41 protein-coding genes and 1 pseudogene are annotated in these 45,325 nt (G+C 64.3%); 14 read left to right on the top strand and 28 right to left on the bottom strand.

The window, feature by feature from the left end; translation table 11 throughout:
* The 3 genes from aroC to C446_RS02845 all read left to right on the top strand — a co-directional run.
* Positions 1-1,037, top strand: a 1,037-nt coding sequence (gene aroC / locus C446_RS02855) for a chorismate synthase (RefSeq protein WP_006671551.1), incomplete at its 5' end; no start/stop codon positions are given.
* A gap of 110 nt (positions 1,038-1,147) precedes the next feature.
* The gene (locus C446_RS02850) at positions 1,148-1,924 is read left to right on the top strand and encodes a PHP domain-containing protein (protein ID WP_006671550.1); all 777 of its coding nucleotides are present in this window, start codon (positions 1,148-1,150) and stop codon (positions 1,922-1,924) included.
* 56 nt (positions 1,925-1,980) lie between these two features.
* On the top strand, positions 1,981-2,175 hold the full coding sequence (locus C446_RS02845; protein WP_169331357.1) for a hypothetical protein: 195 nt from the start codon (positions 1,981-1,983) through the stop codon (positions 2,173-2,175).
* A 22-nt stretch (positions 2,176-2,197) separates the two neighbouring features.
* Here the strand turns inward: C446_RS02845 and C446_RS02840 are convergent, their stop codons facing one another.
* Both C446_RS02840 and C446_RS02835 read right to left on the bottom strand, forming a co-directional pair.
* Positions 2,198-2,635 carry a VanZ family protein gene (locus C446_RS02840; RefSeq protein ID WP_083861050.1) on the bottom strand — a complete coding sequence of 146 codons (438 nt, stop codon included), beginning with the start codon at positions 2,633-2,635 and terminating at the stop codon, positions 2,198-2,200.
* 76 nt (positions 2,636-2,711) lie between these two features.
* Positions 2,712-3,464: an OsmC family protein gene (locus C446_RS02835; protein WP_006671547.1), complete on the bottom strand. Its 753-nt coding sequence runs from the start codon at positions 3,462-3,464 to the stop codon at positions 2,712-2,714.
* 268 nt (positions 3,465-3,732) lie between these two features.
* On the opposite strand from C446_RS02835, the gene C446_RS02830 reads away from it, so the two are divergent.
* The 3 genes from C446_RS02830 to C446_RS02820 all read left to right on the top strand — a co-directional run bounded on the left by C446_RS02830 (position 3,733) and on the right by C446_RS02820 (position 8,087).
* On the top strand, positions 3,733-5,637 hold the full coding sequence (locus C446_RS02830; RefSeq protein ID WP_006671546.1) for a 2-oxoacid:acceptor oxidoreductase subunit alpha: 1,905 nt from the start codon (positions 3,733-3,735) through the stop codon (positions 5,635-5,637).
* A gap of 2 nt (positions 5,638-5,639) precedes the next feature.
* Complete coding sequence (locus C446_RS02825; protein WP_006671545.1) at positions 5,640-6,575, top strand: thiamine pyrophosphate-dependent enzyme; 936 nt, start codon at positions 5,640-5,642, stop codon at positions 6,573-6,575.
* A 207-nt stretch (positions 6,576-6,782) separates the two neighbouring features.
* The gene (locus C446_RS02820; RefSeq protein ID WP_006671544.1) at positions 6,783-8,087 is read left to right on the top strand and encodes a zinc ribbon domain-containing protein; all 1,305 of its coding nucleotides are present in this window, start codon (positions 6,783-6,785) and stop codon (positions 8,085-8,087) included.
* Between the two features lie 32 nt (positions 8,088-8,119).
* Here the strand turns inward: C446_RS02820 and C446_RS02815 are convergent, their stop codons facing one another.
* The 4 genes from C446_RS02815 to C446_RS02800 form a co-directional block, all read right to left on the bottom strand.
* Entirely contained in the window at positions 8,120-9,352 is a 1,233-nt protein-coding gene (locus C446_RS02815; RefSeq protein WP_006671543.1) for a LolA family protein, read from the bottom strand.
* An 87-nt stretch (positions 9,353-9,439) separates the two neighbouring features.
* Positions 9,440-12,103, bottom strand: coding sequence for a dihydropteroate synthase (folP, locus tag C446_RS02810; RefSeq protein WP_006671542.1), 2,664 nt, complete (start codon positions 12,101-12,103; stop codon positions 9,440-9,442).
* A gap of 67 nt (positions 12,104-12,170) precedes the next feature.
* Positions 12,171-12,998: a hypothetical protein gene (locus tag C446_RS02805; protein WP_006671541.1), complete on the bottom strand. Its 828-nt coding sequence runs from the start codon at positions 12,996-12,998 to the stop codon at positions 12,171-12,173.
* A 406-nt stretch (positions 12,999-13,404) separates the two neighbouring features.
* Entirely contained in the window at positions 13,405-14,238 is an 834-nt protein-coding gene (locus C446_RS02800) for an ABC transporter ATP-binding protein (protein WP_006671540.1), read from the bottom strand.
* Between the two features lie 213 nt (positions 14,239-14,451).
* On the opposite strand from C446_RS02800, the gene C446_RS02795 reads away from it, so the two are divergent.
* On the top strand, positions 14,452-16,119 hold the full coding sequence (locus C446_RS02795; protein ID WP_006671539.1) for a hypothetical protein: 1,668 nt from the start codon (positions 14,452-14,454) through the stop codon (positions 16,117-16,119).
* A 338-nt stretch (positions 16,120-16,457) separates the two neighbouring features.
* Here the strand turns inward: C446_RS02795 and carB are convergent, their stop codons facing one another.
* From carB to C446_RS02775, 4 genes are all read right to left on the bottom strand, one after another.
* Positions 16,458-19,634, bottom strand: coding sequence for a carbamoyl-phosphate synthase large subunit (gene carB / locus C446_RS02790; RefSeq protein WP_006671538.1), 3,177 nt, complete (start codon positions 19,632-19,634; stop codon positions 16,458-16,460).
* A 543-nt stretch (positions 19,635-20,177) separates the two neighbouring features.
* The gene (locus C446_RS02785) at positions 20,178-22,169 is read right to left on the bottom strand and encodes a rhomboid family intramembrane serine protease (protein WP_006671537.1); all 1,992 of its coding nucleotides are present in this window, start codon (positions 22,167-22,169) and stop codon (positions 20,178-20,180) included.
* A gap of 102 nt (positions 22,170-22,271) precedes the next feature.
* On the bottom strand, positions 22,272-22,808 hold the full coding sequence (locus C446_RS02780; RefSeq protein ID WP_006671536.1) for a DUF5815 family protein: 537 nt from the start codon (positions 22,806-22,808) through the stop codon (positions 22,272-22,274).
* A gap of 138 nt (positions 22,809-22,946) precedes the next feature.
* The gene (locus C446_RS02775; protein WP_006671535.1) at positions 22,947-23,267 is read right to left on the bottom strand and encodes a hypothetical protein; all 321 of its coding nucleotides are present in this window, start codon (positions 23,265-23,267) and stop codon (positions 22,947-22,949) included.
* A 152-nt stretch (positions 23,268-23,419) separates the two neighbouring features.
* Here C446_RS02775 and lrpA1 point away from each other — a divergent pair, with 152 nt between their 5' ends.
* Complete coding sequence (lrpA1, locus tag C446_RS02770; RefSeq protein WP_006671534.1) at positions 23,420-23,848, top strand: HTH-type transcriptional regulator LrpA1; 429 nt, start codon at positions 23,420-23,422, stop codon at positions 23,846-23,848.
* 50 nt (positions 23,849-23,898) lie between these two features.
* Here the strand turns inward: lrpA1 and C446_RS02765 are convergent, their stop codons facing one another.
* The 7 genes from C446_RS02765 to phnD all read right to left on the bottom strand — a co-directional run bounded on the left by C446_RS02765 (position 23,899) and on the right by phnD (position 29,231).
* Positions 23,899-24,165, bottom strand: coding sequence for a DUF7511 domain-containing protein (locus tag C446_RS02765; RefSeq protein WP_006671533.1), 267 nt, complete (start codon positions 24,163-24,165; stop codon positions 23,899-23,901).
* 353 nt (positions 24,166-24,518) lie between these two features.
* Positions 24,519-25,250 carry an HAD family hydrolase gene (locus tag C446_RS02760; RefSeq protein ID WP_006671532.1) on the bottom strand — a complete coding sequence of 244 codons (732 nt, stop codon included), beginning with the start codon at positions 25,248-25,250 and terminating at the stop codon, positions 24,519-24,521.
* Between the two features lie 34 nt (positions 25,251-25,284).
* A complete protein-coding gene (locus C446_RS02755) occupies positions 25,285-25,524 on the bottom strand; it encodes a hypothetical protein (protein WP_239639445.1) in 240 nt (79 codons plus the stop codon).
* A 38-nt stretch (positions 25,525-25,562) separates the two neighbouring features.
* Entirely contained in the window at positions 25,563-26,360 is a 798-nt protein-coding gene (phnE, locus tag C446_RS02750) for a phosphonate ABC transporter, permease protein PhnE (protein ID WP_006671530.1), read from the bottom strand.
* Complete coding sequence (gene phnE / locus C446_RS02745; protein ID WP_006671529.1) at positions 26,360-27,190, bottom strand: phosphonate ABC transporter, permease protein PhnE; 831 nt, start codon at positions 27,188-27,190, stop codon at positions 26,360-26,362. Before phnE (C446_RS02745) ends, phnE (C446_RS02750) begins: the two co-directional genes overlap by 1 nt.
* Before the next feature lies 1 nt (position 27,191).
* Positions 27,192-28,025, bottom strand: a complete 834-nt coding sequence (gene phnC / locus C446_RS02740; protein ID WP_006671528.1) for a phosphonate ABC transporter ATP-binding protein — start codon at positions 28,023-28,025, stop codon at positions 27,192-27,194.
* A 21-nt stretch (positions 28,026-28,046) separates the two neighbouring features.
* Positions 28,047-29,231 (bottom strand): phosphate/phosphite/phosphonate ABC transporter substrate-binding protein, encoded by a 1,185-nt coding sequence (gene phnD / locus C446_RS02735; protein ID WP_006671527.1) that lies wholly within the window; start codon positions 29,229-29,231, stop codon positions 28,047-28,049.
* A 226-nt stretch (positions 29,232-29,457) separates the two neighbouring features.
* Between phnD and C446_RS02730 the strand changes: the two genes are divergently transcribed.
* Positions 29,458-30,144 carry a WD40 repeat domain-containing protein gene (locus C446_RS02730; protein WP_049919994.1) on the top strand — a complete coding sequence of 229 codons (687 nt, stop codon included), beginning with the start codon at positions 29,458-29,460 and terminating at the stop codon, positions 30,142-30,144.
* A 44-nt stretch (positions 30,145-30,188) separates the two neighbouring features.
* Here C446_RS02730 and C446_RS02725 read toward each other — a convergent pair whose 3' ends face one another.
* The 8 genes and pseudogenes from C446_RS02725 to C446_RS02690 form a co-directional block, all read right to left on the bottom strand.
* Positions 30,189-30,620 (bottom strand): arsenate-mycothiol transferase ArsC, encoded by a 432-nt coding sequence (locus C446_RS02725; RefSeq protein WP_049919993.1) that lies wholly within the window; start codon positions 30,618-30,620, stop codon positions 30,189-30,191.
* Entirely contained in the window at positions 30,617-31,651 is a 1,035-nt protein-coding gene (locus C446_RS02720) for a phosphate signaling complex PhoU family protein (protein ID WP_006671524.1), read from the bottom strand. The genes C446_RS02725 and C446_RS02720 overlap by 4 nt, the downstream gene beginning before the upstream one ends.
* Entirely contained in the window at positions 31,651-32,310 is a 660-nt protein-coding gene (gene phoU / locus C446_RS02715; protein ID WP_006671523.1) for a phosphate signaling complex protein PhoU, read from the bottom strand. Before phoU ends, C446_RS02720 begins: the two co-directional genes overlap by 1 nt.
* Positions 32,311-32,312: 2 nt before the next feature.
* On the bottom strand, positions 32,313-33,200 hold the full coding sequence (gene pstB, locus C446_RS02710; RefSeq protein WP_006671522.1) for a phosphate ABC transporter ATP-binding protein PstB: 888 nt from the start codon (positions 33,198-33,200) through the stop codon (positions 32,313-32,315).
* Positions 33,193-34,113 (bottom strand): phosphate ABC transporter permease PstA, encoded by a 921-nt coding sequence (pstA, locus tag C446_RS02705; RefSeq protein WP_006671521.1) that lies wholly within the window; start codon positions 34,111-34,113, stop codon positions 33,193-33,195. Before pstA ends, pstB begins: the two co-directional genes overlap by 8 nt.
* Positions 34,110-35,186: a phosphate ABC transporter permease subunit PstC gene (gene pstC, locus C446_RS02700; protein WP_006671520.1), complete on the bottom strand. Its 1,077-nt coding sequence runs from the start codon at positions 35,184-35,186 to the stop codon at positions 34,110-34,112. The genes pstA and pstC overlap by 4 nt, the downstream gene beginning before the upstream one ends.
* Before the next feature lie 22 nt (positions 35,187-35,208).
* A pseudogene (locus C446_RS20360) lies at positions 35,209-36,141 on the bottom strand (PstS family phosphate ABC transporter substrate-binding protein).
* Between the two features lie 298 nt (positions 36,142-36,439).
* Positions 36,440-36,793, bottom strand: coding sequence for a hypothetical protein (locus tag C446_RS02690; protein WP_006671519.1), 354 nt, complete (start codon positions 36,791-36,793; stop codon positions 36,440-36,442).
* 209 nt (positions 36,794-37,002) lie between these two features.
* Between C446_RS02690 and C446_RS02685 the strand changes: the two genes are divergently transcribed.
* The 3 genes from C446_RS02685 to C446_RS02675 all read left to right on the top strand — a co-directional run bounded on the left by C446_RS02685 (position 37,003) and on the right by C446_RS02675 (position 39,813).
* Complete coding sequence (locus C446_RS02685; protein WP_006671518.1) at positions 37,003-37,998, top strand: phosphate uptake regulator PhoU; 996 nt, start codon at positions 37,003-37,005, stop codon at positions 37,996-37,998.
* A gap of 153 nt (positions 37,999-38,151) precedes the next feature.
* A complete protein-coding gene (locus tag C446_RS02680; RefSeq protein WP_006671517.1) occupies positions 38,152-38,649 on the top strand; it encodes an SRPBCC family protein in 498 nt (165 codons plus the stop codon).
* A 132-nt stretch (positions 38,650-38,781) separates the two neighbouring features.
* On the top strand, positions 38,782-39,813 hold the full coding sequence (locus tag C446_RS02675) for a DMT family transporter (protein ID WP_049919992.1): 1,032 nt from the start codon (positions 38,782-38,784) through the stop codon (positions 39,811-39,813).
* Positions 39,814-39,874: 61 nt separating this feature from the next.
* Here the strand turns inward: C446_RS02675 and udk are convergent, their stop codons facing one another.
* The gene (udk, locus tag C446_RS02670; RefSeq protein WP_006671515.1) at positions 39,875-40,624 is read right to left on the bottom strand and encodes a uridine kinase; all 750 of its coding nucleotides are present in this window, start codon (positions 40,622-40,624) and stop codon (positions 39,875-39,877) included.
* 85 nt (positions 40,625-40,709) lie between these two features.
* On the opposite strand from udk, the gene C446_RS02665 reads away from it, so the two are divergent.
* Both C446_RS02665 and msrA read left to right on the top strand, forming a co-directional pair.
* Positions 40,710-41,384 (top strand): 2,5-diamino-6-(ribosylamino)-4(3H)-pyrimidinone 5'-phosphate reductase, encoded by a 675-nt coding sequence (locus C446_RS02665; RefSeq protein ID WP_006671514.1) that lies wholly within the window; start codon positions 40,710-40,712, stop codon positions 41,382-41,384.
* 310 nt (positions 41,385-41,694) lie between these two features.
* Positions 41,695-42,228 (top strand): peptide-methionine (S)-S-oxide reductase MsrA, encoded by a 534-nt coding sequence (gene msrA, locus C446_RS02660; RefSeq protein WP_006671513.1) that lies wholly within the window; start codon positions 41,695-41,697, stop codon positions 42,226-42,228.
* Between the two features lie 30 nt (positions 42,229-42,258).
* On the opposite strand, the gene C446_RS02655 is transcribed toward msrA, so the two are convergent.
* Both C446_RS02655 and C446_RS02650 read right to left on the bottom strand, forming a co-directional pair.
* Positions 42,259-44,142, bottom strand: coding sequence for a glycoside hydrolase family 15 protein (locus C446_RS02655; RefSeq protein ID WP_006671512.1), 1,884 nt, complete (start codon positions 44,140-44,142; stop codon positions 42,259-42,261).
* Positions 44,143-44,506: 364 nt separating this feature from the next.
* On the bottom strand, positions 44,507-45,325 hold an 819-nt coding region (locus tag C446_RS02650), incomplete at its 5' end, for an FAD-dependent oxidoreductase (protein ID WP_006671511.1).

Here is a 45,325-nt window from a genome sequence, read left to right as displayed (position 1 = left end):
TCCAGGCTGACCTCGATCGCCGGAAACCGGGGCAGTCGATGATCACCACGAGCCGCGGCGAACCCGACGACGTCTCGATCAAATCGGGCATCCAGGACGGCTACACCACGGGGACGCCGATCGGAATGGTCATCCAGAACAAGGACGCTCGCTCGGAGAAGTACGAACCGTTCATCACCGCGCCACGACCGAGCCACGGCGATTTCACCTACTCGGCAAAGTTCGGCACGCGCAACTGGGGTGGCGGCGGCCGCTCGTCGGCTCGTGAGACGGTCAACTGGGTCGCTGCAGGCGCGATTGCGAAGCAGCTCCTCGAGCACGAAGGGATCGAACTCAAGGCCCACGTCAACCAGATCGACGACATCGCGGCCCCGGAGGTGAGCTTCGAGCAGCTCAAAGAACACAGCGAGACGAACGATGTCCGCTGTGCCCATCCCGAGACCGCCGAACGAATGCAAGCGCGCATCGAGGAGTACCAGCAGGAAGGAGACTCGATCGGCGGCTCGATCTACTTCGAAGCACGGGGGGTCCCGCCGGGGCTCGGTGCGCCGCGGTTCGACTCCCTTTCGGCGCGACTCGGGCAGGCGATGATGTCGGTACCGGCGACGACGGCCTTCGAGTTCGGCCTCGGACGCGAGGCCCGCGAGTACACGGGCTCCGAGCGCAACGACGACTGGGAGTTCGATTCAGAGGGGAACCCGACCCCCGTCGAGAACGACCACGGCGGCATCCAGGGCGGTATCTCGAGCGGAGAACCGATCTACGGCGAGGTCACCCTCCACGCGCCGACGTCGATTCCCAAGAGCCAACAGACCGCAGACTGGGAAACCGGCGAGCTAAAAGAGGAACAGGTCATCGGCCGCCACGATCCCGTCCTGCCGCCCCGCGGCGTCCCCGTCGTCGAGGCGATGCTCGCACTCACACTGGTCGACTTCATGCTGCTGTCGGGCCGGATCAACCCCGACCGTCTCGACGATCAGCCCGGCGAGTACGATACGGACTACCACCCGAGCAACCCACGGGAAGATCGAGAGTGAGATCGAGAATACCCGTCCCGGAATCCGACGATCGGTCGTCCGTTCGGAGCCGTCGCCTCGCATTCCGAATCCGGCACAACGCCTAACTCCCGGATCGACGTGGACGACGTATGGAGGACTTCCACGTCCACTCCAACTACTCCGACGGCGAGTTCCTCGAGGGGATGGTCCGGGCCGCCGAGGCCGCCGGACTCGAGGGGGTCGGGTTCGCGGACCACTGCAACGTCGCGCCGCGGGATCGCATGGAGTGGGTTCGCAGCGTCTACGGGTTCAACCTGGACATCACGTACGACCGTCGACGACGGGCCATCGAGCACGTGCGAGCGGAAACGTCGATCGACGTCTACGACGCCGTCGAGATGGACTACGACCCGCGCGACGAAGCCGAGATTCGCGAGTTTCTCGCGGAGGCCGACTTCGACTACAGCGTCGGCAGCGTCCACGAGGTCGCGGGGACGAACGTGCAGGTCTCCTCGCAGTTCACCGATCGCCCGGCGGCCGAACGCGACCGCATCGTCGAGGAGTACTTCGAGCGGCTCGTCGCCCTGATCGAGTCGGAACTGTTCGACGTCGCCGCCCACGTCGACCTGATCGAGCGAACGAAGCCGCTCCGCGGCCGTGCAACCGAAACACAGTACGAACGCGTCGCCCACGCGCTCGCGGCGTCACGGACGATTCCCGAGATCAACGCCGGCCGAGCACTGACAGACGAGGAGATCGTCCACCCCACCGAGACGTTTCTCGAGACCCTGCGCGAACACGACGTTCCCGTCACCGTTGGCACCGACTCACACGCACCGGACGAGATCGGCCAGCGGGCCGACTTCCTCGAGGATTTCCTCGCCGACTGGGGGCTCGAGCCGGTCGATCCGCCGGCGCTCGAGTGAGCAGTGCCGGAGATGTCGATCTCGAGCTTTTTTACCCCGGCCGAAACGAAGAACGAGTGATACGAATCGAGGCCGTCCTCCTCGATCTCGACGACGCGCTGCGCCGGTACGAGCGGTCGCCCGGCCAGGTGTTGCCGATGTCGTTCGAGCGGACCGGCATCGAACCGACTGCCCCCGGGAACCCACCAGAGAGACCACAGGCCGAACGCGAACGCGAAACCGAAACGGCAGCACCGACTTCGAGAGAGTGAGATGCTCGACGTCTCGGTCACGCTATCCCGAACTCGAGTTCCCGACGAAGGCGGAGACCGGTTGCAGCCGTACGTACGGCCGGACGGCGTACCAGAGAACTACGCCGCTCGCTCCGACGGCATTGATCGTCACGTCGGTCAGGAGAAAGTCCGATCGATGGGGGACAAGCGCCTGACCGAACTCGATCCCGATCCCGTAGCTCGCCGCGATACCGACGGTCAGGAGAACTCCTTTCCAGCGGGGGAGTTCCCAGTGATCCGTCGCGTACGCCACGCTGCAGGCGAGAGTGAAGTACGCGACCAGATGTCGCCAGTGGTGTATCGCGATCAGGTCCGGCTGAACGTCGTCGACGACGGTGTCCGGAACGGCGACCAGCGACCCGTAGCAGATGATGGCAGCGACGCCGACCACGCCCGCCCATCGGATTGGTCGCGGTAACAGCGGCGCTGGAATCGGCATGCGTCGAATCCGGTCGATCTTCCGGAGGAATAAAGCTACCGTCTCGCTGTGAGAGTCGAACACAGTAGCCGACCCTCTACCGGCGGTTCCACGACAGCTCCAGCTCGAGGTCGTCCCGAAGCAACTGCGAGACGTGACAGCCCCGTTCAGCGAGGTCGACGATCCGTGCCAGAGTCTCGTCGTTCTCGTCGGACGCGAGGTGGACCGTCACCTCGATCGACTCCACCGAGCCGTGCTCAGGGTTGGCATCGGTCGTCACCGAAATCTCGCCGACGTCGGCGTCGCGTTTCTCGACCTGGTAGCGCGTGCTCAGTGAGAGACAGGAAGCGAGCCCGCCGAGAAAGACGTCGACCGGCGTCGGGCCGGTTTCGGTGCCGCCGCTGTCTTCGGGTTCGTCGTACTGCCACCCGAACGAGCCCGCGTCGATCCGCCCACGCATGCCACTGGGGTTCGTCGCGGTGACGGTGCGTCCGGGCATCTCCGTCTCTACTCTCGCTTGCTCCCGTGTACGGCCGTCGACTGTCGCGGGCAGCAGTTCCCGACGGTCCACGAGGTATTCGACCACCGTCTCCAAGTCTTCGATATCCGCGTCGGCCGGCGCGACGAGCCCGATCGGCGTCCCGGACAGCACTGTGTTTCCTTCCTCGAGGTAGGTGCGACGGAGGACACCCTCCTCCTTGGCTTCGACCTCGCCGACGCCGCTTTCGGACGCGACCTGCGCGACGGCCTCCCCTTCCTCGACGGGCGTCCCGTCCTCGACGTGCCACTCGAGCAGGGTGCCACGCCCCATCTCGGGTCCGAGTGTCGGCATCCGAACGATATACCCCATACGATCGGATACCGGGAACGCGGGATAAAAGGTGTCGTCGAATCCGGTGTGACGACGGCCGCTTCGAGACGCGCGTCCGAGTAACAGATTCGTTCATCGACGAACGGAAATTGGCACGGGCTGTCGTCGGTACACTAATAATCTTTCATCCGTTATTCTGAACAGCTGCCCATTCTTCACGAAAAATTCTTGGTAATGTATAGCAAAGGCTTTAGGTTCAGTAGGGAAAACTTCAGCTACGGTTGGCCCACCGGCCACTGATTTACCTATGAGCGACGACGAACTCATCTGGCGAATCGCAGGCGGTTCCGGAGACGGGATCGACTCGACGAGCCAGAACTTCGCGAAAGCGTTGATGCGTTCGGGGCTCGACGTATTCACACACCGACACTATCCGTCGCGCATCCGCGGCGGCCACACCTACGTCGAGATCCGGGCGGCAGACCACGAGGTACAGTCGCGGGGAGACGGCTACAACTTCCTCCTGGCACTGGGTGACTCGTTCGCCCGGAATCCCGAAGAGAACGCCTACTACGGCAACGAAGAACTCAAGCCACTCTCGGAGAACCTGGACGAACTCCGAGAGGGGGGCATCATCGTCTACGACGAGGGCCTGATCAGCGACGAAGACGTCGAAGAGGTGAACCTGGAGGAACGTGCCGAAGAGAACGACTGGCACGTCTTCCCGATGGACCTGCGTGGCCTCGCGAAAGAACACGGCCGCGAGGTCATGCGAAACACCGCCGGGGTCGGCGTCACCGCCGCCTTGCTCGATATGGACCTCGAGCACATCGAGGACCTGATGTCCGACGCCATGGGCGGGGACATCCTCGAGTCCAACCTCGACATTCTCCACGAGGCTTACGAGATCGTCGAGGACGAGTACGAGTTCGAGCACGACCTCCGAGCGCCCGAGGGTACTCACGACACCGAACAGGCGCTGCTGTCGGGCTCGAACGCGATCGCCTACGGTGCCATCGACGCCGGCTGTCGGTTCATCGCCGGCTATCCGATGACGCCGTGGACGGACGTGTTCACCATCCTCAGCCAGAACTTCCCCGATATGGGCGGCATCTCCGAGCAGGTCGAAGACGAGATCGCCGCGGCCGCACTCGCGGTTGGCGCGAGCCACGCCGGCGTCAAGGCGATGTCCGGCTCGTCGGGTGGCGGCTTCGCCCTGATGTCCGAGCCACTCGGCCTCGCCGAGATGACCGAAACGCCGATCGTCCTCATCGAAGCGATGCGTGCCGGTCCTTCGACCGGGATGCCGACCAAGCCCGAACAGGGCGACTTAGAGCACGTCCTCTATACGAGCCAGGGCGACTCCCAGCGTGTCGTCTTCGCGCCGGGTAACATCGAGGAAGCCTACGAACAGACCCGGCTGGCCTTCGAGATCGCGTGGGACTACCAGATTCCCACGCTGCTCATCTACGACCAGAAGCTCGGGGGCGAGAACAAGAACGTCGACGTCGAGTTCTTCGACCGCGAACCGTCGCCGGACCTGGGATCGACGCTGACCGAAGCAGAGCTCAAGGAAGCTGCCCACGACAACTCCGGGAAGTTCAAGCGGTTCAACTACGAGGACGCCGAGGACGGCGTCGCACCACGCTCGCTGCCCGGTCAGAAAGGCGGTCGATACCTCGCGACGGGCAACGAGCACAGCCCCGTCGGCCACATCAGCGAGGACCCCGACAACCGCGTCAACCAGATGGACCGTCGCCTCGAGAAACTCGAGTCCATCCGCGAGGAACTCGACGAGGAACGCGAGTCGACACAGACGTACTTCGGGCCCGAGGAGGCCGAGTACGGTATCGTCACCTGGGGCTCGAGTCAGGGTGCCGTCGCCGAAGCGATCGAGCGGCTGAACGAGCAGGGCCACAGCGTCAAGGGGATCAGCGTCTCCGATATGATGCCGTTCCCCGAGGCCGAGATGACGGAGTTCCTCGAGAGCGTCGACGAGGCGCTGGTCGTCGAGATGAACGCCACCGCTCAGTTCCGTGGTCTCGTCCAGAAGGAACTCGGCCGCTTCGGCGAGAAGCTGACCAGCCTGCTCAAGTACAACGGCAACCCCTTCGAGCCCGCCGAAATCGTGGAGGGCTACGAGGTCAACCTCGCCGACGAAGACCGCGAACCGACCGCACAGGTACGAATCGAACCTGCTGCAGGTGATTAATTATGAGTGCATTCAACGCCATCGGAGAGGAACGAGAGATCGACCGGGACGAGTTTACGCCCGGTGTCGAACCGCAGCCGACCTGGTGTCCGGGCTGTGGCGACTTCAGCGTCCTCAAATCGCTGAAGCAGGCGCTCCCGGAAGTCGGCCGTACCCCCGAAGAGGTACTGACCGTCACCGGGATCGGCTGTTCCGGCAAGCTGAACAGCTACCTGGATACGTACGGGTTCCACACGATCCACGGTCGTGCGCTGCCGGTCGCCCGCGCAGCCAAACTGGCCAACCCGGACCTCGAGGTCATCGCCGCCGGCGGTGACGGCGACGGGTACGGAATCGGTGGCAACCACTTCATCCACTCTGCCCGCGAGAACCACGACATCACGTACATCGTCTTCAACAACGAGATTTTCGGCCTGACGAAAGGCCAGACCTCGCCGACCAGCCCGAAGGGCCACAAGTCCAAGACTCAGCCCTCGGGCAGTGCGAAGACGCCGCTGCGGCCGCTCTCGATGTCGCTCAACGCTGGCGCGAGCTACATCGCCCGCACGGCCGCGGTCAACCCCAACCAGGCAAAGGAGATCATCGCGGAAGCGATCGAACACGACGGCTTCGCCCACGTCGACTTCCTGACCCAGTGTCCGACCTGGAACAAGGACGCGCGCCAGTACGTCCCCTATGTCGACGTCCAGGACTCCGACGATTACGAGTTCGACCACACGAACCGGCAGGAAGCCGCCGAGATGATGCGCGAGACGGAGAACGTCCTCAACGAGGGGACCGTCCTCACCGGCCGGTACTACGTCGACGAGGACCGCCCGTCCTACACCGAGGAGAAGCAGGCAGTCGGCGAACTCCCCGACGAGCCCCTCGCCGAGCGGTACTTCGACGACGACGCCGAGTGGGAGCGTAGCTACGACCTGCTCGACCGTCACAAGTAGGGCCGGTCCCGACGCGAACTCCCCGTTCGATTCGCGCCAACCGATAACTTTCGTCGTTTCCCGTTCTTCGTCGTCAAGTCGTCGAGTCATGGGTCGCGAGTCGTAGGTCACGGGTCGCGGGTTGTAGATCGAGCACCCTCCCTACTCGACTCCCCACCTGCCCCGAAGACGTATACTACTAACTGATAGCACAACGACGGTTCCGGTGTGCCCTCCGAACCATCATCTCCATCGGGGACGCGGGACTGTCCGGACTGCGGAGCGGACGCCCCGCCCGATGCGAACTTCTGTCTCCACTGTGGCGTCGAACTCGAGGACTCGAGCCTGCCGACGTACTGTCCGGACTGCGGGGAGCGGTTCGACCGTAGTGACGAGTTCTGTGCGAACTGCGGGACTGCCCGGACCGACAGCACGGAGCCGGCGACGGGTTCAGAACCGACGCGGCGATCCGGGAGCGGACGGTCGTCGAGGTCGATCGGATCGAAGGCAGATGAGCGGGGAGCAGAGCGATCACGGTCACAGCCACAGCCACAGCCACAGTCGCAGTCGCAGTCACCTCCGAGCGACGGGCCATCGGACCAGAACGTGGACCCACACGCTCGCCGAGCATTCCGTCGACGCGTCCAGCGCCACCTCGATGCCGGCTGGGAACTCGAGCACGATTACGACGATCGCGTCGTCCTCGTGGACCGCGACATGGGGTCGATCGCCGTCCACATCGTGTTGCTCTTCCTGACTGGCGGGATCGGAAACCTCCTCTACGGCTGGTACCACTACTCCGAATTGGCCGAACGGCGACACCTCTCTGTCGACGATCGAGTCGGTCCGGAGCGCCAGCGGGAACGGGAGTCGACCGCGAGCGATCTCGGGACCGGTACCGGAACCGATCCGGCCACACCCAACTTCGAAGCGCTGGCGACGGCATCCGCGTACATCGTTACCGCGACTTTCCTACTGATCGGCTCTATACTCCTCCTCTCGGCGGTCGGTGGTGCCGGATCGATCGGCACGGCCCTCTTCGGACTCGCGTTCGCCGCGAGCGGGCTCTACGTTGCTCCCGCGTTCCGCCGGCGGCTCGAGCGTCGACGCGGGATCGGGAGCGTCGGGCGGACACGAACCGTGGACCACCGCGTCGTCCATCCGGGAGAAACGACGGACGAGCGGTGTGTCGTCTGTAACGACCCGTTCGACGGCGGCGTGGTCCGACGCCGACGCGACGAGACGGTCCTGGCTGGGTTCCCGATCCGGACCCACGAGCTGGGGTACAACTACTACTGTCCGGCGTGTGCCCGGCGTGATCTCTTTGCGGGGAGTGGTGACGCCGACCTCGGACCCGATCTCGAGGTCGGCGATACCGAGTCGATCGACGCGGAACTGGCCGATACCGTCGAGCGTGATGGCGACGACGCAAGTGGAGACGAAGACAGCAACAGCGATATAGACGATACCACCGGTTCCGGAGCGTCCACGCCCGGGACCGGAGACGACGCGCTGACGGACGAACGCAGCTAACACGGCGACTCGAGCGGTTCCGAAAGTCGTCGTCAGCAGCCGATTTCCTCACCGATCTCGAGTGCGAGGGCTCGGTGGTCGTCGACCTCGTCGCCGACGAAAACCGAGTGGTACAGTTCCGTTTCACCGTCCTCACAGCGCCAATCGAGTTCCGTTCCTTCGGGGGTATCGGCGATCGTTCCTTCGGTGTCTCCGACCTGTACGTCGTCGCCGTCGGCCAGGAGCAAGCCCGGCCCGTCGCTCGTCGTTACCAGGACGGTCGTTCCGTTCCCACGATACGCCAGCTGTGCATGCTCCCGGTTCTCGTCGGGGTACTCGTCGGTCCTGACTGTATCGAGCGCTACGGTCTCTGGCAACGTCTCGGCTGGGGGTTCTGCGATCGGGAACGGGACGGCGTCGTCGGCCTCGTCGATCGTCTCGTGGTAGGTGATCGACGGGAAGGAGACGTCGATGACGTCTTCGTCTCCACCCTCGCTCTCCCCGTCACCGTCGCCTCCCTCCGTTCCGTTCGGCTCCTCACTCGGCGGCTCGAACGCGAACCGGTCGTCAGGAATCCCCGGCTCGAACTCGAGGTCACTGTAGGTCGTCTCGAGGGCGACCCCGTCTCCCGCGACGCGGTGTTTGATTGGGAACAGGTGCTGCTCGTCGACCCAGACCTCGACGGTCTCGGCGGTTCGGTCGCCGGCCGTGAGTTCGTCTTCGCTATCGCCGTCTCGTTCGATCGGGATCACGTACTCCGTCTCGCCGATCAGCACGCTCACCGAGCGGTCGATCGGTTCGTCGGCGGGCGGGTCGAACGCCACGCGGTACGCGTCCCGACCCTCGATGGTCGTCTCCTCGAACTCCTCGAGTTCGTATCGGTCGACGTACTCTTCCTGCTGGGCGTACACCCCGTCGAGGAACGACGGTGCGTCGGGATCGAGCTCCATTCGGTGGACGGCGTTGGTTTCGTGGTCGTACTGCCATCGCTGTTGGCCGTCGCTGACCACGAGCGGTCGAGCGTCGTCACCACCCGGCTCGATCCGGAGCGCGCCGTCGGTGCGGAACTGCACGTCCTCGACGGAGGTCGTCGTCTCGCCGTCGATCTCGTGGCGCACCTCGAGGGTCGCATCGATCTCGTCGGGCGGTTCGACGTCGGCGAGACGATCCGCTAACTCGCGGGGCTCGTCCGCGGTCGGGATCGCAACGCAGCCGGCAACAAGCACCGCGAGTACGAGGACGAGAAGTGGGAGGGCGAGTCGTCTCCGATCGAAGGTCGGGGACATGTGTGCCGAGTAACCGGTCGAGACCTATGAGAACACCGGTCGGTCACGGAGCGGGAACTGTTCGAAAAACTGGTTACTCGGGGCGGGCTACCACTCGAACCGTTCGGAATCGCCGGCCGCAAGCGCCGTCCGCACCGCGGCAACGTTCTCGGGCACGTCGTGAACCCTGACGATATCGGCCCCCCGATCGGCCGCGATCGCCGTCGCCGCGACCGTCGCCTCGCGGCGGTCGCCGGCGTCGCGGTCGACGTGGCCGAACATCGATTTGTGGGAGTGGCCGATCAGGATCGGACAGTCGAGTGCGCGGAGCTCGTCCGTTCGGCCGAGCAACTCGAAGCTTTCGCGGGGCGATTTGCCGAATCCGAGTCCGGGATCGACGACGACGTTCTCGCGGTCGAGTCCCGCCTTCTCGGCCAGCAGAATCCGTTCGGCGAGTTGGTCGATGACGTCCTCGACGACATCGTCGTAGGTGACGTCTCGGTCCGGTACTACGGGTGTGTCGATGCTGTGCATCACGACCAGACCCGCATCGTGGTCGGCGGCGACGAACCGCATTTCGGGGTCCTCGAGCCCGGAGACATCGTTGACGATGTCCGCGCCGGCCTCGAGGGCGGCGTCGGCGACAGCGGCTTTGCGGGTGTCGATCGAAACGTGGACATCGAGACCGAGTTCGCGGATTCGTTCGATCACGGGGACGACGCGATCGATCTCCTCCTCGATCGGGACGGGATCAGCGCCAGGGCGGGTCGATTCCCCGCCCACGTCGATCACGTCCGCACCGGCTTCGACCATTCCCTCGGCGCGAGCGACTGCGTCCTCGAGGGCGTCGTACTCGCCGCCGTCGTGGAAGCTGTCGGGCGTGACGTTCAAGATGCCCATGATGGCAGTGCGGTCGTGCCAGGGCCAGCGGTCGGTCGTCGCCGCTTCGTCAGTGCCGGTCGGTGTCCCGCGATCGACGGTGTCCGCTGGTGATGTCGATGTCGACTCCGACCTTGAGCCTGACCCTGACCCCGACTCTGACTCTGACTCTGACTCTGACTCTGATCCCACCACTATCCCCGACGAGTCAGCCTCGAGATCGAGCGTCGACCGCAGTTCGCGGCCGACGTCCGTGACGCCGTCCGGGCCCGAGTCAGCCTCGATCGACTCGAGCAGGGCCTCGAACTGTGCGAGGGTTCCCATCAGGACGGCGTCGACTCGCTCGTCGTCGTTCCCGGGACTGTGACCGTGGCCGGAGAGCGCACAGTCCCCGCCCAGTCGAAGCAGTTCCTCTTTGAGATGCTGGGCCTGCCGGTACCCCAGGTTCGTCTTCACGACGCGGTGGACGGCGTTGTCAGCCGTTCGCGCGGCCGACTCGTCGGGAACGTTCGCGTCCGCGAGCGTCTCACGGGCGTCCTCGAGGTCCCGAATTCGCTTGGGAACGCCGTCGACGGTCCACCGCGAGCGTGCCTCGGCGACCGCAAACAGTGACCCGGCGACCAGCACGCAGTCGTCGGCTTCGGCAGTTTCGAGCGCCGCCGCGAGGGCGTCCTGTACCGACGCCTCGGTCGCTACCTCTTCGGCCCCGGTATTCTCGAAGACGCGGGCGAGAACCTCCCGATCTTCGGCGCGGTCGAGAGGCGGTTCGGCCGCGAAGACAGTCGCCGGCGTCGGCAAAGCCTCGGCCATCGATCGATGGTCCTTGTCGTGCATCGCGCCGACGACCAGCAGGAGGTCGTCGTAGTCGTACGTCGCGAGCGTCTCCGCGACGGTTTCGCAGGCACCAGGGTTGTGCGCGCCGTCGAGGACGACGAGCGGCTCGGTATCCATCACTTCGAACCGGCCCGGCCAGTGGGCGCTCCGAAGCCCGCGGGCGAGGTCTGTCGTCGAAACGTCGGCGACCTGCCGGGCCAACGTCGCCGCGATACCCGCGTTTTCGGCCTGGTGAGTGCCGGGAAGCGGGATACGGGTCTCGAGGTCCCAGTCGTCGGCGGCGATAGAGACGGCGGCTTCGGTGTGGTTCCGGCGGCCGTCGTAGGAGACGCAGACGTCTGGGTGCTCGGGTTCGGTTGCCCCGTTGCTGTCGCTGTCGCTGTCGCCATCGCTCCCTCCATCAGCGTCACGACCGACCGTCACCACTTCCCCCGCGACCGACCGGATCGTCTCGAGCGGGTCCCCCGTGACGCCGGTGACCAACGGCGCGGCGTCGGGCGCGACGTGAGCCTTGTCCGCCGCGATCTCGGTCTCGGTCTCGCCGATGATCCCCGTGTGCTCGAGCGTGACGCTGGTCACCGCGCTTGCGACCGGATCGACGACGCTGGTAGCGTCGTAGCGGCCGCCGATGCCGACCTCGAGGACGGCCACGTCCACGTCCGACCGACCGAAGTGCCACAGCGCCATGCCGGTCATCACCTCGAAGAAAGTCGGCGACTCGCCGTCGGCGGCCCGCTCGGTCACGTACTCCTGGACCGCTTCGACGTACGCCGTCACCGCGGAGCGCGGAATCTTGCGCCCGTCGACTCGGATGCGCTCGCGCAGGTCCTCGAGGTGTGGGGACGTATAGAGTCCGACGGAGAGCCCCGCCTCTCGAAGGGTACGCTCGAGCATTCGGGCCGTACTCCCCTTGCCGTTCGAGCCGGCAACCTGGACGAAATCGACGCCCTCGTGGGGGTTCTCGAGGTGGGCGAGCAACCGTGCGGTCGACTCCGTCCCCGGTTTCGGGCGGAACCGCCGCAGACCGAAGCAAAAGTCCGCCGCCTCGTGATACTCCATATCCGAACCAGCCTGTCCGACCGCTTTAGGGTGTCGGAGTCGGGTTCCCTCGACCCCCTACGCGGGCTCACGCGGCCCGTTCGTCGGTCGCTCCGTCGTCGAGACCGCCGAGACGTTGCCTGGCAGTTCGCTCGAGCAACCAGACGAGGGCCAGAACGACCGCATACGGCCCCAACAGGAGAATGTGGACGGGGCTGTCCGTCGTGACGAAGACCTCGAATACCAGGAGAGAGGGGACGACAGCAAAGAGCGCGAGCGGGAGCAGTGTGCCGTCCTCGAACAGCGCCACGAACGGTACCGCGGTGACGGCGGCGGCGAACCCGAAGACGATCGGGACGAGCAGCGACGGCCGGATGCCCGAGCGGACGACCAGAAGCGACGTTCCGACGCCGACGATGGCCGCGGTCCCGAGGACGATGGCGTACCGGTCGGCCCGCTCGAGCGGTCGATCGGGGAGGTTCCGCAGTCTCCCGTCGGCGATTCCGTACTGTCGTCGAACACCGAACTCCGCGGCGGCGACTACCGCCGCGAGCGCGAGCCAGACGTACCAGGTGTTCGCGTAACTGCCGATGTGGGTCGGTCCGTCGACGATTACCGCTCCACCCTGTGTCCCCCACTCGGGCATCGGTGACGTGAACTCGAGGGAAACGGTGCCCGCGACGAGGGCGACGAATCCGGCCGCCGGTGCGAACAATCGGGTGTAGACCGCGAGGGCGAGCGGAACGAAGCCGACGGCAAACGCACCGAAAGCCAGCACCGCTGTCGCGGTCGCCGACTCGAGGGCGGGGTAGTCGGCGCGAGCGTACAGCGCGAGCACGACCGCGGCGTTGGCGACACCACCGGTGACCCCGGCAGCGATCGAAGCAAGGGGGAGGCGGGGACGGGACGAGACCATACGCGAAGCATGGATCGTCCGACCACATGTAACTAGCCCTTCACGAAGGGACACGAAGGTGGGGGGCTTCCGTGGGTCGCGAGGCAAGTGCGGGTGAACTGCCCCGGTGTCAAGTGGCTCGAAAGACGGCATCTCTCGTCATCGAGCGAGAGCAAGGATTTCGCGGCCCTCGCGAATTCTGGCGCGACTCCGTCCCGCTGGCCTCGCGGGAGCTTCGCTCCCGCCTAGCTCCGAGTCGGTCAGTCACGGATATTTCGATTTCCGTACGGTCACGAGCCGCCGCGCTGGTCTGTTTCACCTGTCTATCTGCGTCCGTGTTCGTGTCCGTGTCCGTGTCTACGTCCACGCCCGTGTCTACGTCCACGCCCGTGTCTACGTCCACGGCCGTCCACGTTCGCTCCCACGATCACTCGAGCGAGGAGTTCGCCGCCGCATCGCCGGGGTTTCGTGACGGTTCCGATCCCGACCCCGGCCCCGATCCCGACTCCGGCGACTCCCGGGTCACCTCGAGGAACGCGTCCTCGAGACTGCGCGCGTCACCGGTCTCCGCGCGGGACTTCAGTGTTTCCGGTTCCCCCTCGGCGACCAGTTCGCCGTCGTGGAGGACGCCGATCTCATCGGCCAGTTCGTCGACGACCGGCAGAATGTGCGTCGAGAGGAAGATCGTCATCTCTTGATCGGCGAGGTCGGCGATCGTATCCCGCATCGTTCGCGCGGCGCGGGGATCGAGCCCGCTCGTCGGCTCGTCGAGGAAGGCGACGGCCGGTTCGTGGAGGACCGCCTGAATGACGCCGACTTTCTGACGCATCCCTTTCGAGTACTCCCCGATGCGTTTGTCGGCGTCGGACAGCAGATCGAACCGTTCTAGCAGCGATTCGATACGCCCGTCGACCTCGTCTTCCGGGAGGTCACGCAGCCCCGCGGCGTACTCGAGTTGTTCGCGGCCGCTGAGTTCGTCGTAGACGGGCGGTTCTTCGGGGAGGTAGCCGATGTGGGGGGTGACTGCCTCCCGGTCGGCGATCGAGTGGCCGGCCACGCGAGCCGTTCCCGACGTGGGCCGGGTCAGCGTCGTCAACATGCGCATCGTCGTCGTCTTTCCCGCGCCGTTGGGGCCGAGGAAACCGTAGACGGTTCCACGCTCGACCTCGAGATCGAGCCCCTTGACGGCGGTCGTCTCGCCGTATCGCTTCGTCAGTCCGGCCGTTTCGATAGCGAGGGCGTCGGGTTGGGCGGCGGTCATACGGTCCGTTTCGATCCCCAGTAGTTAAAGGCGTTACTTCGCTGTCAAGAGCGGCGACTGTCCCATCGTCGCTCGAGGAATCTACCTGCTCACGGTTTTCCTCGAGTTAGTGACAGCGATCCAAAACGTTTACTGCCGTCGTGACGCGCTATCGGGTATGCAACCGGTCCCCGAACGTCCCCTTTCGCGCCGACTCGCTGGCGGTGATCGGCGGTGAACGGCCCCGCTGTCGCCGTCGCTCGTACGGAGTGTCGCCGCACGCTCCGAACCGTCGCCGGCGATCGAACGAAGCTGCTGGTGCTGGTCGCGATTGCGCTCCTGGCACTCGGGCCGATCACGGCGGTCGCGCTCTTCCTGTTGCCCGCACTCGGCGAGAGCGTCGCTGCCGGCGAGTTCGACGCTGCGGACATCGCCTTCGCGACCGACGTCGCGACCGGCGGCGTGGCACTCGTGTGGTTGTTCCTGGTACTGATGGCTGCGATCCGAACGGTGACGACGACCGCGAACGTCGACGAACCGGCCTGTCTCCTGCTCTCGACGCGGCTCCGAAACGTCGTCGTCGGCGTAGTCACCGCCGAAATCCTCCTCTTTGCACCCTGGTTCCTGCTCCCCGCGACTGTCGTTGCCGCCGCGTTCGCCGCCGGTGCCGGGACCGTCCTGCCGGTTCTCGTCGCGCCGGTACTCACGCTCGTCTTGCTGGTCGCTGCAGTCCCCGTCGGTTTCCTCCTCGGGCTCTGGTTTCGGCACCTGATCATCGTCTACGAACCCATCGCCCGGTTTCGAACGCCGCTGCTTGCCGGGCTCGCGTTCGCGTACTTCGGCTCGATCGCGACTGGCTGGTTCGACGTACTCACCGCCGAACTGTTCGCGTTGCTCGGCGACGGACCGCTCGGCTGGCCCGGACATCTGCTCTTGCTCGCCGTCCCGAACGTGAGCGCCTCGAGTCTCACCGCGGTCGCCGCCGTAATCGCCGCGCCGGCCGTCGGCGCGCTCGCCATCGCCGCGGCCGTCCCCTCCGCACGCATCCACTGGTTCGCCGACCCAGCCCGCACCGGCGATAGCACCGTCTCACGGTCCGATTCGTCCTCGAGTCGGCTCGAGCGTGGCCTCTCACGCACCGTCTCACGACCGGCCGGGACCGTGGCGCTGACGGCGATCCGTCGGACGCGACGCGCACCGATCCGGCTCGCGTACGCGGCCTACCCGTTGTTCGGCGCGCTGTTTTTCGTCCAGGACGTGATCCAGGCCGGCCACCTCCCCTCCTACGTGGCCGTCCTGTTTTGTCTGTACGTCGTCTGGGGAACCGGCGTCCTCTTTACGCTCAACCCGCTTGGCGATCTCGGTCAGGCGTTGCCCGCGGTCCTCACGTCGACGATCTCCGGCCGAGACGCGATCCGCGGCCGGATACTCGCCGGAACGGTCGTCGGTGTCCCCCTCGCAGTCGTCGTCGCCTTCGGTGCAGGCGTTGCGAGCCCGCTCTCGGCGGGGGCGACTACGGCGTTGCTCGTCGGAGCCGTAGTCGGGGCCGTCGCTGCGCCCGCGCTGGCGGTCGGGATCGGTTCCGCGTTTCCCCGGTTCGGCAGCGTCAAAGTGACGAACAACCGCGAGGCGGTGATGCCGAGCAAGTCTGCGTTCGTAGTCTACACGTCGGGAATCGTCTTCCCGGCCGGTGCGGCCGGCATCCTCTATACCGACACGGCGGGAGCGATCGCCGAGATTTCGGCCGCCCTACTCGCGGCGACGCCGTTGCCGACGGCCGCCGCGGCGTCCGCCGACGGGATCGAAACCGCCGCGTGGGTGGTCCTCCTCGTCGGCCTCGCGGCACCGCCCGTCGCGTACAAGTACGCGGTCGAACGGTTCGACTGGTACGCCCTCGAGTAAACCAGAACACGATCACCGCCCGGTCGCGTCGGCCGGCCACATCGATCAGTCGAAGACATCGATTACGTCGCCGGTCCCCTTCCCGGACGTGTAGTAGTAGTAGCCGTCGTCCTCGCTAAGTGCCCCCCAATCGTGCCAGCTTCCTTCGTAGTTGCGGACCGTCTCCCAGCCGAGCTATCTTGATTCAGCGAGAGAATCCCGCCGTTCACGGCGGGCGTGAATCGCGTAAGCCCGGTGCGACAGTCTACTCGGAGTTCAGGATAGACGGAGAGAACACACAGGAAACGGTCGATCGATCGCGACCGACCCAGAGTCGAGCGTCTCGCTGTCGATTCAGGTTACTCGTTGCCGTCGCCGCCCCAGGTCGCGATGCGTTTCGGACGGTCGCTCACGCAGTCGACCTCGAGGTTCCCGCCGAAGCTCTCGAGAGCTTCGACGTAGGCCTGGGCGGCGGCTTCCGTCGAGAGGTACGGAATCTCCTCTTCGACAGCCATCTCGAGCGAGTCACGGTCGCGACTGACCACGAAGTCGACTTTGCCTTCGCGGATCGCCTGTGGCACGTCGTCGAACTCCGCGACATCGAAGTGGTCCTCGAAGCCGTCGACGTCTAGGTCCACGACCGCCGTTCCCTCGCTGATCGCGTTGTGGGCGGCCTGCTGGGCTTTCCAGTAGGCCGTGCCGAAGTCGCTTGCCGTCCCCATCACTTCGCCGGTGGACTTCATCTCGGGGCCGAGACGCGGGTCCGAGCCCGGCAGGCGGTCGAACGGGAGGACGACCTCCTTGATCGAGGTGTGTTCCGGAATCTGCTCTTGCGCTCCGAGACTGTGCAGCGTCTCGCCGGCCATGACTTTCGCCGCGAGTTTCGCGATCGGAATGCCGGTCGCCTTCGAGACGAACGGAACGGTACGCGAGGAGCGTGGGTTGGCCTCGAGCACATAGACTTCGCCGTCACGAACGGCGAGTTGGACGTTCAACAGCCCCTTCGTCTTCAGGGCCGCGGCGATGTCCTCGGTGACCTCGCGGACGCGCTCGAGGGTATCCTCGTCGAGCGAGCGTGGCGGGATCATACAGGCCGAGTCGCCGGAGTGGACGCCCGCGCTTTCGATGTGTTCCATGATGCCACCGATCAGCGTCGAACGACCGTCGGCGACGGCGTCGACGTCGAGTTCGATCGCGTCCTCGAGGAAGTCGTCGACCAGGATCGGTTTCTCCGGGGAGACACGGACGGCCTCTTCGATGTAGGTCTCGAGTTCCTCGTCGTCGTAGACGACATCCATCGCGCGGCCACCGAGCACGTAGGAGGGGCGAACGAGCACGGGGTAGCCGATCTCGTGGGCGAGTTCGAGGGCTTGCTCTTTCGAGAAGGCCGTCCCACCGTCGGGCTGGGCGATTCCCAGTTCGTCCATCAGGGCGTTGAACCGGTCACGGTCCTCCGCGAGGTCCATGGCCTCGACGCTGGTACCCATGATCTCACAGTCGAGGCCGCGACGGTCGAGTTCCTCCTCGAGCGGCTCGCCGACGTTGACCGACGTCTGGCCGCCGAACTGAACCATCACGCCGTCCGCGCCGGTCGCTTCGGCGACGTCGGCGACCTCTTCGGCGGTGATGGGTTCGAAGAACAGCCCGTCGGAGGTATCGTAGTCGGTCGAGACCGTCTCGGGGTTGTTGTTGATCACGTGGGCGTCGATGCCGAGTTCGCGAAGCGCGCGGACCGCGTGGACCGAACAGTAGTCGAACTCCACACCCTGCCCGATGCGGATCGGGCCGCCGCCGACGACGATCACGCTCTCTACGTCGGGGTCGACCTCGAGTTCGCCCGCGACGGCGTCGTCCTCGAGAGGCCCGGACTCGAACTCGTTTTTGCGTGCGGAGTAGTAGTACGGCGTCTCGGCTTCGAACTCGCCGGCACAGGTATCGACCTGCTTGTACGAGCGCCCGGGGACCTCCTGTTCGACGGTCTCGACGTCGGTGCCGGCCGCCGAAGCGATCGCGGCGTTCGTGTAGCCGGCGATCGCGGCTTCGGTGAAGTCGCCTTCCTGAGCCGCGCGGGTCGACTCCGCGATGCGCCTGTAGCGTTCGGTGTACCACTCGAAGATACCCGTCAGTTCGACGACCTCCTCGGTGGTGTAGCCGCGGTCGAACGCCTCGAACATCGCGTACGGGCGATCCGGAGAGGGACGCTCGAGATACTGTGTCTCGAGTTCCTCGTCGCTTACCTCCTCCCAGTCGACGCTGGGTTCGTACTCCGAGGAACGCAGCGCCTTCAGCAGCGACTCCTCGAAGCTTCGTCCGATAGCCATCGCCTCGCCCGTCGACTTCATCGCCGTCGTCAGCTCGAAGTCGACGTCGTCGAACTTGTCTTTGGGCCACCGGGGGACCTTCGTAACCACGTAGTCGATCGCAGGCTCGAAGGCGGCGGTCGTCTCGCCGGTAATTTCGTTCTCGATCTCGTGGAGGCGCTTGCCCAAGGCGACCTTCGCGGTCACGCGGGCGATCGGGTAGCCTGTCGCTTTCGAGGCGAGTGCGGAGGAACGGGAGACGCGGGGATTGACCTCGACGACGCGGTACTCGCCGCCCGGCGTGCCGTCGTCGCGCCAGGCGAACTGGATGTTACAGCCGCCCTGGATGCCGAGTTCGCGGATGACCTCGAGCGCTGCCGTGCGCATCTCCTGGTGGCCCTCGTCGGGGACGATCTGGGAGGGCGTGACGACCGTTGACTCCCCCGTATGGATGCCCATCGGGTCGATGTTCTCCATGTTGCAGATGATGATACAGGAGTCGTCGGCGTCGCGCATGACTTCGTACTCGTACTCGACCCAGCCAGCGATGGACTCGGTGATGAGAACTTCGCTGTTCCGGGAGAGACGAAGACCTTTGCGGACGCGCTGAAGGAGTTCGTCGAACTCGTGGACGACGCCGGACCCGGAGCCACCGAGCGTGTAGGTAGTGCGGGCGATGACCGGCAGGCCGCCGACCTCGTCGACGGCAGCCTGGACGCGTTCCTCGAGGTCTTCCTCGGTCAGTTCCGAGACCGACTCGCCCTCCTCGAGCGAGATGGTCGTCGAGCCCGGGACGGGCTGACCGATCTTCTCCATACGCTGGCGGAAGAGGTCCCGGTCCTCGGTCGCGTAGATCGTATCGAGCGGCGTCCCCATGATCTCGACGTCGTGTTCCTCGAGAACGCCTTCCTCGGCGAGTTCGGCGGTGACGTTCAGGCCTGTCTGACCGCCAAGGCCGGCGATAACGCCGTCAGGGCTCTCTTCCCGGATGATCTCGGCGATGGCGTCGGTCGTGATCGGCTCGATGTAGACTTCGTCTGCCATCTCCGGGTCCGTCATGATCGTCGCGGGGTTCGAGTTGACCAGCACGACCTCCGCGCCCTCCTCCTGAAGTGCGCGACAGGCCTGTGCCCCCGAGTAGTCGAACTCCGCGGCCTGCCCGATCTGGATCGGTCCGCTGCCGATAAGCAGGATCTTGCGCCCGTCCCCTGCGGCGTCGTCTGTCTCCGTACTCATTGGTCTTGTTCGTCCGGAGTTCGCACATCGTAATAAGGGCCACGATACAATACGAATCTCGAAATCGGATTTCGAATTTCGAACCGAAGGGGGTCGATGGGTGGTTCGGGGCCGCTGTCTGCCCCGAGGACGGTTCGTTGTCGGAACGGCCCTCGAGCAGCCGTCTCGCCGCTCGGTCGATAGCCGTCGGACGGCCGCCCTACGGGAGCGCGTAGCCAGTGGCCGTTGTCGCTTCTCGCGTCGATTTCGATCGGCCAGTTTCGAACCCTCGTGAATCGTCGTTTGATGGAGAAACCCTCGCGGGGAGGATATCAAGGTCTCTCCGAATCGGCCACTGCGTATCTCGAAGGGAGACCTCGATGCAAGCGAACTCGATCGAAACAGTGAGTCCCGCGAACGTCCAGAGAACGTCACCTTTCGGGGAATCCCACCCCTTTAGCGGTGGGTGGCGGTCGATGTATACGCCGAACTACCACCACTTTCGCGAAAGGGTCGATGGAAATCGCGAAGGGAGGCCAGGCGTACGAGAAAGAAACTCCGAGACTACCCGTCCGTCTCGCGCTCGGCGATCAGTGCCTCGGTATCCGTCGCGTCCGCGCTCGCGTACAGTCGGTCGACATCGCCGACCGCCTCGGTGTCGAACTCGAGGTCGCCGACAGTCGCGGTCTCGTTTACGGCTGGGATGTCGGCGGTACCGACGACCTCGCCGTCGGCCACGACGCGGAGTTCGAAAGCGTCGCCGGCCCCGTCCCCGGGCTCGATAGCGATCGTGTGCCCGTCGACCCTGACTTCGGCCTCGATCGGCTCCGAGGCGAACGACCGGACCGCCTCCCCGCCATCGGCGTCGACGGCGTCGGCCCCGGTCTCGAGATCGACCGCGTAGCTGCTTTCGTTTCCGATCACGTCCCAGCCGCTTCGGGAGACGGCGACGGTCTCCTGCCAGCCGATGCCGCCGACGACGACCGTCGCCTCGCGGTCGTGCTCGAGGAGCGAGTCCCGGACGCCGACGGTCCAGATTTCGCGGTCGTCATTGACGACGATCACGCCGCTCTGTTGGGTGGCGAAGGGATCGTCGGCCGCATCCTCGAGTTCGTCGGGTTCGGAATCGTCCTCTTCGTCGTCATCCAACTCGGGATCGGGGATCGGGCCGGGATCGATCACCGGCGTCTGTCCGGCGGTCGCGTTCTGTTCGTAGGTGACGGCGTAGCCGCCGACTTCGACCTCACCGTCGCCCGGAACCGCGTCGTCCCCGACCACGAGGAGGTTCAGCGGAACGCTCGGAGCGACGACGACGACCGTAAACGCGAGGAGACACCCGACCGCAACACCTCGGCGGGAGACCGGACTCGAGAGCCAGCGATCCGGGACGACCGCCGGCAGCGCCGGCAGGGCGAGGAGCGCGACCACCACCGCGAGCGGCGCGATCGTCAACACGGGCGAGAAATCGTCGAGGAACGCGCCGACGATTCCCACGAGGAAGACGACCGCGAGGACGAGCAGCCAACCCCTGGCGAGCTGTTCCCGACTAGGGACCCGTCGCGACAGCCGCGAGAACGTCGGCGGGATCGGCCGGTCACTCCCGGCGACCGCGACGGTCGTCGCGACTGCGAGCGCGAGCAGCATGACGATCCCGGCCCCCTGGTAGAGATAAAAGACGTCGTCGCCGGTGAGCACGAGCAGCCACAGCGACTGGGCCATCCCGAACAGCACGACGCCGACGAACACACGGTCACCGGCCGGCGATCGCCCCCGTCGGCGGAGCAACGCGATGCCGACGAGAACCCCGAGCAGGAACCCGAGGAGGTGCGCCTGGAAGCCAACGCCTGCCCAGCCCGGTGGGCTCGGCGGCCCGACCTCGAGAGTTTCCCGGACGACGGGCTGGGTCAGTGCCTGGTATAGCGTCTGGAGCGCAGTGGTGACGACGACGGCGACGACCGTCGTCAGCGGATAGCTCACGACCGCAAAGCCGGCGATAGCGAAGACGGCCCCGGAGAACCCGAGTCCCGGGCCGAGCGCGAAGACGGCCGTCAGGACGGCAGCGACGAGCAGGGCTGCCGGGAAGACGACGACGGCGCGGACCCAGGGGCGGGCGAGCAGACTGGTCCCTTCGCCGTCGGCCGCGACGTTCGATCCGCCATCGGTTCGTGTTCGCCGATCGCTCGAGGGCGGGTAGTGCCCCCAGGCGTACTCCGCGATCGGAGCCAACGCGAGCGTCCCTGCGGTGTTCGAGGCCAGATGACCCGGCGTTCCGTGGGCGAACCCCGCCGTGAACAGGCCGGTAGGGTAGAAGTACGACCAGGTGATAAACGGGAGCGTCAGCGGTTCGCTCCAGCTCCGTACTCCACCCTGTACGACGGCATAGAACGCGACCAGAATCGCGACGGTAACCAGCGTCCCCCACGGGACACCGTAGAGGAGACGGTCCTCGACCAGTGCTACCCACCTTCCTCTCCCTTCCGCGTACCAGAGATACCCCAGTGCGACGAGGAGAGAGACCACCAGCGCGATCCGAGTCGGCGCGAACTCGAGCGGCATCGTCGGTTAGTTTCGATCCGAGTGACAAAGGTCTGGTCACCCGTTCCGACTGGTAGACCGTGTCGTGTCTCGTGGACTGTCGACCGCACTCGCCGAACGCGATCAGACCGGGCCGTCGTGTGCGCTCTCGAAATCCCGCTGGCGTCGGTACTGCTCGACGAACTCGCTTACGTCGAACTCGAGCATTTGGGATTCGAACTCGGTGATCGCAGCGTCGTCGTCGGCGTGGCTGATCGCGTGTTCCATCAGCTCGACGACGAGTTCGACGACGATTTCGTGGAGTCGACGCGAGTCGAACTCGAAGACCCACAGCATCGCATAGCCGACCGCACCGTCGTCGCTGCCGTCGTAGATAGCCGTCTTCTCGGGGAACTCCTCCATGGCGACGCCCATCAGGTGGGGCGTGCCGAACCGGTCGAACTCGTCGTCCGTCTCGATCGTCTCTTCGAGGACGGCGACGAGCGACTCGGGGAAGAACCGCGACGGCGGGTGCGCGTCGGTGACGACGGCGTGAGCGTCCCCACACGGACACTCGTAGTCGCGCATGCCGAGGCCGATGTCGTGTGGATCGAGGGTCTTCCCGCAGGGGAGTTCGACGGTCCGCTCGGGGTCGGAACCCGGTACGCGGGGGTTTGCCATTGCTCACGGTATGGCCGGCCGAGTCATAAGGGCGACGACTCCTCACCGCCTGGCTCTCATCCGGTGTACTGTGGTCAATTACCGCCGAGCGCCGACCCCGTGCTGGCGACCGGCGGTAACTAGTTACAGCAATCCGTCTCACTCCCGGTAGCCGTAGCCGCGGGCGAACAGCTTCGTCACGTAGCTCAACACGAGCAGCGTGACGACCAGCGCGCCGAGGGCGTAGGGCTGGAAGCCGTAGATCACTTCGCGAACGGCGTAGCCGATGACCAACAGCCCCATCAACAGCGCCGTGCCGCCGGCCCACCGGGAGACGTACTCTGGGTCGACCCCGCTGTCCTCGTCGTAGTTGGCATGGAGGTCCGCCCGCCCGCGGATCGCGATGAGATAGCCGAGATAGAGGATCGCGAGCCCACAGAGAAACCAGACCGCGCCGCTGACGTAGTTGGGGTCGACCATCCGTCCGAGAGTGTCGGGGCAGCGACCGAATAAGTCCGACGATCGCGTCCGTCTCACCCCTCGAGAACCGGTAGTTCTCGGGGGCTTCCATTAGGGAATCCGACGTTTTCGTATACAAAAGATATTTTCCCGTCGGAGCAAAACACTCTCCCATGAGTACCCAGGCGACGGAAGATCGCATCCTCGAAGTTCTCGAAGAGGATGCCCAGGCTTCGTACGCCGAGATCGCCGAACGGGCCGGCGTCTCGAAGCCAACAGTTCGTAAGTACATCAATCAACTCGAGGACGAAGGCGTCATCGTCGGCTACTCGGCCGAGATCGACCCGAAGAAACTCTCGAGTCAGACGATCGCGCTGGTGGGGCTGGATGTCGCCAGCGAACGCTACGTCGAAGCGACGAAGACGCTGAAAGACCTCGAGGAGATCGAGGCACTGTACAGTTCCAGCGGCGACCACATGCTGATGGCCGAAGTGCGTGCCGAAGACGGCGACGAACTCGGCGAGTTCATTTCGGAGGAACTGCTCGAGATCGAGGGGGTTACTGCGGCGCATCCGTCGTTCCTTCAGGAGCGACTCAAGTGACCTCCCACGGGGAAGTACGAAGATCGGGAACCGTTCGCTCGGACCTCGTCTTATCGTCGTTCCTCGAGTTCGACGACCGCAGTCACGTTCACTGACAGCCAGGTCGTGAGTCGATCCCCAGTGCCACAGGATCGTGGCGTGATCGTACACCGATCGGGTTCGTCCTCGTATCGGACGACGATCGATTCGAGCCCGGATCGATCCTGTCTGTTGTCCCCTCTGTCCTCACAGAATCGGGAGCGGACAGGAGTGTCGGACTGCGATCGGGAGTGGGAACGAATGCGGTCAGTATCGTCTCCGCTCGAGAAGTCAGTCATAGCTCTGTCTGTGGCCTCGTCCGACGATCTCACGGAAACACACAAAATCGCTGCTAGTTGCAGTACGGAGCGATACTGATCGGTTCGGATACATCAGTATTGCTGCTGTGTCCGGTCGGAATACCCACTTCCGACCGATTCGTCGCCCTCTTCGTTCCACTGGTTCACCTCGGCACACAGCCCGTCTCTGATCGAGACGGAACCAGAGCCACTTCGTCCCTCGAGCGACCGCCCTCTCGAGTGTGTCGGCCCCGGTGACTGTCGACTGTACAGCCTACGAGGAGTTACCGGCCGCCTGGAGGCCAGCACTTTCGTCGTTCGTCGAAACGTCGGACGGCCGGCGCTGGTAGCAGTTACAGGTGCTCGAGTAACTCCTCGAGCGAGTCGATCTCGAGGTAGCCGTCGACCGACGGCTCGAGCGTCTCGTTGTGCGGTCGTCGGAGCAGAACCGGGGTGAGTCCCGCGTTCTGGGCAGCGAGCAGATCAGTCTCGCGGTCGCCGACGTAAATGCCGCTGTCGAGGCCGAGAGCGTCCAGGGCCATCTCGATGTAGTACGGCTCCGGTTTCCGTCGCCGGAATCCTTCGACGCCGAGATCGCGGCCACGGACGAACGAAAACGCCTCGAGGTCGAAATGGTCGACGACGAACGAGACCGTCGGATCGTAGTTGTTGCTCACGAGTCCGACCGGGTGCCCTCGCTCGAGTTCGTCGAGCACGTCGAGAACGTCGACATCGTCGTAGAGTCCGCGAGTACCGTCCCTGATGCGGTCGATCGACCGCTTGGCACTGTACTCCTCGCGGAGCGCGTAGAACTCCGCCGGCTCGAGGCCGAGTTCCTGACAGGCCCTCGCGAACGTTTCGGTGTACTCGTCGGTCTCCAGTGGAAACAGCGACTCGAGGGGGACTTCAGGGTCGAGATCGAAATCGAGATCGTCGACTGCATCGCGGAACGCGCGGGCGTGTACGTCGGGATCGGTTCCGTCCCCCTCGAGGATAACGCCGTCCATGTCGAACAGTAGTGCCTGTTTGCCGTCCGATTCGATCGTCGGTTCACTCGTCGTCTTTCCCGTTGGTCTCGTTGTCATCGGTGTGAATCGTGTGTACTGTCTACTGGTGCTTTCAGCCGGGACAGCCGCAACCGGCTTCGTCGTCCGTTGTCTCAGTGATCTCGTTCGTCGCGTCGGGATCACCGCCCGTCGTGGCGGCGCTTGAGTCGTCGGTAGCCACTGCACCGTCCTGGCCGTTCGAAGTCACTGTCCGGCCGGGTTCCGTGGCTGGTTCGTCCGCGGGGTCGTTCTGTCGGGCGCTGCCCCACTCTGTCACTCCGCACGCGAGTGCGGAGCCGATCGTCGCAATCACTGTTCGTCTCGAGGTGGGTCGGCCGATCGACGCCATGATCAACGCACCATCGCTCGAGTCCGGGCGGAGATCGTCTCGCTCAGGAGGACGATGCCGAGGATAGCGATCAGTATCGTCAGAACGGCCGACCATCGGAACGCGTCGACAGAGTTGAACAGCTGGACGCCGATCCCGCCGGCACCGACCGCGCCGAGGATCGTCGCGCTACGGACGTTGATGTCCCACCGATAGACGCCGATCCCGACGAGTGCGGGCTTGATCTGGGGGATGACGCTGTAGAGCAGGACCTGGGACGAAGAGGCTCCGGTCGCACGGATCGCCTCGACCTGATCGAACCCGATCTCTTCGATCTCTTCGCCGAGCAGTTTGGCGACGAATCCGACCGATCGGACGGCAATCGCGACCATCCCGGCGAACGCGCCGGGGCCGAACATGACGACGAACACCATCGCCCAGATAACGACGTGAACCGATCGGGAGACAGTGACGATCAGCTTGCCGATCGCGTACGTAATCCGGTTGGGCGTCGTGTTTTCGGCTGCCAGAAAGGCGACTGGGACCGACACAGTGAGGGCAATGATCGTCCCAACGACGGCGATATGTACCGTCTCGAGCAGCGGCACGACGATTTCGGGCGCATACCCCCAGTCCGGCGGGAACATCCGGACCGCGAGGTCCAGTAGTTCGGCTGGCGCTGTTCGGATGTACTGGACATCGAGCCCCATGTGGAGCCACGAGACGACGACTGTTCCCATGGCCACGAGAAACGCAGCGACCCGTTTCATTCGCTCTCGGGATTCGAAGCGTCGCCAGCGAGGACCGGAGTTCGTGGCCATCACTGAACCCTCCGTCGAACGTACGCGCTGAACAGTTCGCCAGCGAGGACGACGGCGATGATAGCGAGCAGGATCAGCGCTGCGAAGTCGTACTCGTACCGTTCGAACGATCGCAACAGCAACGTCCCGATGCCACCAGCGCCGACGATTCCGATGATAGTAGACGAGCGGATGTTGATGTCCCAGCGGTAGACGGTCAAGCCGACGAATCGCGGCGCGACCTGCGGGACGACCGCGTAGACGAGCGCCTGGAAACGCGAGGCACCGGTAGCGTCGATCGCCGCTTTCGCCCCCATGTCGATGTCCTCGATATCCTCGGCGAACAGCTTCGAAAAGAAGCCGATCGTCAAATAGCTGATCGCGACGATACCGGCCAGCGGCCCGACCCCGACGGCTTTCACCGCGATGATGGCGACGATGAGTTCGTCGATCGCCCGCGTGATGCTAATGATCCCTCGACTGAGATAGTAGATCGGTCGGGGCGCAATGTTCTCTGCAGCACCGAACGCGATCGGGAGCGAGATCAACACGCCGGTAAACGTCGCGACGAACGCCATCGCGATCGTCTCCCCCATGTAGCCGACGACCCGATCGACGTTTTCGCTCGCCGTGTTCGGCGGCACCATCGCCTCGAGGAGCAATAGGCCGTTGTTCACGCCGGTGAGCAGCCGTCCGAGGCTAACGTCCGCCAGCAGGGAGACGAGCGACCAGAGGACGAACAACGTCGCTCCGACGTAAACGGCCCACTTTACACGATGATTCCCGAACGCAGTCGGCCGCCGCCAGGTACGATCCGGCGGAAGCTCCGAGTGTCCCTCTTCTGTCGCCATCTCAGTCCCCCGTGATTGTGGATTTGTCGGTGGGTTCTGTCTCGCCGGTGACGGTGTCGGAGCCCTCGACGTAGTTGCTCGAGGACTCGCCTGCGAGCGCTTTGCCGCGGTAGATGACGTCTTTCGCGTTCTCGTCGAGGTCCGTCGTCGGGCCATCGAAGACGAGTTCCCCCTCGTGCAAGCCGAGAATGCGATCGGCGTACTCGACGGCCAGGTGGACTTCGTGGATGTTGATCAGGACGGGAATGTTCCGTTCGGCTGCGATCTCGGTGAGCAGCTCCATCACGGCGTGTGAGGTGTCCGGATCGAGGCTGCTGGTCGGTTCGTCGGCGAGCAGGATTTTCGGTTCCTGGACGACAGCACGGGCGATCCCGACGCGCTGGCGTTGCCCACCGGACAGTTCGTCCGCGCGTTTGTTCTCCATCCCACCGAGACCGACCGTCTCGAGGATATCGTAGGCCATTTCGACGTCTTCCTGGGGGAAGTTCCGACGCAAGGCCGCCCAGTTCGAGACGTAGCCGAGTCGGCCGGAGAGTACGTTCTCCATGACGGTGAGCCGTTCGACGAGGTTGTACTCCTGAAAGACCATCCCGACGTTTCGCCGTGCAGTTTTCATCTCGCCGCTGTCGAGTGCGGTGAGTTCAGTTCCGTCGAGGGTGACTTCGCCTTCGGTCGGCTCGGTCAATCGGTTGATACACCGGATGAACGTCGACTTTCCGGCACCGCTCGGTCCGATCATCGCGACGATCTCGTTCCCCTCGATAGTGGTCGAGACGCCGGTTAGCGCTTCGTCGCCGGTCGGGTACACCTTCCGTAAGTTCGTAACTTCGAGCATTGATAGAGATGGACGTGTGACCTAGAGGTTCGCTTCGTCGTACTCGACCCCGTTGTACTGTTGATTGAGCATCACGTCGTGCCAGTGATTCACGTAGTCGACCTCCACGTAGGTCGGATAGCCCGCCTCTTCACCGAAGACGGTTCCCGGCCAGTCCGTGTTCAGGAAGGTCTCTCGAGCGCCCTCGATGATCTCTTCGTGGAGGTTGTACCGGTACCCAACCGGGCCCGACGGGAATGGGTCGGCTGCCCAGACGACTTTGAAGTCGTCCCAGCTAATGTCGTCGACCGCGTCGATGGTCCGTTCGATACACGTACTACAGATCGGGCCACAGTCGTAGTCCCCGTACGCGATTCCACGAGCGGACTGTTCGTGTCCGCCCGACATCTCGGGGTCGTAGTTCTCGCCTCTGGTGAGCCCGAAGTGTTCGTCGAACAGCGCGGACGGAGCCTGGTTCCCCGAGTTCGACGACTCTTCGGTATGTGCGGCCCGGAAGTCGTTGAAGTCCTCGACGCTCTGTATGTCGTCCAGCCCCGCGCGAGTGATCGCCAGCAGTCGGTACCCGAACTCGCCGTCCCCTTCGATCCCCATCGCCAGGGGCACCATCCCGGCCATGTTCACGCCGAACGGCGTGTTGCCGGTCGCGAAGTTCGCGATGTGGATTCGCTCGGAGCGCATCCCCTCGACGACCGCCGCATAACTCTCGATCGTCTGAAACTCGACGCTTCGACCCGTTTCTGCCTCGAGTTTCTCGATCATCGGCTCCAGCTGATCGGCGTAGGCCTGTTCGCTGTCTTCCCGGGGTAGGTCAGCGTACACGATCGGGTCCGGGTCGATCCACGCCGACGGATCGTCCGGGTGGTCGCGCGGTTCAGTACCGTAGACGGCCTCGGTACGGCCACGGTCACCCATGTTCTCGAGGTCGAACTCGGTCCCACGAACGAAGTCGTTCTCGTCGATGAGCCCCCCGAGGTAGTTGTTGTTCTCCCAGTCCGGGCTCTCCGGGTCGAAGTCCGTCGAGAGCATCGGGTCTCGCGGTTCGCCGCTATCACTGCCGCTGTCACCGCCGAGACCAGCCCCGGCCTGCCCTCCACCGTCGTCCCCGTCCAGACAGCCGGCGAGAAGCGACGTGCCGATTGTGCCGGTCGCCAGTACGAAAGTTCGTCTCGAGGACCGTCCGCCCTGAGTCGCGTGTCTGTCTGCCATCACTCATGGATCGAAAGGCCTCGACAAATACTCCTTATATTTCTTATATGTACGGACAGGGAACTGAACGTACCGGCAACGGGAGTGAGGGAGACACACCAAATACACAGTCGGCTCCGTCCCGCTACGTACTGCTCGGTACGTCGACGGACCCTCAGGGAGCGATCCACTCGCGTACACACCCCAAATACTCGCGTTCAAGAGCCTACACGCCGGAGGCCCGTTCGTGATTCGGAATCAGCTCTTTCGACACGGCCCTGCCGAGCCACCGGGCTTCGATCCCTCGGCAGTGCCGAATGAGCCGATCGACGAGACCCGGCAAGTCGACGGGCAGGAGTACTACTGTCGAACCGTTGAATCGCCGAATGGCACCTGGACGCTCGCGTTCGGTCGTCCTACGAGCGGTTCCGAGTCCCGTCTGTTTCGAATCCAGAACGGACGGATCGTCGACGACCGACCGATTACTCGTCCCACCAACGGCGCGATCGCCGACGACGGCACGGTCGCCGTCGTCAGCGGCACCGACTCGACGGAGATCGGGTCGACACTCGAGGTGTTCGGCTCGGGTGAACCGGTGTTCTCACGGCGATTCGACACGACGCTGGGTCGCCCCGCGATTCGTCCAGACGGTGACTTGGTCGCGATTGCCACCCGGCCGCCGGCGTCGACGGTGTCTCTGCTCGACGTGTTCTCGAGTGAGCTACGAGCCACGCACGCAGTACGCGGACGCACACCCCGCGTCCTCGGGTTCCACGGCGACGATCGATATCTCTACGTCGGGATTGGGTCGGGCAAGGAACCCTATTTCGGAATCGATGCCGACGGCGACATCGTCTGGGGTTGCGACCGGTATCAGGCGACGAGACCACTACGGGACCGGGTCGAATCGGCGTTCGAGACGCTTCGCTCCTGATACCGTCTCGATGGAGAAGCCCTCTCGACCGCTCCGTTTCGGATTTACGTTCCGGCCTGTGCCTCGAGTTCGTCGAACAACGCTTCGACACGAGTACGAATCTCATCGCGGAGTTCGCGAACCGCCGCGAGCGACCGGCCGTGTGGATCGGTCAGCTCCCAGTCCCGGGCATCGCCGCGCCAGGTAGCAGGACAGATGCCATCGGCAGAGCATCCCATCGTGATGACGATATCACTGGTTTCGATCCCCTCGGGTGTGATTTCTCGCGGCTGCCGGTCGGAGAGATCGGCCCCAACCTCGTTCATTGCCGTCAGTACGACGTCGTGAACGCTGTTAGCGGGATCAGTCCCACCTGTCCGGATACGAACGTCGTCTTCGAGCCCCCGTTTCGACCGTTCCCGTTCAGCGAACGCGGTCGCCATCTGACTCCGGCCAGCGTTTTGCACGCAAACGAAACTGAGTGTCGTTGGATTCATGGCTGTGATCGTCGGTTGATCGTGTCTCGGTCGGTGAACATCGCTTCGGTCATCGTGTCGGCGATCAGACGACCGTCCGTCGTCGTTTGTCGTAGTCGCCCGATAACCACACCGTACTGGTACGCATTTGTCTCTGCCCCGTCGTAGAGATACTGATCGAACTCGTCTAGGCGCTGTTCGACAGCGCCTGCCCTCTCGTACGCTGTCTCGGCGTCTCCCTCGAGCGCCGACTCGAGGACCTCACGGACGGCAGCAGCGATCGGCTCGAGGCGATCGGCAACCGGTCCGTCGGGGGGCGCTGTTTGTCGTGTCGCGATCGTCGCGATACGTGCCGCGTGGTCAGCGATTCGCTCCAGACTCTGGGCAACTCGGTACTCGCGGAACGCCGCGACCCGGTCGGTACCGAGTTGTTCTATCTCGTGTACGTTTTCGAGACCACGGTGAAACCCTCGGGAAACGAACGTAGACAGGCGATCGATGTCGTCGTCGCGGGCGATCACACGTTCGGCGAGCTCTTCGTCGCCGGTTACGAGAGCTGTGATCGCGTCGGTATACATTTCGGCGAGGAGTTGCCGTTCCTGGGCGATCGTTTGCGGGAGCGACACGTCACTGGCAGCCAGCACGTTCGCGATCGTCAGACACTCACCGCTCGCTTCCTGGACGGTGAGCCCGATACGTCGGCTCGTCGTCCGTTCGATAGCACGTCTACACCCCGAATCAGTCCCCTCGAGGTTCGTAACCGTGATTCGGTCGAAGCCAGCCTCGTACGCAGCGTCGATCCGGCACAACACGACCTCGTCAGTCACGGTGCTCGCGTCGATCGTCACGGTCCGGTCCTGGGTGGAGGCGGTATCGGGCGCAGCGACCAGTCGATCTTCGTGGGGATAGAGGTACATCGACATCCCCGGCTCGAGGTCCTGCTCGACTGCCCACGATTTCGGCAGTGAAACGGCGAACGTCGAGTCACCAACTAGCTGGACCGTCCGTTCGACAGGGCCGTCGGAACCGTTCGTTAGCGCTTGGTGTCTCATCAGTAGAGGAGTGTCTCGTCGTTGTCGACCATATACAGCGTTCGTGCAGCGACGTTGACCGCGTGGTCGCCGACCCGTTCCAGATCGCGAATCGTCAGCAGCATCCGCGAGACGTCCTCGAGCAGTTGCTCGTCCGAGGGATCGGCCGCCAGCAGCTCCCGGACGACGGTCCGGCTGGCTCGTTCACAGTGAGCATCGATCTCGTCGTCCGTTGCAGCGATCTCGTGTGTCGCCTCGGCGTCGTCCGTCGCGTACGCCTCCATCGCAGCCTCGAGCAGCAGGACCGTCTCGGTGCCGATGTGGACGACATCGACCTCCGAGTAGCGCTCGCGGCCGGACTGTGTCGCGTACGCCGCGAGGTTCACGGCGAGGTCGCCGACCCGTTCGAGGTCCGTGATGATCTTGAACGACGAGGCGACGAATCGCAAGTCGCCCGCGACCGGTTGCTGAAGCGCGAGCAACTCGACGCAGTCGCCCTCGAGGTCGAGGTACAACTGATTGATTTCGTGGTCCCCCTCGATCACGCTCTCGGCGAGCGCCTCGTCGCCCGTCTCGTAGGCCTCGAGTGCGCGCCGAAACCGTTGACAGACGACGTCGCTCATCTCGAGAACGTCCTCTCGCAGTTCGTAGAGTTGCTCCTGGTAGGCGTTTCTTGACATGGTTATCCAAACTTGCCGGTGATGTAGTCCTCGACGCGGTCGTCGTCGGGGTTCTCGAAGATTCTCGCGGTGTCGTCGAACTCGACGAGTTCGCCGCCGGTGAGGAAGACGGCCGTTTTGTCGGAGATACGGGCTGCCTGTTGCATGTTGTGGGTGACGATGATGACCGTATACTTCTCGACGAGTTCGTCGATGAGGTCCTCGATCTTCGAGGCGGCGACGGGGTCGAGTGCAGAGGTCGGTTCGTCCATCAGGATGACTTCCGGATCAGTCGCGATGGCGCGAGCGATGCAGAGGCGCTGTTGCTGGCCACCCGAGAGGTCGAGTCCCGATTCGTCGAGCTGATCTTTTACTTCGTCCCACAGCGCGGCCCCGCGAAGTGCGCGTTCGACTGCATCGTCGAGGTCAACGTCGTCGGCTTTTCCCTGGACGCGAAGGCCATAGGCGACGTTGTCGTAGATCGACTTCGGGAACGGGTTCGGCGACTGGAACACCTGGCCGATCTTCCGGCGCAAGGCGACGGGATCGACGTCCTCGTCGTAGACGTTCTTCCCGCGGAAAGAGAGGGCACCGTCGACGTGTGCACTCGGAATCCGGTCGTTCATCCGGTTGATCGAGCGCAGGAACGTCGACTTCCCACAGCCCGAGGGACCGATCATCGCCGTCACGCGGTGTTCGGGTATCTCGATCGTGACATCCGAGAGTGCCCGGTCGTCGCCGTAGTAGACGTCCAAACTGTCCGCGCTGACGATCGTGTTGGGTCGTCCAGTGGTACGGCTCGAGTCCGGGCCGACGCTGATGTCGGTCTCGATGATCGTGTCGTCCGACAGGCCCTCCGTTTCGCTCGTCGATTCGCCAGTCGTCCGTTCGTTCGTGGTGTTGCTAGACATTGCTGATCGAGCCGTCGTCGGTTTCGTATCGGTTCCGCAGGTAGCCCGCGAGGGCGTACATCGCGACCAGGAACAACAGTAAGACGACGATGCCGAGTGCCGCCAGCCCGTTGAACATCCGATCGGCCTGGTAGGTCCAGTTGTATATCTGGGTCGGCATCGCACTGAACGACGAGAGTGGCCCCGACGGGTACCGCGTTGCGTGCAGCATCGTCCCGACCATAATCAGCGGGGCCGTCTCGCCGATGGCGCGGGCGAGCGCCAGAATCGTTCCAGTGAGGATACCGGGCATCGCCTGTGGGAGGACTACGCGGCGGATCGTCTGCCACTTCGTCGCGCCCATGGCGTAGGAGCCGTCGCGGACGCTGCTTGGCACGGCCCTGATCGACTCGATCGTGGCGACGATGATGATCGGGACGATCAACAGCGCGAGGGCGATCGCTCCCGCGAGGATGACCGACCCGAGCCCGGCGTCGTTGACGATCAACGCCAGAACGAGCAGGCCGTAGACGATCGACGGGACGCCAGCGAGGTTTGCGAGGTTTGCCTCGATCAGCCGGGTGGTGCGGTTTTCCGGGGCGTACTCGACGAGGTAGACCGCACAGCCGACGGCGATGAAGAACGCCAGCACGGCCGTCAGCGCCATCAGCCAGAGCGAGGCGAGTATCGATGCCCCAAATCCCGCCTGTTCCGCACGGGAGGAAGACGTGCCCGTGAGGAAGTTGCCGATGTCGATGTCGAACGTCGACAGCGCCTGGGTGGCCTCCCAGAGCACGTCCGCGATCAACAGCACCAGCATGACGAGTCCGAACACCGATGCGACGACGAGCGTACCGTAGAACAGCCGGTTGACCAGCTTTTCGCGCGTCAGGTCGACGTCAGCGAGGAAGTTCGATTCGCGTTTCGTACTCATCGGTACTCCTCCTGGAATCGCTGTTTCAATCGGTCGTTGAGCAAGTTCATCGTAAGCGTCAGCAGGAACAACAGCAGGCCGACCGCGAACAGGCTCTGGTACTCCACGGTCCCGACCGCGGACGTCCCGCGGGCCATCGAGACCAGATAGGCAGTCATCGTCATAATTTCGTCGAAGGGGTTCACCGTGAGGGTCGGGTTGAACCCAGCGGCGAGCGTGACGGCCATCGTTTCCCCGATCGCCCGCGAGAGCGCGAGGATGTACGACGCGAAGATCCCCGAAACTGCCGCTGGAAGGACGATTCGGGTCGACACCTGATACTTCGTCGCCCCGAGGGCATACGCCCCGTTTCTGAGATCGTCAGGCACTGCCTGCATCGCGTCTTCGCTGATCGACGACACCATCGGAATCGTCATCGTGCCGACGACGACGATCCCGGCAAGCATGCTGTATCGGCCGACGCTAGCCCCCAGCATCCAGGCCGAAACCGGCTCGAGAAGGACCGGTGCGAGGTGACTGATCGAGTCGAGTCCCGAACCGATCGGGTTCAGGATGTCTGTCGCAATCCCGTCGACCAGTATGGGCGTAACGAACGAAATCGCGAAGTAACCGTAGACGATCGTCGGGATACCGGCGAGCACCTCGAGGATCGGCTTGAGCTTGTTTCGCGTTCCGGTCGAAGCATACTCGGAGAGGTACAGTGCCGTCGCGGTTCCGATGGGAATCGAGACCAGCCCGGCACCGATCGTGATCGCGAGCGTCCCCCAGACGATGGGTAAGACGCCGTGTGCAGGCGTGGCATGAGCGGGTGCCCACCGGGTCCCGGTGAAGAACTCGACGAACGAGACCGTCCGTTCGACGGCTTCGCCCGCAAAGAGCATCTCGCTGATCCGGGCACCGAAGAAGTAACTCGCCGCGTTGTCGAACAGGACCAGGAAGATGGCGACCGTCGTCACGACGGTGACTGCCGCACAGCCGAAAAGGAGCCGACGAATCCGCCGGTTCCGTTCGTGGGCAGCCTCGAGGCTGTCGTCGCCCGAGATTCCCGGTCCCGATTGTGGTTCGGTACTCATGGGTACGTAAGCGTCAGTCGGCTCAGGGGTCCTGTCGCTCGACCGTGATCTCGTCGGGGTCTTCGCCGATCTCCTCGAGCACGCTGTCGAGTTGGTCGTGGTTGTCGACGATGTCCTGGTCGGTCGCTCGGTAGAAGTCGACCGTCGTGGCGAACTCGTGCTGGTTGTTGATGTAGAAGCGGGCAAACGACGCGATCAGGTCCGGTCGCTCCTCGAGTTCGGCGTGGTTGAAGTAGAAGAACAGCGGCCGAGCGAGGGGGGAGTACTCGCCTCCCTCGATGTACTGCTCTTCTGGTGGGTAGAACTCCCCGTCGGTGTCGCTCTCTACCTCGACGGTTTTCAGAGTGCCACCCTGCTCCTGGAGGCTTCGGAGGTGGCCGACGCCACCCCAGCCGAGGGCGTACTCGTTGTCCGCGACCGCGTCCCATATCTCGTCGGTCTGGCTCGTCGGGGAGTAGTCGTCCCGAATATCCCCCATTTCGCCGTTGATGTTCTCGGTGAAGTAATCGAACGTGCCGGAGGCGGAGTCGCGTCCGTGGAGTGCGATGTCTTCGTCCGGCCACTCGTCACGAACGTCGCTCCACTGCTGAACGTCGGATTGGAACTCCCAGATTTCCCGAAGTTCGTCCAGGGTGATCTGCTCACATCAGTCGTTGTCCTCGTTGATGCCGACCGCGAGCGTATCCTGGCCGACCGTGTAGTGGCTGTACTCGACATCGTTCCCGTCACAGAGATCGATCTCTTCGTCGGTGATCTCACGGCTCGCACTCTGGAATGCCGAGTTCGCACGACAAAACTCCTGGAAACCGGCTCCAGTCCCCTCCGGTTCGACGTTGACGCCGACACCGGAGAACTCCGCCTCGAAGTCCTCGGCGGCTACCTGTGTGATCGGTGCCACGGTGTTCGAACCGGAGGCCTGGATCGTCCCGGAGAGTCCATCCTCGTCTCCGCCCATGCAACCGGCCAGCGCCAGCGCGCCGATACTTCCGATAGATGCGATCGCCGATCGTCGACTCAGTCCGCGTCCCAGCGAATTCTGGCTTGGTGCCATCGGCCGACGCTTCCGTGGATGAACATAAAAACTGTTCTAATAGCTATATACTCAGATACAGTATTATATACTACTCTCTGAAGGCGTTCTTTCCGGTACGAACGACTCTATAGCCGAACATAGGCTGAAGTACGACGACTATCGATCGTAGTGAGTCCGTCGGCGTCTCGAGGATGGCTTCGAATATCGTGTATGGGACGGCTCACGAACCGTCGATACCGTTCGAGAAGCGACCGAGCACCAGTCCTGCGATCACGTCGAAACACCCGAGGGTGATTGCAAGCGCCGCGAACGCCACCGGATCGAGCCCCAGACCGATTCCGGGAAGCGCTTCCAAGAGCCCGATAACGCCGACGGCGAGAATGCCGACTGACCCCTGGAACGCATCGGTCCCCTCACCGACCACCATCCAGATGCCGCCGGAAACAATCACGAGTGTTGCGGCGAGCCAAAACGGGACGACCACAGCCGCTACGGCGAGGAGAACGCCGCCGCCGACGACTCCCACACCCGACGTTCGTAGCCGCATCGGCCCGGTCGAAGACTCGTCGGCCATACCCCATCATCCGACTGGGTGAGTAAAACGGTTCCCATCTCAAATAAATATATAGTCCTACCTACTACACAGTAGTAATCGGTAGATCGGTCGAGTAGTCTGTTCCGGTATATGTGCCTATATCCAAGTATCAATCGCTCTAAAGCCAGATATTGATCGTCTCTATAGACAGAGGCAGATTTATGGTCCCCCTATCAGCAACTCGTACCATGGAGACGCGGAAAGTCCAGGTGACCGGCGGCTCGACGTACACCGTTTCACTTCCGAAAACGTGGGCGACCGAAAACGAAATCGGCAGCGGCGATACAGTCGAACTATACGCCGACGACGAGACACTTCTCGTAACACCCCAAACCGACGTCGATCACCAGGAAGGAACACTCGAGGTGGCGACCCTCGAGGATGCAGAACTCGTTCGGGCTGTCTTCACGATGTATGTCAGTGGATTCGACGTTATCCGCCTCGAGGCGGGCCACATCACGACTGACCAACGACGAGCGATCCGCAGTGCCGTACAGGGCCTCATCGGCGTCGAAGTCGTCGAGGAAGGAACCGACCACGTCGTGGTACAGGACCTGCTCGACTCCTCGGAGCTGTCGATCGTCAACGCCGTCACCCGGATGCGGCTGATCGCGACTTCGATGCTCGAGGATGCAGTTACGGCACTGGTCGAGAACGACGACGATATCGCCCGGGACGTCATCGCCCGGGACGACGATATCGACCGCCTGTGGCTCGTCGTCTCACGGATATTCCGCGCGACGCTCCGGTCCCCCGGTGCCACGGAGGAGCTCGGCGTGTCCCGAGAGGACTGTTTCGAGTACCACTCGAGCGCTCGCCAACTCGAGCGGGTGGCCGACCACGCCGTCAAGATCAGCCAACTCGCACTCGATCTCGAGGGGGTTCCCGAGGAGGTCGCAGAGGCGTTGCTCGACTTGCACGCCGACGCAGCCGACATCCTCGAAACGTCGATGGACGCGCTGTTTGCCGAAGACAGCAACGAGGCGACGGAACTGGGCCACGACGCACTCGAGTCGGTGCTCGAGATCGACGAGCACACGCGCCACATCGACGACATGCTTCGCGAACTCGACACCGTCCGGGCCCAGTCACTCGGTCTGATCCTGGACTCACTCTCCCGGAGCGCGGACTACGGTGGCAACGTCGCCGAAACGGCACTACAGCAGGCTGCTCCCCGTCCCTGACAGGAGCCGCCGGCGAGTCTCGTCGGGAACGTAGGCGTCTCTTTTTTATCGGCGATCGCGACGAGCACCGCAGGGAGAGTCCCGTCCATCGGTGTCCGGCCCTTCGACGGTGTAGGCCCCGACGTTTTACGCACTCTCGTCGTACGGGCCGATATGCCGACCTACGAGCGCCGGACGACGGTCCAGGCACCCCTCGAGGAGGTGTGGGACTTTCACTCCCGAGCCGAGGGGCTCGAGGCACTAACCCCCGACTGGATGGGCCTCCGCGTCGAGGCCGCTATGGGCCCCGACGGCGAAGCCGACCCCGAAACGCTCGAGGAGGGTGCGGAGATTTCGCTGTCGATCCGTCCGTTCGGAATCGGGCCACGACAGCACTGGACGTCGGTCATCACCGACCGCGAGCGGCGGGACGGCTCGGCGTACTTCCGCGACGAGATGGTCCACGGCCCGTTCGCGTTCGATAGCTGGGAACACACTCACGCCTTCTACGCCGACGGTGACCGAACGATCGTCCGGGACCGCGTCGAGTACGAACTGCCGATGGGCGCGTTGGGCGAGGCCGCGTCACCGTTCTCTACCGTGGGATTCGAGGCGATGTTCCGGGAACGCCATCAGCGGACGAAAACCCAACTCGAGGGCGGCGTCGTCTGACCGTCTCGAGGGCGGACGACCGTCGTTCCGTACATCCTGGACCATCCGCTGTCGACGGCCGGCTGCCGCTTTCGGAAAGCGTTTCACCGCCCGCTCGAGTTGTCCGTACCGTCCGTGGCTTCGCTCCCCACCGTGCTCGCGTTCGGGTTCGGGCTCGCGTCCGCGTCCGATCAGGACCCTAACCTCGAGGTGACGCCGTACGTCGCGCTCGCATTCGCCGTGTTCGCGGCGAGTACGAGCGCGATCCTGGTTCGCTGGAGTACTGCGCCAAGTTCGGTGGCGGCGTTCTATCGGGTGCTGTTTACGACGGCGATGGTCGCGCCCGCCGCGTTCCTGTGGTATCGCGAGGAGTTCGCCCGGCTCTCGGCGGCGGACTTCGGCTTCGCCGTCGTCGCCGGGGTCGCACTCGCGGTCCACTTCGCGGCCTGGTTCGAGAGTCTGAACCACACGAGCGTCGCCGCGAGCGTGACTCTCGTCCAGACCCAGCCGATCTTCGTCGCCATCGGGGCTGCGCTCGTACTTGGGGAGCGGGTCTCCCGGGAGACGGTGGTCGGTATCCTCGTCGCGATGGTCGGTGCCGCCGCGATGTCGCTGGGCGACGCCGGCGAGGCACCGATTTCGGACGCGACGATGTACGGTAACGCCCTGGCACTGCTCGGGGCTGTGACGGTCGCAGCCTACGTGCTCGCGGGCCGGTCGATCCGTCAGCGCGTCTCGCTGTTTCCCTACGTTACCGTGGTCTACACTGCCTGTGCGGCGACGCTTGCCGTACTCGTCGGCGCGCAGGGCCACGAGTTCGTCGCCTATCCGCCCCGAGAGTGGCTGTTGTTCCTCGGGATGGCCGTCGGCCCGGGCGTGCTCGGTCACACGATCGTCAACTGGACGCTGAAACACCTCGAGTCGGTCGTGGTCAGCGTCGCCTGGCTCGGCGAGCCGGTGGGGGCGACGATCCTCGCGCTCGTCCTGCTCGCGGAGGTACCCGACGCGATTACGGTGGTCGGCGGTGTCGTGGTGCTCGTGGGTATCTACGTGACGACGATCGAACGTGAGCGACGGAAGGGAGCCGATCCGGAGTCCGAGCCCGAACTCGAGTCTGAATCCGAGTCTGAATCCGAGTCAGAGTCCGAGGCCGAGTCGAAGTCGGACCCAGAACCGGAGACCTGACCTCAAAGGGAGGCCGACGGAGAGATATAGAAGAGCGGAGAGAAACGAGCGTGTGCAAGCGTCAGCGTGCCGACGAGCCGTCGATGACCGCATCGTCGTCACGGTCGTCGTCTCGATTCCGGTCCCGATCCCGATCTAGTCCCCGATCGAACTCGAGGTCCGGCTCTCGCTCCTCTATATCACGTTCTCCGGTATCGTCGGTCAGCTCGGAATCGATCTTCTCGAGGAGCAACTCGAGGGCCGAGCGGTTCGCTCCCTCGGGAATAATCACGTCCGCGTTCTTTTTCGTCGGTTCGACGAACTGCTCGTGCATCGGTTTGACCGTCTCGAGGTACTGGTCCATGACGCCCTCGAGGTCGCGGCCCCGATCGACGACGTCGCGCTCGATCCGGCGGAGAATGCGAACGTCGGCGTCGGTCATCACGTAGATCCGCAGATCGAGCATATCGAGTATCTCCTCGTCGTACAGCGAGAAGATCCCCTCGACGACGATCACGTCCGTCGGTTCGACGGTCGTGCGCTTGTCCTTGCGATTGTGAATCTCGAAATCGTACTGGGGCATCTCGACCGGCTGGCCCATGAGCAAGGTATCCAGTTGCTCGCGGAGCAGTTCCCACTCGAACGCGGAGGGGTGGTCGTAGTTGACCTCCGCGCGTTCCTCGTACTCGAGGTGAGAGAGGTCCTCGTAGTAGTTGTCGAGCGGGATGCGCGTGACGGGTTCGCCGACCTCCTCGGCGAGCGTCCGCGCGACGGTGGTCTTGCCCGCCCCTGTGCCCCCGGCGATCCCGATGACGAACGACGGGATACTCATCACTCGAGGGTGGGGATCGGCGGTAATCAATCCCCTGATACCGAGCAGACGCTGGCTTCTTTACGATTCGCGGACCATATCCCCCATGCACGTCGTCGTCAACGCCGCCATCAGCGCGGACGGAAAGCTCTCCTCGAGACGCCGCGAACAGCTCGCGATCAGCGGCGAGGACGACTTCGATCGGGTCGATCGACTCCGTGCCGACAGCGACGCGATCGTCGTCGGCGTCGGCACCGTCCTCGCCGACGATCCCAGTCTTACCGTCAAAGACGCCGACCGACGGAAGCGACGCCGGGAAGGCGGCGAACCAGAGAACCCGGCACGGGTCGTCGTCGATTCGAAGGCCCGAACACCCCCTGACGCCGAGATCGTCGACGACGCGGCGACGACGTACGTCTGTGTGAGCGAATCCGCGCCGGTCGACCGGCGGATGGAACTCGCCGACCGACCCGATACCCAACTCGTGACTGCGGGAGACGGACGCGTCGACCTCCTGCGGGCGTTCGCGACGTTACAGGCGGACGGACTCGAGCGGATCATGGTCGAGGGCGGCGGCGAACTCATCTTCTCGCTGTTCGAGGTCGGCCTGGTCGACGAACTCCGCGCGTTCGTCGGCCCGACGGTGATCGGCGGCCGCGACGCACCGACGCTGGCCGACGGCGAGGGGTTCGTCGAGGAGTTCCCGACGCTCGCACTCGAGGGGGTCGAACGGATCGACGACGGGGTCCTGCTGACGTGGAGGGTCGACGAGGGGCAGTGAGGTTGGTTTCGAAGAGCGAGCGACGCTCCAGGAACTGGTTTCGGACAGACAGACCCCCGTGAAACCGATCGTTCTGCTTGCGTCGTTACCGTTGGCGACGACGCCGAAGTCACGATCGACTTCGTGTTGACTGGTTGATCGACGAACCCGACACAGTCGGAGACGCCGACAGTACTGCCGAGTGCAAGAGACGAGCGTCGATTCACGACCACACGTCGTCGACAAACAATGTCGTGGGCGACTGCCCCCATCCCCTTGGGATGGACGTGAGCCCGTCACATCTTTCTTTTCGTGGCCCGTCCGGTCGCGTATGGAACGCGCGACGTTCGGCGGCGGTTGCTTCTGGTGTGTCGAGGCGGCCTTCGAGGAACTCGAGGGCGTCGAATCGGTCACCTCCGGCTACGCGGGCGGTCACACTGCGGACCCGACCTACGAGGAGGTCTGTTCCGGCGAGACGGGCCACACGGAGGTCGTCCAACTCGAGTACGAGCCCGCTGTCGTGGCCTACGAGGACCTGCTCGAAGTCTTCTTTACGATTCACGATCCGACGACGAAAGACCGTGAGGGGCCGGACGTCGGCTCACAGTACCGCTCGGCGATCTACGCCCACGACGACGACCAACTCGAGATCGCTCGAGCGTTCGCCGACGAACTCGAGGCGGAAGGGCTCTACGAGGGGATCGTGACGGAAATCGAGCCGCTCGATACCTTCTACGAGGCCGAAGAGTACCACCAGAACTACTTCGAGAAGAACCCCAACGACGCCTACTGTACGATGCACGCGGCACCGAAAGTCGAGAAGGTCCGCGAGAAGTTCGAGACGACGCCGTCGGCCGACGACTGACGCGGCAGTTCGGGCTGTGCCGTCTGTATCTCACTCGCCGAGATCGACGTTCGGCTCGCCGAGTCGGACCCCCATCGGTGGCGGTCCCGGCGTCTCGTTTCCGTTCGCGTATCCCAGGTACAGAGCGCTGTTGACGATCCCGATGTGGCTGAACGCCTGCGGATAGTTTCCGAGGTGTGCACCGCTCTCCGGGTCGATCTCCTCTGCCATCAGCCCCAGCGGGTTCAGGTACTCGAGCAGGTTCTCGAAACGGGACTGTGCGTCGTCGACCCGACCCGAGAGCGCGAGGGCATCGACGAGCCAGCACGAACAGAGCACGAACGACCCCTCCTCGCCCGGGAGTCCGTCGTCGCCGTCGTACCGCCTGACGAAGACGTCGTCCTCGACGAGTTGCGTCTCGATCGAGCCGATCGTTCCCTGGATGCGGTCGTCGTCGAACGGGAGGAAACCGAGAACGGGGAGCAAAAGCGCCGTCGCGTCCAGCGCGTCCGTCTCGTACGCCTGGACGAACGTCTCGCGATCCTCGTCGTACCCGTGCTCGAGCACGTCCGCACGGACCCGTTCTCGAGTCGCCTGCCACTCTTGGAGCGGTCCCTCGTGGTCCCCGTGGTGTGCGATCGCGAGGCCGCGATCGAGCGCGGCCCAGCACAGCACTTTCGAATGGACGAAGTGGCGATCGCCACCACGAACTTCCCAGATACCAGCGTCCGGCTCCTCCCAGATGTCACGCACGTACTCGACGATCGCTCGGATTCGTGCCCACTCGCCGTCGGTCAACGCTCGGCCGTGTCTGCACATCTCGTCGACGGCGAGCAACAGCTCCCCGTAGATATCGTGCTGGAGCTGTTCGGCAGCCTCGTTACCGATCCGGACCGGGCTAGAGCCCCGATACCCCTCGAAGTGGTCGAGTTCGCGTTCATCGAGATCGGACTCGCCGTGAAGTCCATACAGCGGCTGGATCGCCTCGGGATCGGCGGCCTGACAGAGGTCCATGAACCAGTCGAAGTAGTCGGTGGCCTCGTCGCCGGTACCGAGATTCAACAAGGCCTGTACCGTGAAGCCGGCGTCGCGCAGCCAGTTGTACCGGTAATCCCAGTTCCGGATTCCGCCGATCTCCTCGGGGAGCGAGGCCGTCGGCGCGGCGGCGATCGCGCCCGATTCGGCGTGTGTGAGGAGCTTGAGGACGAGTTGGGAGCGGACGACGTAGTCGTGCCACGGCCCCTCGAAAGCGCAGTCGTCGCCCGCGTCACAGCTATGTCCCCAGTCGCTCCAGTAAGCTTTCGTCTCCTCGAGAGCCGCCTCGGGATCGGTGGTTGCGTTCTCAGTGGCCGCACACCGAAGCAGGAACCACGCCTCGTCCCCGGCCTCGAGCGTGAGATCGCCGACGAGACGGTCGCCTGTGATCTCGACGTCGATCGGTGTCTCGAGCAGAACCCGTTCGCCGTCGGCTTCGGCGAGGACACCCTCGTCGACCGACTCGACGTTCGCCTCCGCACGACCGTAGTCGAACGTCGGCTCGAACTCGACATCGAAGTCGACTGTCCCTCGCGAACAGGAAACCTTGCGGTAGAGAACCTCCCTCGGGTGGTCGGTCCGATCCACAGGCGGCATGAAGTCGGTCACCGTCGCCGTCCCGTCGTCGGTACGGAACTTCGTCTCGAGGACGTTCGTGTCGTCGACGTATCGGCGATCCGTCTCGAACTCCGCTGTCGGAGCGAGCCGGAACTGACCGCCACGGTCAGCATCGAGGATCGCCGCGAAGAGAGTCGACGACTCGAGGTGGGGGAACGGAAACCAGTCTATCGAGCCGTTCGGCCCGACCAGCGCGCAGGTCTCGAGGTTGCCCACGACGCCGTACTCCTCAATCGGCGGATACGCGTGTGCGGACGTGCCGGAGTCGGCGAGGTCAGCCATCCCGACCACCCGCGCTTGCGATCTGGCCGGTGCATCCGGTAGATTCGAACACGTCGTACGCCGGAGCGACGGACATACCGCTCGTACGGGAACCAGTGGCAAAAAGCCGAAGCCTCATACGAACCACGACCGCCGGCGACCGGCAACCAGGCGGATGTTGCGCCGCTGGCGTTTGCCGTCACGGCGAGAGTCGGTGAATGGAGTACGATAGCTGTCCGAACAGCAGCCGTTCCACAGGGAAGTCGTCGACGAACACGACCTCGGGGTCGCCTGAACGGTTCGGTCCCGTGCCCACCACTGGCCCCTTCCTCGAGAGCTGTCTCAGGCGCTCCTGGCCTTTCGAGGAGCCCCGGACAACCGAATACTACGAGTCCCGGAGTTTCCCTCCGAGCACCTTCGCCGCGACCAGCACGGGGTCCCACGTCGTGTTGAACGGCGGCGCGTAGGCGAGGTCGTAATTCTCGAGATCGAAGACCGTCGCCCTCTCCTCGAGTGCGCTGACGACCGCGTGACTGCGGTGGACCGCCCCCTCGCCGTACTCGCTGACGAGGCTCGCGCCCAGCACCCGTCCGCTGTCGCGGTCGGCGGTTATGGTGATCGTCACGTCGCCGCCCTCCGGGTAGTACCCCGCTCGTGATTTCGCCGTGACGGTCTCGGTGACGGGATCGAACCCGGCATCGCGGGCCGTCTCGTGGTCGATGACGCCGGTCCGTGCGGCTTCGACTTCGAAGGCCTTGACCGCAGCCGTCCCGGCGACGCCGCCGCCCTCGGTCGGCGTCCCCGTAACGGTCTGCCCGACTGCACGGCCGTGGCGGTTTGCCGTCAGCGCCAGCGGCACGTAGTCCGGCTCCCCGGTGACGACGTGCGTGGCCTCGGCACAGTCCCCCGCTGCGTAGACGGCCGGGACGTTGGTTTCGCGGTAGGCGTCGGTCGCGATCGCACCCGTTGGGCCGAGTTCGATCCCGGCGTCCTCCGCGAGTGCCGTCCGGGGCCGGACGCCGGTCCCGAGCAGTACCATGTCGACGTTGACCCGCTCGTCGGTACTGACGATCGTTTCGACCTCTCCCGCGTCGCCCTCGAGTCGCTCGACGCCTGCATCGAGGTGCAAGACGACGTCTTGCTCGCGGAGGTGGTCCGCGACGGCCACGCTCGTCGCCTCACTGAACCCCGTCAGCACGCGATC

Origin of the sequence: Halobiforma nitratireducens JCM 10879, from assembly GCF_000337895.1 — an archaeon.
In the GTDB taxonomy this organism is placed as follows: domain Archaea; phylum Halobacteriota; class Halobacteria; order Halobacteriales; family Natrialbaceae; genus Natronobacterium; species Natronobacterium nitratireducens.
This window is presented reverse-complemented; position numbering and strand designations above follow the sequence as displayed.

Excerpts from the sequence above, each read along its gene's own strand:
- C446_RS02765 (WP_006671533.1), bottom strand. The coding sequence starts at position 24,165 with ATGACTGACTTCTCGAGCGGAGACGATACTGACCGCATTCGTTCCCAC.
- phnE (WP_006671529.1), bottom strand. The coding sequence starts at position 27,190 with ATGGCGACAGAAGAGGGACACTCGGAGCTTCCGCCGGATCGTACCTGG.
- phnE (WP_006671530.1), bottom strand. The coding sequence starts at position 26,360 with ATGGCCACGAACTCCGGTCCTCGCTGGCGACGCTTCGAATCCCGAGAG.
- C446_RS02835 (WP_006671547.1), bottom strand. The coding sequence starts at position 3,464 with ATGGGGTATATCGTTCGGATGCCGACACTCGGACCCGAGATGGGGCGT.
- C446_RS02680 (WP_006671517.1), top strand. The coding sequence starts at position 38,152 with ATGCCGACCTACGAGCGCCGGACGACGGTCCAGGCACCCCTCGAGGAG.
- folP (WP_006671542.1), bottom strand. The coding sequence starts at position 12,103 with ATGGAGTATCACGAGGCGGCGGACTTTTGCTTCGGTCTGCGGCGGTTC.
- udk (WP_006671515.1), bottom strand. The coding sequence starts at position 40,624 with ATGAGTATCCCGTCGTTCGTCATCGGGATCGCCGGGGGCACAGGGGCG.
- C446_RS02825 (WP_006671545.1), top strand. The coding sequence starts at position 5,640 with ATGAGTGCATTCAACGCCATCGGAGAGGAACGAGAGATCGACCGGGAC.
- C446_RS02685 (WP_006671518.1), top strand. The coding sequence starts at position 37,003 with ATGGAGACGCGGAAAGTCCAGGTGACCGGCGGCTCGACGTACACCGTT.
- lrpA1 (WP_006671534.1), top strand. The coding sequence starts at position 23,420 with ATGAGTACCCAGGCGACGGAAGATCGCATCCTCGAAGTTCTCGAAGAG.
- phnC (WP_006671528.1), bottom strand. The coding sequence starts at position 28,025 with ATGCTCGAAGTTACGAACTTACGGAAGGTGTACCCGACCGGCGACGAA.
- msrA (WP_006671513.1), top strand. The coding sequence starts at position 41,695 with ATGGAACGCGCGACGTTCGGCGGCGGTTGCTTCTGGTGTGTCGAGGCG.
- C446_RS02800 (WP_006671540.1), bottom strand. The coding sequence starts at position 14,238 with ATGACCGCCGCCCAACCCGACGCCCTCGCTATCGAAACGGCCGGACTG.
- C446_RS02785 (WP_006671537.1), bottom strand. The coding sequence starts at position 22,169 with ATGCCGCTCGAGTTCGCGCCGACTCGGATCGCGCTGGTGGTCTCTCTC.
- C446_RS02725 (WP_049919993.1), bottom strand. The coding sequence starts at position 30,620 with ATGAATCCAACGACACTCAGTTTCGTTTGCGTGCAAAACGCTGGCCGG.
- C446_RS02815 (WP_006671543.1), bottom strand. The coding sequence starts at position 9,352 with ATGTCCCCGACCTTCGATCGGAGACGACTCGCCCTCCCACTTCTCGTC.
- C446_RS02850 (WP_006671550.1), top strand. The coding sequence starts at position 1,148 with ATGGAGGACTTCCACGTCCACTCCAACTACTCCGACGGCGAGTTCCTC.
- C446_RS02775 (WP_006671535.1), bottom strand. The coding sequence starts at position 23,267 with ATGGTCGACCCCAACTACGTCAGCGGCGCGGTCTGGTTTCTCTGTGGG.
- phnD (WP_006671527.1), bottom strand. The coding sequence starts at position 29,231 with ATGGCAGACAGACACGCGACTCAGGGCGGACGGTCCTCGAGACGAACT.
- C446_RS02805 (WP_006671541.1), bottom strand. The coding sequence starts at position 12,998 with ATGGTCTCGTCCCGTCCCCGCCTCCCCCTTGCTTCGATCGCTGCCGGG.
- C446_RS02720 (WP_006671524.1), bottom strand. The coding sequence starts at position 31,651 with ATGAGACACCAAGCGCTAACGAACGGTTCCGACGGCCCTGTCGAACGG.
- C446_RS02840 (WP_083861050.1), bottom strand. The coding sequence starts at position 2,635 with ATGCCGATTCCAGCGCCGCTGTTACCGCGACCAATCCGATGGGCGGGC.
- pstC (WP_006671520.1), bottom strand. The coding sequence starts at position 35,186 with ATGAGTACCGAACCACAATCGGGACCGGGAATCTCGGGCGACGACAGC.
- pstA (WP_006671521.1), bottom strand. The coding sequence starts at position 34,113 with ATGAGTACGAAACGCGAATCGAACTTCCTCGCTGACGTCGACCTGACG.
- C446_RS02655 (WP_006671512.1), bottom strand. The coding sequence starts at position 44,142 with ATGGCTGACCTCGCCGACTCCGGCACGTCCGCACACGCGTATCCGCCG.
- carB (WP_006671538.1), bottom strand. The coding sequence starts at position 19,634 with ATGAGTACGGAGACAGACGACGCCGCAGGGGACGGGCGCAAGATCCTG.
- pstB (WP_006671522.1), bottom strand. The coding sequence starts at position 33,200 with ATGTCTAGCAACACCACGAACGAACGGACGACTGGCGAATCGACGAGC.
- C446_RS02780 (WP_006671536.1), bottom strand. The coding sequence starts at position 22,808 with ATGGCAAACCCCCGCGTACCGGGTTCCGACCCCGAGCGGACCGTCGAA.
- C446_RS02830 (WP_006671546.1), top strand. The coding sequence starts at position 3,733 with ATGAGCGACGACGAACTCATCTGGCGAATCGCAGGCGGTTCCGGAGAC.
- phoU (WP_006671523.1), bottom strand. The coding sequence starts at position 32,310 with ATGTCAAGAAACGCCTACCAGGAGCAACTCTACGAACTGCGAGAGGAC.
- C446_RS02760 (WP_006671532.1), bottom strand. The coding sequence starts at position 25,250 with ATGACAACGAGACCAACGGGAAAGACGACGAGTGAACCGACGATCGAA.
- C446_RS02690 (WP_006671519.1), bottom strand. The coding sequence starts at position 36,793 with ATGGCCGACGAGTCTTCGACCGGGCCGATGCGGCTACGAACGTCGGGT.
- C446_RS02665 (WP_006671514.1), top strand. The coding sequence starts at position 40,710 with ATGCACGTCGTCGTCAACGCCGCCATCAGCGCGGACGGAAAGCTCTCC.